Here is a 57,671-nt window from a genome sequence, read left to right on the forward strand (position 1 = left end):
GCGTTTACCGGTCATGGTCGAGTTTAATGACGGACAAGTTGGTGTAATTGATAAGGCCGATACTCAAGGAAATGTCAGTATCCAGTTTAGTGGAGATCGTGGCCTTTCCCAAAATTTAAGCTTAGATGTCTTAAAAACAACAATTAAGAATGTCTATATTCTGCGTCCTGAAACGTCTATTCCCGATGCGCGTATTGATGAATATATCAAACCATACGAAGCAAGCTGGTTCTGGTCAATTGTTTTAAGAGACTGGAAACGCTACGTTGACATTATGTTTGCCTCACTGATTGCCAACGTATTGGCACTGGCAACCATTATTTTCTCAATGCAAGTGTATGACCGTGTTGTTCCATCTCAGTCTATCCCGACTCTATGGGTGTTGGCAGGTGGTGTACTCATTGCAGCACTTTTTGAGTTTACCTTGCGTATATCACGAGTGTACTTATCCGATATTATTGGTAAACGTGCTGACTTACGGGTGTCTGACCGTGTATTTGGTCATGCCCTACGCATCAAGAATAAAGACCGTTCAAAATCTACAGGTAGTTTTATTTCCCAGATTCGTGAACTCGAAGGTGTTCGTGAACTGGTGACTTCAACCACCATTAGTGCAATTGCCGATTTCCCATTCTTTTTCCTGTTCCTGATCATTTTTGCGATTATTGGTGGAAAACTGTTTTGGGTGATGTTGTTGGTTGTGCCACTTATGCTTTTGCCAGGTATTCTGGCACAGAAGAAGCTGGCGCAACTCGCACAAGAGGGCATGAGAGAATCATCAATCCGTAATGCCATTCTTGTTGAAGCGGTGCAGGGTATTGAAGATATTAAGCTATTACGTGCTGAGTCTCGCTTCCAAAACCAGTGGAACCACATGAACGAAGTTTCAGCCGATATCGGGATGAGACAGCGTAAAATTGTCGGTACCTTAATGGCATGGACTCAAATGCTTCAAGGGTTAACCTATGCAATTGTGGTGTTGGTAGGATGTTTTGCCGTGATGGATGGTGAAATGACTACAGGTGCGTTAGTAGCTTGTTCTATTTTATCTTCACGTATGTTGGCACCGATTGCCCAAATCACAGGTGTTTTAGGGCGTTTACAGCAAGCAAAAGTCGCCAAACAAAGCCTTGATGAACTCATGCAACGTCCGATCGATCAGGCAGACCGTTCGCATCTGGTACACAAAGCAGTTTTAAATGGCGATTACGAATTAAAAAATGTCTTATTCCAATATGGAGAAGAAGACCCGAAACCAAGTTTGGCAATCCGTCATTTAAAAATTCGTGCAGGTGAAAAAATTGCCATATTGGGGCGTAACGGTGCAGGTAAATCAACACTGCTCCAGCTTCTATCGGGTATGCAAGTTCCAACTCAAGGCACAGTACATTTAGATGGTCTGGATCTTTCATTAATTGATCCGTCTGATGTACGTCGTGATATGGGTTTACTGAACCAGAATGCGCACCTTTTCTACGGTACGATTCGTGAAAACCTCACTTTAGGTGCACCGCTTGCAACGGATGAAGAGATTCTTCGTGCATTAGTCGTGACTGGTGCATTACCTTTTGTCCAAGAGAAAAAAGAAGGGCTAGATCACCTGATTTTAGAAGGTGGTGTTGGTTTCTCTGGTGGTCAGAAACAAGCGTTGTTACTGGCTCGTCTATTGATTCGTCAACCTAACATTTTATTGTTAGACGAACCTACAGCAGCGATTGATGACGTGGCAGAGAAACAACTGATTGATCATTTAAAAGGTTGGCTGGCACATCGGACCTTGGTCGTTGCGACCCACCGCCGCGCTGTATTAGAACTTGTAGACCGTATTATTGTCGTGAATGAAGGCAAAATCGTGATGGACGGTCCAAGAGATCAGGTACTCAATCAATCAACAGCCCAACAAAAACAAGTGAGCCAAGGGGGTAATTCATGAGCGAACCACAACAAGAACAACAACTCACCCGTTCAATGAATGTCTCTTATAGTGAGCCACCGTTACCACGTGCCAGTTTAGTGATCTGGATTGTGGGCATTGGCTTGGTTATTTTCTTTATCTGGGCGTGGGTATTTAAACTTGAAGAAGTTTCTACCGGTACAGGTAAAGTCATTCCATCATCTAAAGAGCAGGTTATTCAGTCTTTAGAAGGCGGTATTTTAACCAAGCTGAATGTACAAGAAGGTGACATCGTTCAAAAAGGCGAAATTCTTGCGCAGCTTGATCCAACCCGTTTTGCATCAAATGTTGGTGAATCAAAATCTTTACTGATCTCTGCTCAGGCGACAGCAGCGCGTTTACGTGCGGAAGTAAACGGTACACCTTTGGTTTTTCCTGAAATTGTGATGAAAGAACCAAAGTTAGTACAAGAAGAAACTGCATTATATCGCTCACGACGTGCTGATCTTGAACAAACGCTTGCAGGTTTAAGACAGGCGTTACAACTGGTGCAACAAGAACTAGCAATGACAGAACCGCTGGTGGCTAAAGGTGCAGCTAGTGAGGTTGAGGTTTTACGTTTACGTCGTGAAGCAAACGACCTGCAAAACAAAATGAATGATGCGCAAAACCAGTACTATGTGAAAGCGCGTGAAGAGTTATCTAAAGCCAATACCGATAGCGAAACGCAACAACAAATCGTGCTCGGTCGTAGTGACAGTTTAGATCGTGCAGTGTTTAGAGCACCGGTACGTGGTGTTGTAAAAGAAATTGCAGTCACTACCCATGGTGGTGTGATTCCGCAAAATGGTAAATTGATGACGATTGTACCGATTGATGAGCAATTGCTTATTGAAGCGCGTATTTTGCCGCGTGACATTGCCTTTATTCGTCCGGGGCAAGAAGCGCTGGTTAAGATCACTGCCTATGACTACTCAATTTATGGTGGTTTAAAAGGGAAGGTTACGGTTATTTCACCAGACACGATTCGTGATGAAGTAAAACAGGATCAATTCTATTATCGTGTTTATATCCGCACTGATTCTGACAAGCTTTACAATAAAGAAGGTAAAGCGTTTGGTATTACACCGGGTATGGTGGCAACAGTAGATATTCGTACTGGTCAAAAAACAGTACTTGATTACTTACTTAAACCATTTAATAAAGCCAAAGAAGCGCTACGAGAAAGATAATAAAAAAGCCCCGAGATTCGGGGCTTTTTTATAGGTTTGATTCTATTAAATTCACGTTATAATTTGATTTTTATTGTGCTTTATCTTATTTATGGCTTTTACGATTGCATCACAGATTACATTTGAAGAAGAAATTAAAAAAAGTAGATTTCAGGCGATTGCTGCGCCAGTAGAAAATGAACAGCAGGTTAAAGAATTTTTAGAATACAACAAGGATATCTCGACCACTCACCAATGTTGGGCTTGGAAAATTGGGCATAACGTACGCTTTAACGATGATGGTGAACCGTCAGGAACAGCAGGCCGTCCAATCTTGGCGACTATTGAAGGGAATGACCTGACGAATATTATTGTGATGGTTAACCGCTGGTATGGCGGTATAAAACTGGGAACGGGTGGCCTTGTTAGAGCATACGGTGGCTGTGCTGGACAATGTTTATTATTGGCTGAACGTATTGAACTGATTGCAAAGAAGACGATTCACTTTTCTTGTCATTTTAATGAGTGGGCCATATTTCAATATGAACTGAATCAACAACAGATTGAATATCAGGAAACCTACACGGCAACAGGTGTAGATATCGAAGCGAGACTACAGATACATCAAATTGAACCGCTCGCCTTAAAACTCAGAGACGTAACACGTGGTCGTGAAGAATTAAAAATTGAAGAGGAATTAACTGATGACTGATTCCTTACTGAAATATCGTGAGCAACATAAGCACCGCTTAAACTATATGCCATGGTTATATTGGTCTTTAAAACCTAAAAACCGTGCTTGGGCTGAAGAGTGGCAAAAAGAATATCAAGCTTATTTAATGGATATGGAAACAGTTGAGATTGGTGAAAATTCTTTTATTTCACCGCTAGCACATATTTTTGCTGAACCAGGCCGCAAAATTATTATTGGGGATAATAGTTTTATTGCGGCTGATTGCACATTGCATGGACCGCTGGAAATCGGCAATGAAGTCGCAATTAACCATCATTGTATTTTAGATGGGGGACGAACGGGCATAAAGTTGCATGATCAAGTCCGTATTGCCGCGTATTGCCATTTATATGCATTTGATCATGGGATTCAACTAGACCGTCCACTTTACCAACAGCCAGTTACGTCCAAAGGAATTGAAATTGAGCAAGACGTTTGGTTGGGGGCGCATGTGGGAATTAAAGATGGTATAAAAATCGGTAAACATGCTGTGGTCGGGATGAATAGTATGGTGACTAAAGATGTTGAGCCCTACCATATTGTTGGCGGAAATCCCGCAAAATTTATTCGCTTAAGAGAATAATGCAGTCTTAAGAATGTAATAAAATGTTTGATCTTTAAACAAAAAAGTTGGTTTTTATACATAAACCTTAACATACCAATTTTTATCTATGTTAAGTTAAAGCTAAGTTTTAATAATAATCTCCAAGGCAATAGACCTGAAGAAGAGAGGCTAACATGAACCGTGTTATTGCGTGTATTGACTCATCACCGTGTATTAATGCTATTGCTGATGCAGCAGCATGGGTTGCTAAAGCAACCGGACGGGAACTTGTATTATTACAAATTCTGGACTATTACCCAGCCAGTTACCATCTTGGTGAAATTAGTGGGGTAATCGGCTTTGAAAGCAATGCAATGCTGCTAAAAGAGTTAGCTGAGCTAGAGCAAAAACAAAGTGAACTCGCGTTAGATTATAGTAATAATTTACTCCGCCATATTTCTGATCTTATTCAAGAAAAACACGGAATTACTAGTTCAAAAATTCAAGAAAAAGGTGATTTTTTAGAACAAAGTTTTAATCTCTTACATGAGAATGACATCGTTATTTTAGGTCGAGTCGGGGAAAGAGCAGCCGAAAAACATAAACCAATCGGTAGCAATGTTGAAAACTTCATTCGTGGTGCGAACTGTACTGTTTTGACCATTGGTGAAAATTTTAAAGTGCCAACACGATTTATCTTTGCTTATGAATATTCGCCAACTTGTCAAAAAATGATGCGCCGTATTGCCCAAAGTGACTTATTGCGAACACTGCAATGTCATTTGGTGTATGTAGGTGATCATCCAGAAATATTAAATGAACCAGAACATTATCTTAAACAAGCGGGGCTCGATGTAGTCACCGTTTACCGTTATGGCGATGTTGCACAAAATATTTTAGAGTACCAACAAGAGCACGGTATTCAGATCATTGTGCTAGGAGCATTTAGCCATAGCAAAATTCACCAGTTCTTCTTGGGAAGTATTGCGACAACTATATTCCGAAACGCGACTGTACCATTACTCGTCGCTAAATGATGAGATTTGCATATAGTTATCCGCAAATCTTGTGGATAACTATATGGAAAAGCAACAGTAATAAAAGTAATTAATTGATTATAAATAATAAAATAAAAAAGATGATTTTTTAACCATTATTTCACAATTGCAATTGCGAAGCCATCATGACCTTTTGAGCCAACTGTTTGTAAGGCTGTACAAGACAATATTTGCGGATGATTTTCTAAGGCTTTAAACATTTCACGGATGCCTTCAATACTCGGTTTTTTATTGTCAGGATTTAAAATATCACCTGCTCGAATTACATTATCGAGTACGATAATCGTACCTGATCTTGAGAATTTCAGACTCAATTCTAAATATTCAGGATAACCCTGTTTATCTGCATCAATGAAAATAAAATCAAAAGGCTCGATAGATTGAGGATCAATCGCAGAAAGGATATCTGCAGCACGGCCAGCTCGAAGATCAACTTTTACAGGAAGATTGGCATGATCGATATTTTTTTGTGCCATTTCTGCATGAGTAGCACGGCCTTCTATTGTGAGTAAATAACCATCTTCAGGTAAGGCACGACCTAACCAGATGGTACTGTATGCAGCAAAGGTTCCGATTTCTAAAACTCGTTTGCATTTATTCATTTGAATAAGCATCTGCAAGAACATTCCTTGGTTAGGAGCCACTGCAAGATGATTTGAAAAGCCGTGTTCGTCGGTATTCTTTAATGCATATTCGAGTCGCGGGTCTTCGGGAATTAAATGTGAATCGATATATTGGTCAATGTCTGTCCACATCTGCTGCATAATCAAATTTACCTATATGTTGATCGGGCTATTTTAAACGTTTATGCATAGAGTGCAAAAATCTTCGTTTCAAGAAATTTTGGTTGATTGGGAAATGAACAATAAAAAAACTCCTTTCAGTTGAAAGGAGTTTTTTTATTAAAAATTACACATCGAACTGTTTCGGGTGAGGTCAGGGCCCCAAGTACGATAGCCTTGAGTATCAATATGAATCTGCCCCGAACTATATAGACCAATACCCATATTTAAGCTTTGACCATGCTGAGCCCAGAACTGACAAAGTTTAAACTTGGTATTTTCGATAAATGCATAATCTTGAGCTTGTGGGAACTCAGGGCCAATACGGAAATCGATTGCCGAGTTAAATAAATGTTTAGATGAGCTTGCACCGCCTGCACATTCATTTAAAGGTAAGTCTCGGTAAACCGAGGTCACTTCAAAGTCGGTGAGAACTTTTGCTGCAACTAAATATTTAAATACGCGTAGGGTAGATAAAGAATTTCCCCATAATTCGCGGTTAGGTACTGCATATTCAGAGCGGCCACATTTTTGCCAATCACGTGCTGAACGTAATAACTCAAAGCTTGGCACAATACCTGCAACGTTATTTCGGGTTAAGAATTTTTCGTATTCACGAACACGTTGGTAATTTTCACCATAACTTAACCAACTTCGATAAGATGCAGGCTCAACTTTAGGGGGAATTGGGCGCTCGATAATAACGCGCTCTTGTGGAATAAAGATTCGTTTACCACTTGGAGAGGTTTTGCCTGTTGTTGTGTGTTGGGGAGAGCTGACACAACCTACCATAATCGCTGGGATTATGCATAAGGGCACCAGACACTGCAAAAACTTCCGCATAAGAAAAATTAAGCACTTATAAATATTGCGGGTATTTTAATGCAAAACAGTGCACAAATTACGAGGAATTTGCAATGAAATGTTTGAATAGGGTATAAAAAAAGATCAGCAGTTGCTGATCTTTTCTGAAATTACTTTTCAAGATATTGTAATTTATCAGGTTTTCCGTTCCATTCTTCACGGTCAGCTGGTTGATCGCCAATTTGAGTAATGTTAGGCCATTTTTGAGAAAGTTCAGCATTTAATTCAATAAATACTTCTTGACCTTCAGGTAACTCATCTTCAGAGAAAATTGCATTTGCCGGGCATTCTGGTTCACATAATGCACAGTCAATACATTCATCCGGATTAATCACTAGGAAATTCGGACCTTCGTAAAAACAGTCTACAGGACAAACTTCTACGCAATCTTGGTATTTACATTTAATACAATTTTCAGTGACAACAAAGGTCATGGCGACAGCTACCTAAAAAATATGGTTTCATTTCGAATAGCTTATTTTAGGCAAAAAAGGGGTAAACAAACAATTGCTTTTATTGATATTCTTTATTCATGCATATGAAGATAAGTTAATACGTTGATAATCAAACAGATCTTCTATGGTGAATAGAGCGTAATCTATAAAATCAAAATAATAATATATTTTATAAAACAATAACTTAAAAAATATTTTATTTAATTATTTAGATGTCATTTAAGTCAAGGCGTCTATTTTATTAAACGCCTTAACTTTTTATTTTTTCTTTTACAAATTTTGATTTACGGTTTTTTTCCTAAAAAACTTAAATTTTAGAGCTAAAGCTTACATAGTAAATGGATATCTTCAGGTTCGAGCTGCCAAAGTTGTTGATCTGGAGTACTTAACGGTTGCGCGCCATGCTTCATATAGAAGTCTACAGTGCGTCGACTTGGGGTTGCTGAAATATACAGTTGGTCTGCACCGAGTTGCTTGGCTGACTCTTTTGCGGCTTGCATAAGCTTAGCTCCAATGCCTTGACCTTGTTGGTTTGCATCGACATAGAAATAGTGGAGTAATTTTGCTTGGGGGTAATCCGCTATAAGTTGATTTGAGACTACGCTTATACCAACGAGCTTTTCAGAAGCATCAAATGCACCGACAAATATTGAACCTTGTGCAAAGAGTTGTTTGAGTTTAGGTGGGTCATTTTCTAAATGATATGAATCCCAATTTTGTACATCAAAAAAACAATCAACCAATTCTAGCTTTTGCTGTTTTTGTATGTAGTTTTGAGTGATTAATTCACGGCGGCTAATGTGCTGCCAAATAAGATCGATTTCTGAATTTTGTAAAGATCTTAAGATCATATAAATATTATTCTCCGATATGAATAAGCAGACCTAAGCCTGCTTATTCGGAATTACTTTATTAAGATTTGAGTGCAGCTTTTAACTCGTAAAGTTGTTCAAGTGCCTGACGAGGCGATAAGTTATCGACTTCAATTTGTTTAAGTAAATCTAGAGCAGGGGATGAAACTTCGATCTCGACAACTTTCTCTATGATTTGTGAACCAGAGTTTGCATCTGGTGGAGCAAACAAATCATTTTGAAAGCTGGTTTGTAGATGTTGTTGCTGCTGTTTTTCTAAAATGCGTAAACGCTTCTGCGCTTCTTTAATAACATTGGCAGGAATACCCGCTAATTTTGCAACTTGTAAACCATGACTTTGGCTTGCAGGGCCTTGTTGAACTTTATGCAATAAAATCAGATTGCCATTCAGTTCTTGCGCCGTGACATGATAGTTATCGATTCCTGCTTCACTACCAAGTTCGGTCAACTCAAAATAATGAGTCGCGAATAAACATAAACATTTTACGCGCTTGGTTAAGTCGACCACACATGCCCATGCTAAAGATAAACCGTCATAGGTACTGGTTCCACGGCCAACCTCATCCATTAACACCAGTGACTGGTTGGTGGCATGATGCAGAATTTGCGAAGTTTCAGTCATCTCGACCATAAAGGTTGATTTGCCTGTAGATAAATCGTCGGCTGAACCAATACGTGTAAAAATTCGGTCAATTGGACCAAGTTTGACGGCTTTAGCCGGAACATAGCTACCGCAATAAGCAAGTAAACTGATTAATGCTGTTTGGCGCATGAAGGTTGATTTACCGCCCATGTTTGGACCGGTAATAATTGCCATGCGGTGCTGAGCATCAAGGAAAGTGTCATTTGGGGTAAATGGTGCTTTATTTAATGCTTCAACGACAGGATGACGACCTGCCTGAATTTTAATGCCCGTTTCCGGAGTAAATTCAGGGCGCGCCCAATTGTTTAAACGTGCTTGATGAGCAAAGTTTGCAATGACATCAATTTGAGCAATTGCTGAACTCATCATTTGTAGATGAGCGATATTTTCGCGAAGGTTTTCAAGCAAAGCTTCGAATAATGCTTTTTCACGTGACAGCGCACGTGACTCGCTCGACAGGACTTTATCTTCAAAACTCTTAAGCTCAGGGGTAATGTAGCGTTCAGCATTCTTTAAAGTCTGACGACGAATATAGTCGGCTGGCGCTTGTTCTGCTTGAGCACGAGTGAGTTCGATGTAGTAACCGCTTACACGGTTATAGCCGATTTTAAGGGTATTAATGCCTGTACGTTCACGCTCTTTAATTTCTAGATCAATTAAGAATTGACCTGCATGATCACGAATTTGGCGTAATTCATCAAGCTCAGCATCATATCCCTCTGCAATTACATTGCCATCACGAAGTAATACCGGTGGGTTTTCAACAATAGCTGCCATTAAATGTTGATGAAGTGCTTTGAAGTCTCCAAGTTCTTCATCTAGTTGAACTAATAACTTAGATTTCTTCGCTTGAATGACTGGAGTTAACGCCGTTCTTAAAGCTGGAATTTGTGCACATGCATGACGAAGTTGCACTAAATCACGTGGTCGCGCACTGCCTAGCGCAACGCGGCTAAGCACACGTTCAATATCACCAATTTCTTTAAGCACTAAACGAACTGGGTTTTCGTGATATCCCTGAATGAGTTGCTCAATCGCATCTAAACGAGCATCAAGCAATGCAGTATCACGTACTGGTTGCATGAGTGTGCGGCTTAATAGACGGCCACCCATTGCAGTTTGGCAATCATTTACCAGTTGAAATAATGATGTTCCGTGTTCAAATAATGGTTCAATAATTTCTAAGTTGCGACGTGTAATTGGGTCGAGCGCAATAAAGTCGGTACTTTGTTCAAGTTGGATTGAACGAATATGCGGTAATGCAGTTTTTTGGGTTTCTTTTGCATAGTGAATAAGCGCAGCGGCAGCAGCTTTGGCTAAAGGTAATGGGTCTAAACCAAAACCTGAAAGTGTCGATACAGTAAACTGATCACATAAGGTTTTTTGTGCATTATTTAGATTGAAGTCTACATTTGGACGTTTAGTAACAGGGCAATCTAAATGCTTTTTAATTTGTTCGATAATATTGGTGTCGACCAAATCTTCATCAATCAAGATCTCACTTGGCATTAAACGCGCAAGTTCAATAGGTAATTGTTCTGGCTTGTAATCTTGTTGTTGAACTTTAAAAATGCCTGCACTTAAGTCGAGTAAAGCAAAACCGATCTGGTTTTGATGAATGCACAATGAAACGAGATTAGATGATTGATAACTGCTGAGTAATGCATCATCAGTTAATGTACCAGGGGTAAGAATACGAACAACTTTACGTTCAACAGGGCCTTTGCCTGTTACTTCTCCAACTTGTTCGCAAATAGCTACCGTGCGGCCGGCTTTGACAAGACGCGCCAAATAACCTTCTGCTGAGTGATAGGGAACACCCGCCATTGGAATAGGTCGGCCACTGGCTTTGCCACGATGGGTTAAGGTAATGCCTAAAAGTTTGGCTGCTAAATGAGCATCTTCAAAGAAGAGTTCATAAAAGTCACCCATACGGTAGAACAGCAACGCATGTTGATAGTCCGTTTTAACTTTGAGATATTGCTGCATCATAGGTGTGTGAGAAGATAAGTCAGCCATGATTTCAGCGCTATTCATGCGTATTAAACCCTTAAAAAATCAGTAATATTTTACGTTTGGTCATCTAACCAATTCTAACAACTTCTGTGTAAATCTGACTTAATCTAAGAAAAAAGTATACCTTTTAGTGTACTTTTTTTATTTCAAAATTCAGTCAAAAGTGTGTGAGAATAACTTCTTTCTCACTGTAGCCATCTTAACAAATTGAGGCTGATTGGCAAAAAGGATTCCTAAAATTAGTGAGGAAATAAGCAACAAAAAGAAAGTGGCCAAAAGTGGCTTTAGTAGCTTGGTTAATAGACAAGATCAAGATGGGTGATCCTTTGAAGTTATAGTGGGGAATGTACTGGTTTACAAATATTTATGAAAAGACAGGTCTTATGAAGATATATCACTCAATTTCTGCTGCATAAAATCAATGAGTGCTCTTGTTTTAGTGGGTAAGTAACGCCGATCTGAATAAAGTGCGAACAATTGCAATGGAGCTGCCGATTGCTCAAACTCAACCTCGATTAACCGTCCATCATTAACGAAGGGCTGGCAGGCTTGTTTCGATAGAATTGCAAAACCTATACCTGATAGCGCAGCTTGTCCAGCCATCTCTCCGCTGTTTACCCGATAATGTCCTTTAACCTTGATGGTCTCGAATTCACCCTTTTTATTAACAAATTGCCAAGGAGCACCTTTTAGGGCATTTACCGTTGTAATACAGGGTAGTTCTTCAAATTGTTGGATATGAGAAGGGATGCCATAACGCTGAATGATGGAGGGGGCTGCAACAATGGTGTACGGGATGGTCAACAGATGACGGGCGATGTAGTCACTGTTATCCATCTGGCCACGGGTGACAATGATAGCTAAATCCAGATCATCTCGCAGGGACTCTAAACCTGATAAATTTGTGATGCAGCTGATCTCTAGGTCTGGATACTGACAGGCGAACTCGGCAATAACAGAACCTAGTAATGCAGGACCTATTTCATTGGGAATACAGATACGCAATGGACCCTTGAGTTGCATTTGTCGCAATGTTAATTCTGTCTCAGTTTGCTCAAGTGCCTCTAGTAATGGCTTTGCTCTGGTATAGAGTAGATGTCCCGACTGAGTGAGTTTCATATGTCGGGTGCTACGTTCAATGAGCTGAAGATCCAGTTTTTCTTCTAATTGAGAAATATAGCGACTAACGTTTGATGTCGGCATTTCAAGGAGCTTCGATGCCCCAACAAAACTTTCTTTTTCCACCACAGCAATAAATACTTTCAGGGCATTAAAATCCAAAGTCGGACGCATCAATTGTCCCATATTTGATAATAATAAATGCCATTTTTACCACATAATAAACATTCTTGATAGTAGTTAAACTTGGATATCTTTTATCTATAGGTGGCTTGCTATGCCCTTAGCTACACAAACATTTCACTACAAAGCTCTCATGCAGATAGCGATAGCGATTGCTTTTGTTCAGTTCACTAATGCACTGGAATATATGGTGTTCAATCCTATTTTTGTTTTTATGGCAACAGATTTCGCAGTGCCTGTCTCATTCTCAGGCTATGTGTCTGGTATGTACACACTTGGTGCCGTGATTTCGGGAGTTACTGCTTTTTACTGGATTGATCGTTTTAATAAGAAACATTTTTTAATCATTAATATGGCACTGTTAGGCCTACTAACACTTTTAAGTACATTCACAACCAGTTTTAGTCTTCTGCTTGCACTACGATTTTGTGCAGGATTGGTTGGCGGTACGACAATGGGAGTGGGTATAAGTATATTAATAAACAATGCACCGCCTAATTTACGAGGAAAAATGTTAGCGACGGTGATCGCGTCATTTTCAATAGTAAGTATTGTAGGAATGCCCACTATATTATTTTTATGTACACATTACAGTTGGCATGTGGCTTTGTGGCTTATAAGTGCATTGTGTGTATTGGCGTTGCCATTAATTGTATCCATCATAACCAAAGACCAAGCCTCTTTAGACATGCTTCTTGCGCCATCTTTAGATGCAGATACTATACTGTTCGCCTCTGGTAATGCGCTCGTACAGTTTAGTCCTATGCTCGTCATTCCTATTTTAGCACCATTAATGATACAGCAGTTGGGCGCTTCCCAAGACCTACTACCTTGGCTCTTCTTTAGCGGGGGCGTGATAGGTTATTTATCTACAAAAATTACAGGGATGTTAACCTCTCGTTTTTCTGCTTTAATGCTGGCTACAGGTTCAACCATAGTTTTTATATTGAGTTTACTGATACCATTTTTAGGCTATCAGCATGCAGCGCTTTTTATTAGTTTATTTCTCGGTGCATCTTACTGTCGTTTGGTGTCATCTTCGGTGGTTACGATTCAGTTTCCTGATGATCGGCAACGAGCTGGATTCTCTTCATTACAGTCGTCAATCATGTATTTGATGACAACAGTTGCATTTTTCTTATCTGCCTTTTTATTACCTGCTCATGGCATGACGCCACAAAGTGTAAATACGTTACTGGTGGTATGCGCAATTTCCTCAGCAGGATTCCCAATATTGGTTATTATTTTGCAAAAGAAGCTGGCTAAACGTGTGCCCATAAGCTAATTCTAAAGTCACTATTTTTCCGTACATTAAAATAGTGTCGATTAAAAAAATTTTGGCCTCTGGCTCATCATCCATTTGAACACTACATTTTTCTGAAGTTATCTCAATATGTTCTGGTATGTGAGTCTTGAAGGTCGAATACTTTCTATTGGAAAAATTATAGCAAGGAATATAAGACCAATAAGTTGACTTCAAATTGTGGCTTGAGTGGTCTGAGGTCAAGTTTTTTTCAAGATACTTAAGCAATATGGTTTGCGTAACTTCAAACAAATACTGAAATATTTCGAATCAGAGTATGAATTGCCTACGTCAGTCATTGTCTCGCGCAAAAGTATGCTGAATATAAATAGAGGAGTCATTCATGGGTACGCGTTCAACCATTATGGATACCAATAGCTTTCGTCCAGAACATGCTGCTGAGCTGGATCATGCTACCCGAAAACTGACAGATAAAAGAAATAAAATTTTAGGTGAATCCTATCGCTTGTTTTATCGTAATCCCGTGCATCTGGTGAAAGGACAGGGGCAATATTTATGGGATGCAGCAGGTCATAAATATCTAGATGTTTACAACAATGTTGCCAGCATTGGTCATTGTCATCCTGCGGTGATTGAAGCGGTAAATGAGCAAATGAAAATGCTCAATACCCATACCCGTTATTTACATGAAAATATTTTGGATTATACCGAAGAACTCTTACAAACCACTCCCGATGAAATTGACCGTGCCATGTATATGTGTACGGGTTCGGAAGCAAATGATTTAGCGATTCGTATTGCCCGTGAATATAGCGGCGGCACAGGAATCATTGTGTCTCAAGAATCCTATCATGGAACCAGTAGCTTAACCTCAGGATGCTCTCCAGCGCTTGGAACTGAGCAGCCTTTAGATGCGACAACTCGTCTAGTTCCAGCACCCGATTATTATCGAATACAAACTGATGATTTGGGCACATGGTTCGCACAGCAAATCCAGCAACAAATTGATGATATGAACGCAAAAGGCATCAAGTTTGCAGGTTTTTTAGCGGACTCAATATTCTCTTCTGACGGTGTCATGCCTAATCCTGTTGGGTTCTTACAAAAAGCAGTTGATGTTGTGCATGCCAATGGCGGTATCTTTATTGCCGATGAAGTACAACCAGGTTTTGCGCGCACTGGCGATTCGTTCTGGGGCTTTGGTCGCCACAATGTTGTGCCTGATATCATTACCACAGGTAAACCAATGGGTAACGGGGTGCCAGTGTCAGGGCTTTTAGCCAAGAGTGAAGTCCTTGCTGCTTTTAGCGATAAAATTCCATATTTTAATACCTTTGGCGGTAATCCTGTTTCTATGGCAGCGGCACAGGCTGTACTTAAAGTCATTCAGGAAGAAGAATTGCAAACCCATAGTAAATATGTGGGAGGGCTACTTCTCAAAGAACTCACTAAACTTATGGATAAACATGAGATGGTCGGTGATGTCCGTGGCGCTGGTTTGTTTATAGGGTTTGAACTGGTTAAAGATAGAGTCACAAAAGAGCCGAATAAAGCATTGGCTTTGAACCTTATTGAAGAGCTCAGAAACACTCATCGAGTTTTAACCTCGGTTGCAGGTCCTTATGGCAATGTATTGAAACTGCGCCCACCTTTGGCTTTCCAAATAAAAGATATCGATTGGTTAGTCGGCGCTTTGGATCAAGCCTTAACAAAATTAAAGTAAGACCTTCTATAAAAAATACCCTTCAAGTTGGATGTTAAATCTAATTTGAGGGGTATTTTTTGTTCTATTATTTTGTGACTATAAAAGTTATTTCGAATTACTTAAATAATAAAAAGGCCTTTATTCAAGGCCTGTATTTGCAATGTTTTAGTGTCTTAATTGACGTGGTGTAACACCAAACCAGCGTTTAAACGCACGAGATAAAGCACTTACTTCTGAGTAACCTAATAAGAATGCCATTTCTGAAATAGGAATATTTTTCTGTTTAATATAATGCTCGGCCAACTCACAACGAACTTGATCGACTAAATGGGTAAAGGTGAGTCCTTCATTTTTTAAACGGCGAGTAAGGGTGCAACTGGTTAAACCAATATCGTGAGCGATTTTTTCAAGATTTGGTTCACCTTCACTCAGTTCAAGTTGGATGTGAGAGCGAACCTGATCTGCAAGACTTTGGCATTGAGAAGAGCGATTGAGTAACAGCAGCGTATCTAAAATTACTGTTAATAAAATAGAATCACGCCCCGGCATAGTATGCTGGACGTCTTTTTTTGAAATGATGATGGAGTTAAAAGGCTGATCAAAATAAACAGGCGCGTTAAATAATTTGCTGTGTTCTTGCCAGAATTCAGGTCGAGTATGCTCAAAGTGAATCGCGCGTGGTGAATAATGAGGACCCATCACTTCACGGATCACATTCATAAACATGCCCATGGTCAGTTCTGCATCTTGGCGGCGAGTTAAAATCGCGCCGTGTTGAACTTGATAATCTATGCGCCAGCTATCTCCTAAATCGACCATTCGATTAAGCGTATCTTTCTGATGCAAATAAAAGTTATTGGTCATGTTCATGAGTGCAGACTCTAATGTATTTGAACAAAGACCAATGTACCCAATGAGCCCTAATGATTTCGGTTGAAACTGTTGACCATAATGCAGGCCAAAATTATCACAACCAGAAACCAGTGCCGCCTGTTCTAGCACTTTGCAATAATTGGGCAGTTGTAAGCTCAACGTTGGGCTGATTAGAAGTTCAGGATTAATACCACTAATACCTAAAACGCGATCAACATCTGCACCTTTTTGACGAATAAACTCGCTTAATCCAGAGGCAGCTGCAGACAATACACCTTGATTACACATATTTAAATCGACAAGATGAGCTGGGTTGAGATGTAACATGTCAAGTCTCATGATATTTATTCCTAACTATTCTTATATTAAGCAAAAGCCATACCAGTTTTTGCTTACGTCCATGATTTTGTGTTGTTAAAAACTTTTATAAAATAATGACTTATGTGTTGCTGTTTTAAGTTTCAGATTTGATTCTTTAAGAAGAGATCAAGAGTTGTATTTAAGGTTGGGTAGCGAACTAAAAGAAGGCAGAAAATGCATTAGAGATAGACAAACAGGGCAGAACTAAAACAAGAAATTAAGCAGCTTCTCATGCATACAACATGTATTGTAGGCATGAGAAAATAAGTGAAATACTAATTTTTTGTAGTTTTTGCCGTTTGCGCACCATAACTTAAACTGGCCATTGAAGGTCTAAATTGACCTGTATTGGCATCGCGGCCCTGTAGTAAAAACTTAGTATTGGCTTGACCATAGCCCTGTACAGCCTGCTGAGAAAATTTTCCAATATCTGAACTTGGACTGCGCAATCGGTTGATAATCAGAACCTTCTGAGTCGCCGCAAAATCTTGCATCATATTTTGATCGCCTTCACTGTCACCTGCGATAAAAATTGGTCCGTAACCATATTTAGAGACTAAAAAACGCTGGATGGTTGCAGTTTTGCCTTTACCTTGAGTTTGCGCATAGCCATGACGAAACTCGGGTAAAATTCGGTTTTGTGCATCTCGTTCCAACTCCATCGCGTAGGCATTTTTTTCATTAATGTTGTAGCCGATATCCGGATTAGAAATAATTTCCTTAATCACATCAATAAAAGATGCCGAACAGACATAGACATCAATGCCATTGTCCTGAAAGGTCTTAAATAGATTTTGCATTTCTCGGTATGGTCTTAAACCATTTTCCCAACTGGTTTTCACAACGCCTGCTTGGCCCGAAAGTGCTGAGGGAGAGGTCCATGTCACAGGTCCAATCGGTTGCTGCATTTGCCAAGCTACCGTTGCTTTTACCAAATTACGGACTTGTTGTTCGGTAAGCCCAGTAAATAAATAAGTGACCCACGGATATGCAACTTCATGATCAAACGTGTCTCCAATTGCCGCATATAGATATCTCATTTTAGTAATGAAATCGAGATAATGTGGATCTTGTTTAATTTGATCCAGACTCTGTTTACCTTTTAGACCGCTATAGTGGTGATAAAGCCATGTGTAGCTGGCAATAATATCTGGGGCAATTTTATCAATATTGACGGCTTGGCCTTGCTGGTTGTTGTAGGCTGCTTCAAAATTTTGTGAGCTAATTCCTTTACGAATAATCTGATTAAGCTGCTCTGGCGTGACATTAAAGGCTAAATGTTCAAGCTGATAAATTAACGTTGCTTCTTCGATGTCTAAAAATACCGAAGTATTGTCAAAGTCAGTGACAATATATGGGCGTTTTTCAGGATTATAGTTTGGGCTATCTTTTCCATAAGTAGCAATTAATTGATTAAGTTGGTCAAAGTTAAAAGCGTCCCATTGACCTTTTTGTATATATTCCTTTTGGGGAATAGCGACTGCGGGAGATGTATTTTGTATAGGGTTGTAATTACATGCGCTTAGAGCAATGATACTTGACAGACTACTGGTGAGTAATAGTGCTTTGGCAACTTTGCTCAGTTGATGGGTAGCTTGCATAAACCCTTCCTTTAAATTCTATAAAATTTAAAAACTAAAAATTGAAAATGAAGAAAAGCGATCTAAACCACTTTTCAAATTCCTACAGGCATTTGACCGTTTAGATATTTTTTACAAAGACGCACAGTTTCATTGGACCATTGGTCTCCAAGACTTTGAGCCATTTCTGTTTGTGCGTGAGAACCATTCCAAGCCATCATTTGAATGCGGCGTTGCATGATAAAAGTCGGGATCATTTCATATTCTTCAGACTGAATATGACCTACGCGCTCGTAGCCCTTTAACCAGTAATCAACCCAATGAGGTGCATTTGCATAATGTTCATTGAAGCTAATCGCGGCGGCGAGATCATGCATAAACCAGCTCATGCCGCAGTCATCAAAATCGATCACACCAATACGTTCTTGCTGTAGTAATAGATTGGTTAAACGCAAATCGGCATGAATTAGGCCATAGCGTTCTTGGGTTTTACCAAAGAAATTTAAATCTTTCGAAATTTGTGCGATGGCTTCTTCAATCACGCCGTGATCTTGAGGTCTTAAATGAGGTGCATTTTTCCAGTTTCCCCAGTGTCCATCCGCACCGATCATGGTTTCATGATTCCACACAATACGTTGAAAGTTTTTAGGCGCTTGCCATGTCTTACTATGGACGTGCAACTTTGCGGTAATTTGTCCTAGTTGCTCAAATGCAGTGGGGTCAACTTCAACAGTTGGCATATCGCCCTCAACCCAGTTGAAAAGGACTGCATAACGATAAATATCATTCGATAGTTTTAAAGTAATGACACGCTCACCTGATTGATCTGCAATCGCAACAGGAACTTGAATACCACTCGCATTTAAAGCATTTAACCATTCAAGCTCACTTTGTATATCGAGTTTGCTGTGGTAGTTGGGACGATGAATTCGAAGTGCATATCGGGTAGATCCAGTTGAAATCTGAAAGGTTGCATTTTCAGACTGACACAGCAGTTTGACCTGTCCTTGATATTCCGAGGGATATTGCTTAATTGCTTGTTCTGCCAGTATTTGTAATTGAACTTGGCTTAAAAATTCATTTTGTTCTACAGACATAACCCAACTCCTCAATTTAATTTTTAAACACGTTCTGTGTTGAGATGCCGTCGATCTTATAAAAGAAAAAATGAATCAACTTGACTTCAAGTGGTCGGGGAGATGTTTTGCTGTCAAGTTTTATGAATATCTTTTGCGCAACTATTGGTGGTGTAAATTTAGTCGATAAGGCAATACGACAATGAAAGAGTCAGAATTAAGCGTAGATGTGGGTGCTCTACAACAGGACGCAGAGTATTTTGCAAAACGTCAGTTAAAAAAGGGGGCAGTTGGTTGGTTACTTTTAGTGGGGCTAGGTGTTTCTTATGTCATTTCGGGTGACTTTGCGGGTTGGAATTTTGGACTGGCACAAGGTGGCTGGGGAGGACTCTTTATTGCAACAGTCATCGTTGCGTTTATGTATCTCTGCATGAGCTTTGTGATGTCTGAGATGTCGACGATGTTACCTACCGCTGGCGGTGGCTATAGTTTTGCCCGCGTTGCATTTGGTCCTTTTGGAGGTTACCTCACAGGGACTGCGATTTTAATTGAATATGCAATTGCACCTGCTGCCATTGCCGTATTTATCGGTTCTTATTGCGAATCACTCTTTGGAATTGGCGGCTGGGCTGTTTATCTAATTTGTTATTTAGTTTTTATGGGTATTCATCTGAAAGGTGCAGGTGAAGCACTTAAAATCATGTTTGGAATTACCGCCGTTGCTTGTATTGCACTGGTCGTATTCATTGTTGCGATGCTTCCACATTTTGAAAGTGCGCGTTTATTTGATATTCCAGTCAGTTCTCATGCAGGTGCAAGTAGCTTTTTACCGTTTGGCTATATGGGAATATGGGCCGCAGTACCGTATGCCATCTGGTTTTTTCTTGCAGTTGAAGGGGTGCCACTGGCTGCCGAAGAAGCAAAAGATCCAGTACGTTCATTGCCACGAGGTTTGATTGGTTCAATGTTGATATTGGCATCGTTTGCACTTTTAATCTTATTTTTGGGAGCAGGTGCAGCGGGTTCAAATGCTTTAAAAAATTCAGGGGCACCTTTGGTTGACGCACTCATTGCTGTGTATGGTCAGCACACATGGTTAGCGAGCTTTGTTAACTTTGTAGGTCTTGCTGGACTGGTCGCAAGTTTCTTCTCAATTATTTATGCATATTCGCGTCAGATTTTTGCATTGTCACGTGCGGGATATTTGCCAAAAAATTTATCGCTCACCAATGAAAATAAAGCGCCATATTGGGCCATTATCATTCCGGGTATTATCGGCTTCTTACTTTCTTTAACAGGTGAGGGTGACTTACTCATTTTAATGGCTGTATTCGGCGCAACAATTTCTTATGTGTTGATGATGCTTTCACATATCAAATTACGTTTGTCTCGCCCTGAATTACCACGCCCGTATAAAACGCCTGGTGGAATGTGGACGTCTTGTATTGCCTTGGTTCTCGCTGCTGTTGCTGTAGTTGCAGGTTTAATGGTCAATCCAAAAGTTTGGTTATTGGCCGCGCTGATTTATGTTGGATTTATACTCTATTACTTATTATATAGCCGTCATCATTTAGTGAAAGGCACACCTGAGCAAGAGTTCGCCATGATTGATGACTAATTTTAAGTGGGTTAAAAATAAAGAGGCTTCGGCCTCTTTTTTAAGTTTTATACTTCTGTACAAAAGAATATAAAAACAGCAAGTAGTACTTACTCAAATATCATTTTAATCTGATTGATATTTATACAATATAGTTACCAGATCACACGGATATGAACTCATGAAATTTCTAAAATTTCTAACTTTTAGCACCATTCTTACCTTATCCGCACATAGTTATGCGACAGTGGGCGGTGGACAAAAAATTGAAGTATTGGGCTATCAGCAAAAAGAGAAGAAACTTTATGTATTAAGACACTATGAAGATGGTCGAGGACGTCTACCACAACTCTATTATTATCTATTAAATAGTAAATCGCCTGATAAACTGATTGAAGTTAAATCTCTCTATATCAATCCAAAAACACATAAGATTGATTATGATCAAGATAGTAGAGCATTTGATAAAGCTCTAAATAAAATTAAAAAGAATTTAACCCCATTAGTCGTAAGTAATAGTAAGATCGTAAAAATTCAAACATTAAAAACTCATCAGAATCAAGTATCGTCTTGGTTTGATCCTTCAGGAAAGATCACGCAATATAAAACAGAATATGTTGTAAAATCGCCGTCTTTACAAAGTAAGACCCATGTTGCGGTTCATTACACCAAAGCAATAAAAATTTCCCAAAATTATAGCGTGCCTAAACACAATAAGAGGTTGGTTGTCGTTAAATATCTGGGGATTCCAGAAGAAACTGGGTACGATATTGAAGACCCTGTTTTACTACTGCCTGTGAAAAAATAAGTTTAAGAGCAAATTATTTTCTTGGTTCAAAGGGGCAGCAGTAGGGCATCATTATCTAGATGTTCACAACAATATTGCTGGCATTGGTCATTGTCATTTTGCGGTCATTGGGGCGGTAAATGAGCACAAGGAAATGTTCATTTGTTAGTTAGATCGATTCATTCAAGGTCGAGTTGGTTGTCATCTTTGGTGACTTTAATTTTTAACTTCTTATATTTCCGTTTATCGGGGTCAATTGCAGAATTTATAACTTCATCTGAGAAAGATGAACATAACATCAATTTTGCGTATGCTCGGTAACCTATCAAAATTCTACGTAGTGGGTAGTCTGTTCTTGTAGAGTAATAGTCGATTCTGGAGTTCAATTCTTGTAGCAGAGTCTGCTGTGACATTAGAATAATTTCTGTAAGAGGTGTATGCAGCATATAGTGATTTATCTACTGTAAGAAGAATTATTTTGAAAATGTTATAAATTTTAGATAAATCAACATTTATATTACATATCAAAGTATTTTAGATATGCAAAATATATATTTATTCTCTTTAAATTTAAGGAGATATGCTGCAAACATAAATTTTTTGATGGTGCTGTAAATATAATAGTAACAACTCTTTTTAAAGCCATAGTGCACTATGTGTTATAGTCAATTTCGATTAATTATTGGCATTAAAATGGATATCTGTATTGGCGGTATACTTGATGGGAAAAAAAGAAAAGACGATCAAAATCATTTCAGAGTAGATAGTCATTATTCTGATCATGGCTCTGAATATAATAAAGAGCATTTTCATCTACATGGGCAGCTTCATACATTTTGGATAAGTGAAGAGATTGATTTTTGCGATGCACAAAGAAGAGTTGAATTAATATTAAATAAAAGATTGGAACTTGTTTAAATTAAAAATAAATATATGTATTAGCATTTTTTAGATTTAATGTGGAAAATGAATAAAACGTTTTAATTAATATGATGTTAAACAAAAGCTCTATTTAATATAGAGCTTTTGAGCTATCAATTATTTTATTCCTTTTTTTCTTCATTATTATTTTCTTTAGAATTATTTTCTTCTTCAGACGATTGTACAGGTTTTTCAGTTTTATCCTCATTAGGTTGCGCATTAGAATCATTTTGGTTTTGTGTGGTTTTTTTTGAAAATTCTTTGAAATCAGACATTTTAAACTTCTTAATAATAGTAAGGAAGCTTCATCGTAGGCCTTTAATTCGCTTACATTGCGGTGATTATGAGAACTCTATGTAGAGATATGTGCGTAAAATTGCTTAATTCTCGACATAATGTTTCTTTGAACCAAATAGACTGTTGATATATAAGTAGAAGAAAATTTTAACCAAATACAAGAGTTAACATATAGCTAGAGAGCTATTGTTTTTAATGGTTTTTTGATAATTATAATTTATTTAAATATATTATTTTAAGTTCTTAAGTGGAGGAAATATTTTTAATTAAAGTGGGGGATTCGATCTGTAAATATATTTATACAACATAAAGATACAGTTTTACATGCATACTCAATCAAATTAATTAAAAAATGAGGGAAATATGGATGATGAAATGAAAAAATATTTTGATGTGGCTGAAAGTGTTTACAATAATATTCACTTTAAAAATCAGTCCTCTAAGGATTTAATTGACTGTCTGAATAGACTGTTAATTGAAATTAAAAAAGAAGCAGCTATAAACAATTTACAATTAAAATATCCTGTTATTGATTTTGAAAGTTGTTTAAATAGGCCAATGAAAGAGCGTATTGTTAAAATTGACTTAAGCCTTCTCCCTAATTTTGATAATGAACATGAATTTATTCTATGGTTGGCGGGATTTGTAAAAAGTATTTCTGTATCTAGAAGTTATTATTTTTAAATTATGATGTGATAGCAAATAAAATAAATATTTTTTAAATGTGTTGTATAAATATTTATTTGGCGTATACTCAATTTAACTAGAAAAAAAGACTTATTAGTAAATCCTCTTTTAGTATCGTAGTTTTATTCATAATCCTTCGTTTTTTTAAGATCTTAAACTCAATTCGTTATTATTTTTTAAGATCTTAAACTCAATTCGTTATTATTTTTTCAAAGTTTAATGAGTCATGAAATGTGGCTTTATATTATTAAAAATCAAAGGATATATTATGTCTAATACAGCAATCGGTACAGTGAAATGGTTTAATGAAACTAAAGGTTTTGGTTTTATTCAACAAGATACAGGCCCAGACGTTTTTGCACATTTTAAAGAAATCAGTAGTTCAGGGTTTAAAACCTTATATGAAGGTCAACGTGTTAGTTTTAATATAGCTCAAGGACAAAAAGGTCTTACAGCTACTAATATTATTGCCCAATAATATTTTAAAAATAAAAAAGCATCTTAGGTGCTTTTTTTTTGTTTGATATATCAATAGGATATAATTTGGTACATTTTTCTGATATTTAAAGTAAAAAAAGAGATCATAATAATTATATTAATAATAAAAAGGTCAAAAGAAATGGAACTTAGAGCCGTAAAAATGCATAAAATGTTTAGAGATTTTCATGAAGAAAAGGAACGTGGCTATATAGGGGAATATGATGAAAAACATAACCTTGTAGCAATATATAATACGTTTAAAGAAAAAATGCAGAAAATAGAAGGAACTTATCAATGGGTTTTACCTTCATCGGGTGAGGTATTTTTTGTTGAGGAAGATCCGCTATATAGTCGTTAGTGAATTCTGACCTCTAAATTAAGTAACTAAAACACCTCTTTATAAACCCAAATTTAACAATAACTTATTCATTATTTAGCCTTGCTTTTTTAATGATCTATTTTAAAACAAATGTCATTTTGTGTGCTTGACTGCAATAAATGTGAAGCTTATCCTTTGCCTGCTGGCCACATTGCCAGTCGGTTTTAGCAGACCGAGATGAAAGATCGCATCAGAGTTATTCCGTCTGAGGGATACTCTTATGTGTAAACTCCTAGTCTCCTCCCGTAGCGGTAGGACGGGAGAGGGACACCTTCGGGTGTGCTGGTTATATCTTTCACCAGTCTGCTAACCCTTTCTCGTTCTGCCACCATAAATTTAATGTCTGGCAGAACTCCCAATAAAAAGGAGTTGGCTTTGCACATCCATTATTTCTTGGCGGCCCTTGCCATAAGCTATTACGACACAGCTAAAACGTTTAAAGCAGTTTGATTGCCCTAAGGTTTTCAGGCTTTAAATCGTCACGACCAAAAAACTTACTCAACAATAAAACTTGAGATGTGCCAAGCACAGTCTTTATAGGCTTTGCTGTGCCTTTTTTTCTCCCAGAAAGGGCACAGGTCTTTTATCTCATTTATATACAACAAGAATTTTTATAACGGTAAAACTATGCCAAAGTTAGTTCTCTCAACACGCGCTATTCAAGTTATTAATACGTCGATTGATTTATTTCAGCATCACGGCTTTCATACGGTTGGGGTCGACAGAATTGTTAAAGAGTCAAAAATTACCAAAGCGACCTTTTATAACTTTTTTCATTCAAAAGAGCGGTTTATTGAAATCTGCCTAATTGTGCAAAAAGAACGTCTAAAAGAAAAAGTGGTTTCAATTGTTGAGTACGACCAAGGCTCAAACGTGAAGGAAAAACTTAAGAAACTTTATTTCTTACATACCGATTTAGAGGGACTGTACTATTTATTGTTTAAAGCCATGTTTGAAATAAAACTGACCCATCCAAAAGCCTATATAACCGCAGTGAGATATAGAACATGGCTCATTAATGAAATCTATAGCCAGCTTAGAGCACTCAAAAGGGATGCGACTTTTCAGGACGTCAAGCTATTTCTATATATGATTGAAGGCATAATTATTCAGCTTTTAAGTTCAGATGGGGCAGATGAGAGTGAAAGGGTGCTGGATTGTTTTCTCATCTCTATGATCAATCATCACTAGTTTATGAGCTCGCTTTTAAAAAGATCACCTCTTCGGACTCTTTCGGTCAATGTGGGAGCTTCTAGATTCTTCGTTCCCATGCTTTATTTATCTCCATTCAAATATTAATAAGATTAATACTAACCCCGAGGTGCGTACCTTATATGATCGGGAAATAAATATTATATTAAGGCTTATCTCTATTGGATCCAGAACTTTCGGGATTTTATTTACTCAGCTAATTTTGAACGTGATTCCATCAATGTAAGTAAGTCTCTTTTGACATGATCAAACTCTTTTTTAGGGATGCAGCCATACAATTTACACAGGATGAAGAATGAATAATTTGAATTTTAAAACTCTAAAGAAGTACTGGCTGCGATTCGTGGGTATTGCTGTAATCGCGGGCTCCTTAGTATTGGCATTTGCTTGGGTCGCTGGTCTATTTGGGCATCGCACCACAAGCAAAACTTTTTTGGGAGACTCATTAAATAACTTTGATCCCGGATATCGACGTGCACACGGTAAGGGTATTTGTTTTGATGGCACTTACCACAGTAATGGTGCGGCGGCGGCACTATCTAAAGCCACTGTATTTGCCAAGTCTGATATACCAGCAATTGGCCGATTCTCTATTGGGAGTGGTAACCCGCATGCGGCAGATAATTCGACAGCAACAGTAAGTATGGCTTTATTACTTTCCGCAGCTGATCATTCACAATGGCGCATGAAATTAAACAACTTTCCCTATTTCCCTACACGAAATGCCGAAGGTTTTTTGGCGCAGCAAAAAGCATTTAAACCAGTTCCAGCTACTGGCAAACCCGATCCAGCCCTAGTTGAGGCTTTCTTAAAAGAATATCCAGAAGCACGTAAGTCTATTGAGCAAAAGGCGACGATGCCATTAACCGGTAGTTTCAGTGGCGCAGAATTTTATGTCGTAAATGCTTTTATATTGCGAGCCGCCAATGGACAAGAACAGCCAGTTCGTTGGTCTATGCGTCCTCATTCAAAATTTATTAGCCTGACGAAAGAACAACGTGATCAAGCTGGCCATGATTTCTTGTTTAAAGACATCAAAAAACGTTTAGCTGAAGGGCCGCTCTATTGGGATTTAGTTTTGCAACTTGCTGAGCCGGGAGACCCAGTGAATGACCCATCTCAACCTTGGCCAAAAGAACGTAAAGAAGTGATAGCAGGAACATTGGAAGTCAAAAATGTAACTGAACAGGTAAATGGCGTTTGCCGTGACATTAACTTTGACCCAACACTAGTTCCACCCGGAATTGAGTTATCAGATGATCCGGTACTCGCGGCGCGAGCAAGCATCTATTCACAATCTTACAATGCTCGCTTACGTGAAATTGGATTTGGCAAAGCAACGGATGCCGTGGGCAAATAGGAGAGATCAGCCATGCAAAACAAATCTTACAATAATGCTCCACGTCATTTTAATTTGACTGCTCGAATTCTACATTGGCTTATGGCGCTAGCGATTTTGGCCATGCTATTTATTGGTGTGGGAATGACAACCTCAATCACTTGGCGTCCGTGGTTAATCGATATTCACCGTCCTTTAGGAATCGCAATCTTATTATTGGTCATCATTAGATTAATAAATCGACTCTATTTTCCAATTCCACCTTTGCCGCCGACTGTACCACGCTGGCAGGCGTTTATTGCCCACGCATCACATTGGCTACTTTATCTTTTGATGTTTAGTTTGCCATTGCTCGGATGGGCTACGCTATCGGCAGGTAACTGGCCTGTAACTCTATTTCCGGGTTGGGACCTTCCACCAATCGCTCCAACCAACTCGACGCTCTATGCATGGTTCCGTACTCTACACGGAATTTTGGCTTGGCTACTATTTGCTGTGGTTATTGGTCATCTGTCTGCTGCGTTATTACATGCATGGATTTATCGCGATGGCGTATTCTCAAGTATGGCTTTGGGTTCTTCTGAACCATCAAGTAATAGGTCTTCTGCTGAAAAGGAGAATGCTGATTGAGGGGAGTGATTTAGCTCTTAAGCTCAGATTAGGCGGACGAGAGGGAAAAGATTTTCGATTGTTTTTTTAATCATCTGTTTGAATCTAAAAATAATTTAAATAATAGGATGTATGGTTTGCTTGTTTTTTTGTTAGATGAGCAGACCATAGCCCCTGTGCAATAAGATGAGATCATTACTCAGCTAGAATCAAATCATTCGATCTAACTTTTTGTTTATATTATAAAAAAATAATATTTTGACTTTGTTGGCATATTATTGCTATTTTATTTTACGTTAATCGTAAATTGATTACGTATTGCATAATTAAAATGAATTAATTTAAAGCATGTCATGGAGAAGGGAATACCATGAAAGAAGTTGCATTAAGTGATCTGATCAATCAGCAGAAAGTTGGACGCTATCAAAAATTTATTCTGATCACCTGCTTATTACTGATGATTATGGATGGCTATGACATTCAGTCTATGGCTTACGCAGCCCCAATGATTATAGAAGAATGGGGTGTTCAAAAATCCATGCTAGGGATTGTGTTTAGCGCCAGCTTATTTGGTTTGTTTGTCGGATCATTTTTATTAAGTTCACTCTCTGATCGTTTTGGCCGCCGTCCCATCTTACTGATCTCGACTTTTATGTTTTCGGTATTGATGCTGGTGACACCACATGTAGGCAATATTGAGCAATTGACTGCAATCCGTTTTATTACAGGAATTTTTTTAGGAGGTATCATGCCAAATGTTATGGCTTATAGCTCCGAAATTGTTCCATTCAAATCTCGTATTTTTACCATGATGGTCATTTCTTGTGGCTATACGGTAGGGGCAATGTTAGGGGGCGGTATATCCGCCTTATTAGTTCCTTGGGGAGGTTGGCAGGCGATTTTCTATTTTGGCGGTATTGTTCCTTTAATTATTTTCTTTATCACATACTTTAAGCTGCCAGAATCTTTATATTTTTTGAGTGAAGATAATAAAAATAATCCTAAGATTTTATTTTGGTTAAAGAAGTTTTATCCCGCATTAACATTTAATTCAGAAATAAAAATTATTAATAACACTGAAGTTGAGGTTAAAAAGTCGCCGCTTGAGTTGTTTAAAAATCAGCGTGCGTTTTTTACCTATTCCATCTGGATCATCAGTATCTTAAATATGATCAGTTTATATTTTCTGGCAAACTGGTTACCGACTTTGGCCAAAGAGTCAGGACTCTCACTAAATCAGGCATTGATGATCGGTTCCACTCTACAATTAGGCGGTACGGTTGGTAGTGTGGTGATGGGCCTTAAAATCGATAAGACAGGATTTTATAAAGTATTAATTCCTGTTTTTTTGGTTGCAGTGATGAGTGTTGCTTTAATTGGCTATGCGGTTAACCATATTGTTTTATTATTTATTATCATTTTTATTGCTGGCTTTGCCATTGTTGGTGGGCAACCTGCCATTAATGCACTGTCTGCCAGTTATTACCCAGTTTCACTTCGTACTACAGGGGTGGGCTGGAGTATCGGAATTGCCCGTTTGGGTTCGGTCATTGGGCCGCTATTTGGTGGCTACCTTTCCCAATTTCTGGTCATTACCCATTTATTCGTGATTGCTGCAATACCTTCGCTACTCGTCATTATCATGCTAATGATTCAAGCTAAGTACCGATCATAAAAAACTATTACATGCATCATGCGCATATTGACTGTAATTATGATCGGTAAGTAGATATAAGAAGTTGGTTAATGCTAGTTCATGAGCTATTTAACTCGATACCACGTTTGATTTCGACCAATCGCAGAGATACCAATGTATCCACGCGCAGTAAGTTTTTCACCATCTGGTGATACTGTTAGGCTAAAGCGATAGGTCTTATCTGACTGTGGGTCGAGGATAGAACCTTTGTCATATTTATTTTGACCGACATTTTTTAAATTTTTGACGATGGTCAAACCAATCAAAGATTTATTTTTATAAGTACCTTCACACATCGTACATTTGTTAGCTTCACTTGGAACAAGTATTTTTTCGATGTTTGCAAAGAGGTTGCCATTTTTATCTTGGCTAAATCTTACCAGCGCTCGAGGTTGATTAGTTGCATCATCAATGGTTTTCCAAACACTGCCATGTAATTTGTCTGATGCAAATGAATGAACCGAATAAAAGCTGAATAAAATTAATAATAAATATTTTTTCATATCAATGTTTTCTCGAATTAAAAATAAATGGTTTTAAAGGCCAGAATTATTCACTTTAAATTTAACTTCACAATTTTCTTAGTATTGAATCTATAAGCTAAACAATATGTAAAGTTATAATCTATTTGTTTGGATATTATTTTGATCGGTTTTTTTATGCAATTGCGAGAATGGACAAAATGATTAAGCAAGGTTTAAAAGCAGATTATAAATTACTGATAATTTCTAGAACTAGTAGGGTGATTAAACTACATACAGTTTGGTAAATAATGACAAATTTTATGCTTAGGAGAAATAAAAAACATCCACTACTTTTTAAATTAGTTAGATTGCGTGTAACTCATCACAAATAATAAAAATAATATGCAAATCATGTGATTAGTATAGATTGACACTGTGCAATATTAAGTCTTATAACTAAACAATCCTGAAAGCTGTTTCTTTAATAGGAACAGAAAAAACACAATATAAAGATGAATAGACATTAGAACAAAAAGTTAAGGAGAGAAGAAATGAAAGTCATTAGACATGCTTTATTTTCTCTGATGGGAATGTTGACAATAAATAGTGCAGATGCTGGAAATGCATCTACATCGTTAAGGGTCAGTTTAACCATTCTAGAAACTTGTGAAGTTTCCACACAAGGAAACTTAGATTTTGGTTCGGTTGAACGTGCTCAGCCAGTTCCTACTGCAAGAACAGATGTAACTGTGCAATGCAGCAACAATACACCTTATCAATTGGCAGTAACTTCAGACAATAATTTTGAACTTAAATCTGCTGACAGCCCAGCATCTGTTGCATATGTACTGTATCAAGATGCGGGCCATACTCAAATTTGGGGAGGGGTAGCGGATAAAATACGTTCACGAATTGCGACAGGAATGAAAGAAAATATTCCTATTCATGGAGCGATCATATCAACTACGAATGTCCAGGCGACTAAGTATGAAGATTGGGTTCGTGTGAATGTTATATATTAATCGTGAAAACCAAAATAACCATAAATATCAAAAACTAATTTATAAAAAACCTCTTTTTAGGGGCGAATAAAGTATTTTGAAAAAGCTACACCACATGATGGTGTAGCCAACTGCTTTGATAGAACTAAGCACCACGCATTAGTGCTGCTACTGCTTTTTCTAGAAATTGTAGGGTCACTGGTTTGAGCCAAGTACCGTCAGCAAGGCTTGGTTCACTTTGCATTGCTGTACGGATTTTCTCTTGAGTACTTGGATTTTTGCCAGCATAGCCTTGTAGCATAGAGAGCCATTGTTGTGCCAAACGCTTTGCTCCTTCACTATCTGGCGTGACCTCGGCATCAATCAATTTTTCAATATCGACCAATAATTGAGGCCATTTTTTCATCTCACGAATGTAATTTTCTTTTAGGAAAGTAAACTCATCGTCAGATAAATAACGGGCAAAAATACTCAGCTTGCTCTCAGAAAAAGCTTTAAGTAAAAACTCAACAACTTCTGGCGTTACGCCTAATTTTTCCTGAAATTCAGGTTCGGCTGAGTTTATGGCATTTAGTTTAACTAACCATTCTGGGTTAGCTCTTGTATTGTGCTCAAGAGTTTTCATCCACTTACGAGCCAAGTCTTGAGCGGCTTCGCTATTAGATGGTTCGCCAGCATTAAATAGTGCATTTGCTGCTTGAGTTAACCCTTGCCATTCTTGGTGGCTTTTAGTGCCTGCTTGTAAGAAAGTCAGTTTTTCAAGCTCTTCTTTTGTAAAGTATTTTTCAAACATCGCTATAAGCTCCAGTGTTTTTAGCCAATCCTCCAAACCAAGCTCTTCACCACTTATGATCTGAGATTTAAGTTTGCTGAGCTGATTTCGCAATTTCTTTTGCTCTGTCAGCCTTTGATCAATTGCTTGAATCTGCTGATCAATAATCGGTAAAAGTGCAAGATTGGGGTCTTCAAGAGCCGTATGGATTTCGGATAACGACATTCCCAGTCCTCGTAATGCTTGAATCTGATGCAAACGAGTAATGTCTTTACGGGTGTATAGTCGATAACCTGCATCGGAACGGACCGAAGGCTGAAGTAAACCGATATCGTCATAGTGATGAAGAGCACGGACAGTAAGTCCTGTTTGCTTAGCCAATTCACCAACTTTTAACAGCATCTTTTTAGCTCCTTCTTCCTTAGGCGTGTTTTATGCTAGGGGCTTACGTTACGTGAGGGTCAACTACTTTAAATCATATTTTTTCATTATTTTCGCTTTGATAGATATTCAAATTTATTCCATTCATTATTGGAATATTATAAAAAAGATTATTAAGCCAGTTTTTCTTGGATAAAAATGATTTCAAGCCATTCCAGTCATGGAGTGGCAATATATTTAACAAATTAAAAGCAATCGATACTCGCCATCTTTTTCAACAGGTGCTCGATGAACACAAGGCAAAACCTTTTGAGTGGGATGATCTACTGCTAAACGCCAAATATGTCCCGTACCTAAATTTACAGGTTGGGTATCGGGTTTAGGCTGATAATGCAAATCAAAAAAATACTCTGCCAAAAAAGCTTCAAAGTCAGCATCAGAACCGTCATGTAATTCTTTGAGCTTTTCTCTAATTTCTGGAATTAAAACTTTTTGTTCAACTTGATCATTGGGCACAATATCGCTAGCAGCGCCGTGATAGGTACATAAAAAGGTATCGGTTTCAATGGGGGAGCGGTCAACATGAAATGAATATACATCTGTTGAAATGAAATCTAGCTCTTCATCACGTTCATACTTTTTAAGCAAATTAAGTACAGGTGATGCGCCAAAATCAGTTAACTGCTCTATATCTTCTAAAATAATTGCTCTCGCCAATTTACCTTTTTCTGAAAGTTGTAGCGCTAAAAGGTCTTCAACAGAAACTTCTGTAATATTTTCTTTTAACTGAAGCTTATTCACAATTTCTTTAAAGTCACCCACCAAATTTCTGTGCCAGCAAATCGCATTTGTCTCTCCTTGAAAATGTGTATTTACAAGGTCAGAGAAACTAGACACTTTTCTAATTTGATTGCTGTCAGAAAATGCGTTCTTCATAGGGGAAATAAAATAATAGAGCTTCTCTAATATTATAGCCTGAACTTAGCCAAAAAATATTCCATTCCAATTGATTAAGCCAGTTTAGTCTTACTTCAGAAGAACATTCTAGAGTTAAATAACTAATAGTTTTTATCAATAATAGATATTTCTCTTTTCATTGATTTTTTAACTAATCAAACTTAGTAATTTCTGGTACTGACTCTAAATAATCAAAAAATTGCTGTATTTGTTCTTCTGTTACCCGTGCTGTAGAAATAGGTGGTAATTCATCTCTACCAAAGAATCCAACTTCGGGTGTTTCAATACTTGGTGTCAGTTCACCATCAATAATTTCGCACCAGAAGAAAGCCTTATACACATGTAAAAACATCGGAGGGTGTGGGTGCTTGGTTCTATCAGTTAAAGCTAATAATTTAATGGCCTTAACTCGTAAACCTGTCTCTTCTAGAACCTCTTTTTCAGCATTTTCCGATGCTGAATAACCTACGTCAGCCCATCCACCCGGAACAGACCATCGCCCATCTCCAATTTCTTTTGCTAATAATAATTTATTTTCTTTAAAAACAACTGCTCTGACATCTAGTTTTGGAGTAGCATAACCTACATCTTGGAGCACGTTATTAATAAAATTTTCTGTTTTGATTTCTTTTAATTCTAATAAATACTCAATGTGTCCTAAGAGTTGTTCATAACGTTCTTTGTCATAAACATCTTTTGAATAATGTAAACCTGTTTGAGCAATACCAGTAATTTTATTTAAAGTTTCTAACCACTTCACTGAGTCATTCATTGCAACAGATGCCTGCAAGCTTATATCTTTTAGCTATGGTAAGACATACTCAGCTAAAGCACTATTAAACAGTTGTTAGCTGAGATTTCAAACGAATTTTTTTGAGATTTTTTTACGATTAATAGCTCTCGTAAAATTCACTCTTCGTATAAATTTGACTTAATCATGAGTGGTAAACCAAGACTACTTAATAAGCTAGTTCGAGAATTTGGTACATTCTTACTTTCTAAATCAATAAGCTCAATAAATTCTTTATTAAATTGTTTTCTAGGATATTTTTCTAAAATTTTATTTCTAAAAGAGAGGGGGAGTCTATATAGACCGTCACTAATCACATCGCATGATGCACCTTGCTGTAATAGCGTAATTTCTGCAGGGTCAGAGTGATCTATATAGCCGTTCATATGTAAGCAAATAGCATCCTTAATGACTTCACTTTTCTTTTCATCAAAGCTATGTTCTTGAGCCTTTAGCTCAAATTGTTTAGCACTTTCATAGGTAAAACAATTACAGCCTTTACTATGAATATGTTGCTCAGTTAAGCCAATATCATGAAAAAGTGAGGCTATTAAAAGTGATTCATGATCAAATTGCTGTTTTTGTATATTGCCTAGGGCAGCACCCCAGAAATAGGTGCGCCATGAATGATTATAGATAGATATATCTGCTTTAGCTTCGAGCTCATCAAGCGCGACTTTAACCATTTGAGTATCTGGTATTACGATCTGGTCGATATCAAAATCATGAGAAGTTTTGAATCGAAAGTAATTTATTTTTATAGAAGCCATAACACTTGGCAGCATAATTTTTTGAATTAACTTAATTTTCTCTTTGAAGCTGAGCTGACCATTTGTAGCTTGCATCCAGTGATATGAACCAATTCTTTTAGTTTTCATTATTAGACCTCATTTTAGAGTAATTACTCTAAAAATATTATTGTAGATAATTTTTTGCAAGTCATATCTTTTACGCCATCGATAGAACTTTGATTGATAAGCATTTTATAAACCCCAATTTAACAATAAATTTTAATTATTTATCCTTGCTTTTTAATGATCTATTTAAAAGCAAATGTCATTTTGTGTGCTTGACTGAAAGAGGTCTGAATATTATCCTTCGCCTGCTGGCCTACATTGCCAGTCGGTTGTCGCAGACCGAATCAAACGAGCATTAAAAGTTTCATACTTTTAGTGTTGAGCCCTCGTGCCCCCTCTATGGCGGAACGGAGGGGGACACCTTCGGGTGTGCTGGCCTCGTTTGACCAGTCTGCGAACCCCTTTCGTTCTGCCACCATAATTTTAATGTCTGGCAGAACTCCCAATAAAAAGGAGTTGGCTTTGCACATCCATTATTTCTTGGCAGTATTTGCCAAAAGCTATAACGATACAGCTTAAACATTTAAAGCAGTTTGATCGCCGTAAGGTTTTCAGGCTGTAAATTATTTCGTCTTAAAACTTACTCAACAATAAAACTTGAGATGTGCCAAGCACAGTCTTATGGGCTTTGCCGTGCCTTTTTTTCTCTCAAAAGGGGCACAGGCTTTTTTATCTCATTTAGAAACAACAATAATTTTATAACGGTAAGACTATGCCAAATTTAGTTCTCTCAACGCGTGCTATTCAAGTCATTAATAAGTCGATTGATTTATTTCACCATCACGGCTTTCATACGGTTGGGGTAGATAGAATCGTGAAAGAGTGTGAAGTGACCAAAGCAACTTTTTATAACTTTTTTCATTCTAAAGAGCGGTTTATTGAAATCTGTCTAATCGTACAAAAAGAACGTTTAAAAGAAAAAGTGGTTTCAATTGTTGGGTACAACCAGAACACAAACGTGAACGATAAACTTAAAGAGCTTTATTACTTACACACCGATTTAGAAGGAATGTACTACCTTTTATTTAAAGCCATTTTTGAAACGAAACTGACCTATCCAAAAGCCTATATAATCGTGGTGAGATATCGCATATGGTTGCTGAATGAAATTTATAGGCAGCTTATAAAACTAAAAACCGATGCGACTTTTCAAGATGCCAAGCTATTTTTATATATGATTGAGGGCGCAATCATCCAGCTTTTAAGTTCGGATGTGGCAGGTGAGAGAGGAAGATACTGGAATATGGTTTCGAATTTCTTTTGTTAGACATTTCAGTTCGTGATTAGAATGACTATACGGATAAAAATCAAACTCCAAATCTGAGCGAAATAGTCGAGTGATGTTTAAAGCAATGAGTATGTTTAATGGACAAGGATGGGTCGAATACTCGGTTACTTATTAAAGACTAGATTAATAATAAGGATGTTAACCATAACGCTTAATAAGTTTGGAATATACTTATTTTTCAAGGAACTAATTATTTATTAGTTCCTTGACCTTTGGTATGGTAATTTGGATTAATATGTTATCTCATGATCTGCTCATATTCTTTTGGATTAAAAATTAGTGCCAAGGGTAACATTAAGAGCGTCATAAAAATTAATATAGTCCATGAAATAAGAAAATCACCGGTATAATCTTTCAGTATTCCAGCAATAAAGGGTGTAAACGAAGCTAATATGTATCCAGTACCTTGAACAAATGATATAAGCTTTGTTGATTTGATCGGATCTTTATAATGATCCAAAGTAAGGATAAGACTAAGAGGAAATAAGCCTCCTACACCTAAACCTAACAATGATGACCACAGCATGGTTATCTGTAATGGGGATGAAATTAGACCAATAAAACCTATAACTGTTAAAATAATTAATGTTATTAAAATCAGCCTACGATCTTCATTTTTTCTCGATAAATAAGGAAATAGAAAACCTGCAATAATTTGGAAAAATATGAAATTGGATAAGATTATTCCTGAATCTTCATTCGACTTACCCAATTCAATGTAATAAGGAGAAAGCCATGTAGAAATACAACTATAAGAAGCTGAACTTAAGAAGAAAAAAACAACCAAGAAGCAAGAGCGAATATTGATTGTTATATTAGTCAAAGGAGATTTTGCAAAAACCACTTCTTGAATTCTTTTTGCAAAAACTGGCATGAGTAATAAAGGGGGAATTGTAAAAATCCACCATATTGAGATAGCGAACTTCCAATTATGTAAATAATTACTGATAAGTGCAACGGATCCAGAAGATACTGCCGCCCCAATCATTAAGCCCGTAATATAGACCCCCATCATTATTGAAATATTTGACTTAAATTTAGATTTAATGATTAAAGGAATAGTTATCTGTAGGACAGCAATAGAAAAACCAAGTACTATAGATGTCAAAATTAAATTAGAAATTCCAGCAGTAAAATATCTAGCTAAATTAGAGATCATTATTAGTACTAATGAAAACAAGATTAAATTTTTAACTTTGAAATGTACTAAGAAATCCTTTGAGTACAACATGAGTAAACCCATGCTAAAGGTGGGGATTGCAGTTAAGAGCGAGAATCCAGCATAGTTTATAGATGTCGAAGTAATAATTTCATTAATCAAAGGCCCTAGTGCGATAACACTAGGCCTTAGATTCAAACTTAATAAAAAAATTACAATAATTAATATGTAGGTATCTACTTTGTTGAACTGTATACTTTTCATAAAATTTACTTAAACAACAAAGTCATAAAGCCAATATCTATCTTTTAGATTTAAAGGCTTTTCATCATCTTTTGCATTAAGGGCTTCTTCCCAAGCTCCTTGTTTATGTCCGCGAATACCAATTTCTCTTGCTAAAAGAACGGTATCCTGAGCACGTTTATGTCTTCTACTTTCATATTCTCTAAGATCTTCCTCAATACTTCCTGATTTCCCTAAGCAGTTTGCTAATACCACAGCATCTTCAAAAGATTGACAACATCCTTGCCCTAAATTAGGTGTCATCATGTGAGCTGCGTCTCCTAATAGAGTTACACTACCAGTACCCCATGGAAGACTCATATCCCTATCAGCAATTTTTGTTCTTGAGATTGACTCTGGAGAGGTTGCTTTAATTAATTCTTGAATTGGACTGTGCCAATTATCAAAAAGACTACTAATATGTTGAATGATATCTTCATATTCTATATTGAAATCCTCTGGTGGGGTTTTATTTGTTGCAAACCAGTACACTTCAGACTGACTTATAGGAACAATACCAAATCTACGTTCATCTCCCCATGAAACACTAATATTAGAATCTAAAAATGAAGGTCTTTTACATATAGCTCGCCAAATAGAGTATCCTGCATAATTATGATGAATTTGATGATTCAATAAGGTACGAACCTTAGAATGAACACCATCAGCGCCAATTAGTAGGTCACCAATAAATTCTTCGCCATCTGAAGTAATAACATGAACTTTTTTATCTTTTTCAAAATAATTTTCGACAATATGATTTAACTTAATGCGATTTTTTGGAACATACTTTAAAAGAGCTTTCTGCAATTTCCCACGATGGATACCAACACAAGGAGCATTAAATAATTCAGTTAATTCATCTAATGGGTCGATTGATATTTCTTGTCCATTCCAAGAGTAGATGCCAGCTTTTTTTATAGGTTGACCTTGGGTGATGACTTCTTGGTCAATACCAAGCTGTTGTAAAGCCTTCATCCCGTTAATCTGTATTGTTATTCCTGCTCCAACTTCTCTAAGTTCTTTTGCTTTTTCTAGCACTATAATATTATGGCCCAATTTCTCTAAAGCTATTGCTGCTGCTAAGCCACCAAGACCACCACCTACAATAATAATATCTAACTTACGCATTTAAATTTCTCTCTTTAATTATAGAAATGTTTGTACAAATAAATCATAAAATATTTTTGAGTTCACTTTAGTAGCTACATGCATTAGAGAATCTGCCTTATAGCTAAAAGTGGTATTTCCTATTTCTTTTATCGTATCAATTTCAATTTGAGCTGTGGTGTATTCAATAGTTTCCGGAGCTGTAATAGCCAACGCAGCTAATGGATCCCAGGCAAAAAATTCACCAGATTGAATAAAGTTGGTTGAATTTTCAAATATCTCTAAAGCAAACTTATATAATGTCTTATCACTATTTATGCTTTTGAAATATTCAAAAAACTTATAGTTAATAGGGACTTGATTAGTAACATCTAAAGGAATGAAATAAATCTGATTCTTTGTAGAGGATATTAATTCTTGAGCAGATAAGCTATCAGCAAAGATATTCCATTCAGCTTTATCATTAGGCGATACAAAATTACTAGTTGTAAAAAGATTACCTTTGACCTCAAATGCTCCTCCCATTATATATATTCGTGTAGTGGAACTAATGAGTTTACTTTTATTTAGGTAATTAATATTAGTTAATGGTCCTATAGCAAGAAGATCAGTGATTTTTAAATGTTGAATAGCTTCTAAAGGCAATAGATTAAAATCATAATCACTTTTTAAAAGTTCTACACCTTTTAAGTTATTTGATTGTTCTCTCCATGCTAAGGGAAAAGAGCAATTCGGCGTTTGTGATTTATCAAACCCAACAAAAATAGGAATTTCTAGTCGATTAATCAATGCGAGGAAGTTCTTTATATTGTTTAAAGCATATTCTATATCGCTCATGCCATGAACAATTGATATACCAACAACCTCAACACTGGGAGTCGAGAAAAGATAAGCCAATGCTAAGAAATCATCAGGCCCACAATCTGTATCGATCAAAATCTTTTTATGGGTCATTAAATTAGCCCTATAGTTCTTAGTTCTAAGATACTGGAAATAGAATGATATGAATTATTCTGTTCGTTACTAATATGGATTGGCAGCATTCCAATACTCTGAGAACCTTGTACATCCATTTCAAAGCTGTCACCAACAAATACACAATTTGTAGGTAGAACATTTATTTTGGAACAAGTTTCTAAAAAAATATTTTTATTAGGTTTTCGTTTCCCGAAGTCAACTGAAGTAGTTACAACGTCAAATAAATTCAGAATGCCAATTTCTTCTAGTAAATTAAAAACCATCTTAGAGTTATGTGTATTGGTGATAACCCCAATCTTGTACTTTTGCTTCAAATCTAATAACAAATTTTGCAGATCAGAATTCCAAGAAACATACTTTTTCCATTCTTGACAGTATTGTGACACTATTTGATCCAACTTTTCCGGTTCAATATTGGTTACACCATAAGTTGATAGTAATTCCATAAAAACTTCATCCATAGAGAATTCAGTTTCTGTATGATGCGTATCCATATTTAGTTTTTTAAATATTGAAGATATATTTTCAATAAAATCAGCATAGGGGAAATCACTATCTAAGGCTTTAATTAATAAAGAATATGTGTTTGAGAAATCTTTACCTTCAACTTGTGGAGTGTAGTCAACTAAAGTACCAAATAAATCAAATAAAATAGCTTGAATATTTTGCATATAGACCTTATGAGTTAGTATCAAGAGAAAAATAAAGGATAAAAATCATTAATATTGTGAATAATATCTGTACAACCTGTTTCTTTCATTAATGAAGGACAAGTTGAACTATTATTATCAATAAATCCTACAATACTATTAACTTTAGCTTGACTAGCAGCCATTACACCAGTTACAGAATCCTCAATAGCAATAAATTTGTTATGACCTTTACTAAAATGATTAATTGAGAGGTTATAGATATCAGGATAAGGTTTCCCATTTTTTGCCATTTCTTTACCAAAAATCATCTTATTTTTGAAAAAATGATTAAGTCTTTTTTCATATAAAATCTTAGATATACGCTCTATACTTGCATTTGAAGTAATACAAAATTCAACTTCATTTCTGCTTAGCATATCTAATAAATTTGGAATACCATCAATAACTTTAATATTATCAATATTTGAATTTAGATAACTTAAAATCATCTGCTGGAATTTTTTTGAATTTTTATCGGATAAGTCTAAGTCATCTGCAATTTTGCTAAACTGCCATCCTCTATACTTAGAGTTTACTTCATCCTCTTTTAAATTTATTTTAAATGAATGTAATGCATAATTAATAGCATCAAATGATAGTCTTTCTGAATCAACTATTACACCATCAAAATCGAAAATAATAATAGGATGATTGTTGAATTTTTTCATATATTTATAATTTCTCATAAAGTCCTAGTTAATCATAGGTAGTATTATTAATACTTGTTTTTTTAACTCTTTTGATTACATGTCTTTTGGCTTAATAAGCTAGTCCTTATATAATATACTGTTTAGTCTATTGTAGTAAAATCTAATATATTTATACAAGACTTTATTTTTTATTCAAAATAAGCTAATGAAACTAAATTTAAAGTAATTTCACCTAATTTAAATAATAAGGCGTAAATTGAATTATTTTAATCTTAGGAATCTATACATTGTAGCGTGGTAGGCCGTAGTAAAAATGTTTCAAATGATGTGTATAGAAATGAACAATCGGTTTAACTGGTGTTTTGTATCATAAGCTGTTGTATAAAAAATTGAATGTTATCTTTTGCGCAAAAGCTAGAAAAAAGAAGTTATAAATGGAAATATTTTTATGTGAATATTCAAGTAATTGAGGTGCATATTAGAGAAGATTTATATAAAAAAAAGCTGTAATATTACATTGAAAATAATTCATAAAAAAAAGTAATTAATAGTATTAAAATAAAGAATGCAATAAAATATTATAAAAAACAAATGTGTTTTTAAAAAATTAGATTGATTAGTAAAAATAATATAGACAAACCTTTCTGTATGTATTAGAAAATAGAAAACCTAAAATCGAGTTCAAATAAAAAGTGGATATTAATAATTTAAAAGCCGTAATTATTGTTGATGAAGAATTACCATCAGGAGTAATTACAAATACTGCGGCAATACTAGGCATGAGTCTTGGTAAGAAATACCCCGAGATCGTTGGACGAAACTTAATAAATAAAGATAAAGAAATACATGAGGGTATAACTATTATTGGCTTACCGATCTTAAGCGCAGATAAAGAGAAGCTAAAAAGTATAAGAGATAATGCTAAACAATTTGAAAATCAAATATTTGAAGTTAATGTTTTAAATTTGACAAGATCTACACGATCATATGAAGAATATGCTGAAAAATTAGAGCAAATTGCGAATCAAGATCTCGAATATCAAGGGATTTTATTGTATGGCGAGAAAAAAGCCATAAATAAATTAACAGGTAATTTAAGTTTATTTAAATAATAAAAAAAGGGGATTAAATGTACAAGATTTAATCCCCTTCCTCTTAACAATCTCAAAGAAATTGTTAAATCAACCCCTGTCTTATGCAATTAGGAGATGATCATGGATCATAACATTTATAGTAACTCAAGCCAAGAAAAAGCAGATTTAAGATATCTGATACCAGAAGATACTTATTATCATGGACATCCTGAGGTCGTTGAATGGACTACAAAATTTTCTAGTGAAGCTGAAAAGTATGAGGTCTTTAAGAATATTCATTCAGCTCTTCAAACAGTGGATATTGCTAAAGCAAACAAAGTGGCAACTGCTTGGTACGAGTTTACAACTTTTGTTCCTACTTTTTTATCATTAGCTGTTGTTTTAACAGATGATCCTGAAAGGCAGCATCATTTAATTCAAATTGCATATGATGAGTTAGGTGGGCAGGACAAGCAGTATATTCATTCTAAGCTTTTTTTAGAAGCAATTGAAAAAGTAAATTTAAGTTATAAAAAAGATTATGAAATAGTTAATATTAAAAACATTTTAGAAGGTTTAAAAAATACTTTACTTAATACTAACAGCCAGTATGGAATAGTTGGCCTTTTACTAAGTTTTGAAATTATTGCAGAAGAAAATATCGAAACATTATTCAAAGGCTTATGTTTTGATGATAATTGTATTGCTTTGTTAAGTGATACCCCTTTCTTTGAAATTCATAGAGCAGATGAGACAGAACACATCCGTCACTCAGTAGCTAATTTTTTAAGATTTTGTCAATCAGATGAATCAAAAAGAGAATTTATGGTTTCTTTTGAAGACGGTCTTAATTTTTGGCGGAAGTTTTGGAACTATATTGCTGAAAATTTAAATATCTCTACAAAATAAAATAGATTAAAGAGAGCAGGAAATAATGAAAAAAGTAGTAGTTTTTATTGAAACGAATTTCACTGGTTTAGATGCATTAACATATTGCAAGGAAAAAGGATATCACTCTGTACTAATTACAGATAGTTATGAACGCTTTTTGAGTTGGTTTCCTGCTTCTTCTCTCTCTAAAATTGATCAGGCAAGTGAAATAATTAATGTTAATGATTCAAATGATTTGGGAGAGCTCGTAAGCGTACTAAAAAAATTTGAAAAAGTAGATGCTATTTTGACATTTGCAGAAATCAGAACACTGGTTACTGCAAAATTAGCAAAAGAAATGAACGTCAAACATAGTAACTCTCAAGCAATTGAAATAGCTCAAAATAAAAGCTTGATACGTAAAATATTAGCTGAAAATAGAGTTGAAGAGGTCAGTTCTGTAACTATCAAAGATATCAATTTTATCGATGATGAGATTGAAAAGAATAATCTAAAATATCCATTTTTTATCAAACCATTACATGGACATTCAAGTATCGGGGCAAGTGTATGTAGGAATGACAATGATCTTCTAAACTATAAGAAGAAATATATTAAAAGTAATCAGGATGGTATTTCTGACGAACTTGTGATTGAAGATTATTTAGAAGGTCAGCTTGTAAGTGTAGAGACATTAACGTTTGCTAAAGGTCAGCATGCAATTATTGGAGTTGCTGATAGAGATATTATTCATGATTGTGTTGAAATTGGATCATCATTTACTTTAGATGACCGAATTGCAAGTTTAGCAAAAGAAAAAGCAAAAAAAATACTAAACTGCATAAACTACGATTATGGATCAAGTCATATAGAGTTAATTGTAAATGATGAGGAAGCAAGACTTGTTGAAGTTAATACAAGAGTAGGAGGAAGTGGACATTCTATTATGATGGATCTTGCTACAGGTCGTTCTATCGTAGGTGATTGTATAGAATGTAATTTAGGAAATTTAAAATTTGATGAAAACTTATATTCAAATAAGAAAATGGGAGCAAGTTGGCAGTGCTTTGTTCCAAATAAAGAAGGAATAATTAAAAAGTTACCAAATATAGAAATTCTTCAGAAAATGAAAGATATAACTAATGTTTGGTTTCATTATCAGGAAAATGAGAAAGTTGAGGATCTAAAATCTAATTTTAGCTGGGTTGTTCAGGTAATGGCTCAGGGAGAAAACCGAGAAGCTGCAAAGTTTAATGCACTTACGTGTATTAATTATATTCGTGAAAATTCATTGGTAGAGTAAATGCCTATGGATATTTCTCTGAAAAATCTTTTTTTATTATCTAGTTCGACCTTCATATCATCATTAGGGTCGATACTATTACAAATATCATTAACTTTTTATTTTTATGAAACTACTAAATCAGCTTTATTGACGGGAATACTAGTTAGTCTTCAATGGCTACCAGCATTATTAATAGTCTTTATAAGAAATAATTGGGAATTTGGGAAAAGTCCTTTACTGAAATGGAGGTTATCAGAAATATGTGCATTGACTATTACAGGATTACTGATCCTCTTGGTTGATAAGAGTATTTATTGGGTAATTGCTATTTTATTTATTAGGGGAATGTTTGATCAAATTGTTCGAGTAAATAGAACAGTTGCATGCCGATATGTGTTTGATAATAAAAATCAACAGTTTTATTCAAGTATATTGCAGAGTAGCTACCACATAGGTATTAGTGTGGCTGCAATATTTGCAATACTATTTATCGGTAAGCTAAATCTAAAAGGAATTATTGTAATTAATTTAATAACTTATATTATTTCAATTTTTCTAATTAACTTATCTCGAACTTTAAAAGATTTTCCTAAAATTCAAAGCAGTGACAGTAATAATATTTTATTTGGAATAAAAGATTATTTTGTGATTTTGAAAACTAATGGAATTCTTAGGTTATATGCATTACTTTTTCCAATTACTGCAATTTTTTTTCAAGGTACTTATTCAGTTTTACAAACAATATATCCATTACAAAAATATCATATTTCAGCGAATGAAAGTTCAATGTCATATGTTGTTGCAGGTATAGCTATTATCTCTGGTTCAGTAGCATTTACATATCTATCAAATAAAATAGATTTATATAATGGTTTCTCTAAACTAATTGTAGTTACTCTTTCAATGCTAACAGTAATAACTTATATATTTTCTTTAGCAGTAAGTGATAAATTCCAAGCATTAATTTTATTTATGATCATGGTGTTTATTTTTGAGATTCTATGGATGTATGGATATATTGGCACTGTTAAATATTCACCCAATGGTAAACTTAGTTTGATATATGGCATATCGTTTTCAATTGGTTGTTTTGGTGCTGGTTTAATGAGCATGTTGTTAGGATTTTTATTGGATTTAATAAGTAATCAATTTTTAAAATTAATATTAATATCAAATATTATATATATGGTAATAATTTTTTTATTATGCCAGAAAAATATATTTATCGTTAAAGAATTAGGAGTTCCAAATGAAAAACTGGATTAAAAATGAATTTTATGAAATGAGTGAAGAAAATTTTAATCTTTTACTTGATTTTAAAATTCCTGGAATTATTGTTAAAAACTTCATTCCTAAAGATATATGTGACCAAGTCGCAGAACGATTAATTCAATCTAATTTTTCTAATTATTCACATTTAAATGACATTCCTGTTAATCATATAGGAGTGTGCCACAATCAATGTGTAACTAAAGAAAAAAAATACTATTTTGAACAAAGAGAGAAAGCATTAGAGCAAATTGATAATATATACAAGGATTTAAATATAAATCCTGTAAATGAAGTGCTCAAGTTATTTAATGATAAAAGTGGTAGAAAAGCTGAAGTTTTTAAAGAAGATGGCTATGGAGAATATTTTGCAGGAGCATTCCGAAGTTTTAAAGGACATGGAAAATTACATATTGATCATGCACCTTCTCACATAGCAACAGAATGGGATGTAAAAAAAATTTTAAGACAACTAACTTGGAATATTTACTACACCGTAAGTAACAAAGGCGAGTTAGTAGTCTATGACACTATTCATACGCCTGAAAATGAAAAGATGAAAGTGCCGAATGAATACTATTTTCCTTATGAAGTGCTCGATGATGTGAATGATTGTTTACGAATGGTGCCAGAGGTAGGTGATCTTATTATCTTTAATACACAAAATTTTCATGAAGTCTTAGGTAATCCTAATGGTTATCGCATTTCACAAACCTCCTTTTTTGGATTGCGTGAAGATGAAAGTTTAGGTTTCTGGTCTTGATGAAAATGGAGTATAAGAATTGAAAAAAAAAATGATAATTTGTGGTGTCATCACTGTATCAATTAGTTTGATAGGTTGTGCACCACCCAAAAAAGAAAATAAAAATACTTTAATATATTGTTCTGAGGGTTCACCAGAGCTTTTAAACCCTCAGAAAACTCTATCTGGTACAGCTAGAACAGCTACTGCTACGACTATTTACGATAGGTTAGTTGATTTTAAACCTGGCACAATGGAAATCGTGCCGTCATTAGCTGAAAGTTGGCAAGTAAGTAAAGATGGAACAGAATACGTTTTTAAGTTAAAAAATAATATTAGTTTTCAGGAGACTAATTTTTTCAAACCCAAAAGAAATTTAAATGCGGATGATGTAATATTTTCAATTGAACGACAGTTAGATGTAAATAATCCATACCATAAGGTTAATGGAGTAAATTATCAATATTTTCAAGGAATGGGATTTAGTGAAAATATTGAAAGTGTCGATAAAATTGATGATTTAAATTTAAGAATAAAACTGAAAAAACCAGATTATATTTTTATCAAGAATATGGCTTTGCCATTTATGTCAATTCTTTCAAAGGAATATGCTGATTATTTAATTAAGGAAAATAGGAGGGAAGATATTGATAATATTCCATTAGGAACTGGGCCATACTATTTTATTAGTTATGTTCCTGATAGTGTAATAAAATATAAGGCTAATAATAAATATTGGGGAGATAAGCCACTAATTGAAAATTTAATTATTTCTATTACACCTGATATTGGTGTACGTATGGAAAAATTAAAAAAGGGTGAGTGTGATATTATTGTTTCGCCAAATCCACATGATATAGATGAGATAACTAAAAATAAAGAATTTAAAGTTATTAAAAATGAAGGAATTAATATTGGGTATCTTGCTTTAAATACGGAAAAGAAACCATTAGATAATTTAAAGGTTCGTCAAGCAATTTCTTATGCATTAAATAAAAAAAGTTATATAGATATTGTGTACAATAATAAAGCAACTATAGCAATCAATCCATATCCTAAAAATGTTTTAGGATATAATGATAGTGTGAAAAAATATAATTATAATATAGAAGAATCAAAAAAATTATTAAACGAAGCTGGCTACCCAAATGGTATCGATCTTGAATTATGGACTTTACCAGTTTCTCGTCCATACAATCCTGATGGGAAGAAAATGGGGCAATTAATGCAATCAGACTTAGCTAAAGCTAATATTCGTGTAAAAATTAAATCGTATGAATGGGGAACATATTTACAGAAAGTTAAAAATGGAGAGCATCAATTAGTACAGTTGGGATGGAATAGTGATAATGGTGATCCAGATAACTTTTTATTTCCATTATTAAGTTGTGAGTCTGTTGATAAGGGCTCAAATAATGCTAGATATTGTAATAAAGAATTTAATGAAATTATTACAAATGCTAAACTAACAAATAATCAGAATATTCGTAAAAAATTATATGAAGAAGCTTTAACTATATTAGCTAATGATGAACCGATTGTACCACTTGCACATGCCGATATTTATAGAATTTCAAATAATAGACTCAACGGATATATCAATAACCCTTTTGATTTAGATTATTTTCAATATTTAACTTTTAAAGGTGAAAATAATGAATAGATCCATAAATTTTTTTATATCCATTTTTTTTATATTCTTGATTTCATTTTTTTTAATAAGATTGGCACCAGGTGATCCAGTTTTATTAATGCTTGGTGATAGAGGAAATGATCCAACACAATATAGGATGATGATGGAAAGTTTGGGCCTAAATCATCCGTTGTATGAACAATTTAAGATATATATATTGAATATTTTTACAGGAAACTTTGGTCATTCAATTGTTAGTGGTAAATCAATACTAGTTGAATTATTACCTAGATGGAAAGCTAGTTTTGAGTTGGGTTTAATTGTTTTTATTTTTTCTTTTTTTATAGGTAGCATATTAGGAATTTATTTGGCCTATAAATTTAACTCTAAAGTCGAAAGAATATTGTCTGGTAGTATGTTGGTTGTTTATTGTATTCCAATATTTTGGCTTGGATTATTGTTGATAAATATTTTTTCATTACAATTTAACTTATTTCCAGTTTCAGGTAGAATTGATTATGAATTTGATTTAATACCCTATACTGGATTTTATTTAATTGATAGTTTAACAGGTGATAATTATAAAAATTATAGCTTTACTGCCTTTTTTAGTTGCTTAAATCATATGGTTTTACCAATTATAACAATGTCAATTGTGCCTATTGTTTCAATAGCAAAGATAACTAAAGTTAGTATTTTAGAAGTTTTGAGAAAAGATTATATATTAACTGCAAAAAGTTTAGGAATGAGTGAATCTAGTATTTTTTTTAAGCATGTTTTAAGAAATATATTAGTACCAGTTTTAACGATCTCAAGTTTGTATTTAATAAATGTGACTGTTGCAGGTGCTATTATTACTGAAACAATATTTTCTTGGCCAGGAATAGGTAGATTTCTTGTAACAAGTGTTTTAAGTAGAGATTATCCAGTCATTCAAATAGTAATACTTTTCATAGGGGTATTTATTTTATTTGTAAATCTTATACTTGAAATGCTAGTGAAAATAATCGATCCAAAGCAAAGGATGAAAGTATGATAAATAAAAATCATTTTTTTATCTTTCCTTTTATTTTATTGGGAATTTCTTGTTTTTTTCTAGATCCGTATACTCAAAATATAGATAAAGTTCTTTTGCAACCTAGCTTGAATAATGGTTTTTCTTATATTTTTGGCACTGATTATATAGGTAGATCATATTTAGATAGATTAATTCTGGGAGGAATAAATACAATAGGTTTAGCACTCATTATTGTATTTGTATCATCTATTCTCGGTTTTATTTTAGGGTGTTATGCTGCCATAAGAAAAGGCACAATTGAGTCTTTAATTATGCGTTTTTCCGACATTTTAATGTCAATACCCGGTATTTTACTTGCAATTGTAATAGTAGCTATTTTTGGTAGTGGTGTGTTAGAGCTATTTATAGCATTAGTCATTGTCTTAATACCTAGATTTATTAGATTTTCACATTCTATTACAAGTCGTATTAATACTGAACTTTATATAACAATTGCTAAAGTGGCTGGTAGTAGCAAAATACAAATTTTAAAAAATGAAATATTACCAAATTCTAAAAATTTATTAATGCAACAATCTATATTGTCTTTTAGCGAAGTAATATTAGAGATTTCTGCTTTGGGTTTTTTAGGATTAGGAATACCTGCACCATTGCCCGAATGGGGAGCTATGTTAGCAGAATCACGTAATTATTTTAGTACTAATCCATATCTCATTATTTTGCCAGGCCTATGTTTAATGTTGGTAGTGTTATTTTTAAACTATATAGGTGAGAATCTTACAATTAATAAAAGAGAAAAAAATGCTATTAAAAATTGAAAAACTTAAAGTAAAAGCTGAAGATATAATTTTATTAGATAACATTGATTTAGAAGTAAATCATGGAGAGATCATTGGAATTATAGGTGAATCAGGAAGTGGGAAAAGCTTACTAGCTAAAACACTGCTTGCCTTAAATAGCAAAAATTTGGTAACCAGTTTTAGCTCATATAATTATGAAGATAAAAGTTATAGCTATGATGAAGTAAAATTTCTCCGAGGGAAGCATATAGCGATGATATTTCAGAACCCTCATACTGCACTTGACCCTTCAGCTAATGTGAAAAGCCAATTAAAGAATGCTATGTTATTGAATAGTCAGTGTGAAAATATTGAGCATAAATCAATTGAATTGTTGAACGAGATGGGAATTAAAGATGCTGAAAAATGTTTAAAACTCTATCCACATCAACTTTCAGGCGGTATGGCTCAACGAATACTAATTGCTTTAATGTTAGCTAGAGAACCTAGTCTATTAATAGCAGATGAACCCACCACAGCTTTAGATCCCTTAGTACAAGAACAGATATTAAATCTATTAAAAGCAATAGTTAATAAAAGGAAAATGGGTCTAATATTAATATCTCATGATTTAAGAGTTATAAAAAAATATGCTGATAAAACAATTGTTATGTATTCCAGTCAGATAGTTGAAAAAATAGAAACACATAAAATATTAAATCATGCAAAACATCCATACACAAGAGAGTTAATTTCTATTATTCCTAGTGAAAATATTAAATACAAGGATAATCTTAAAACTATTAAAGGTAGAATTTTAGCTGCAAATGAATATGTGATAGGTTGTCGATTTTCAAATAGATGTTTATTAGTTGAAGAAAAATGTAATACGAATGTGCCTGAATTAAAAGATTCTACCTATAGATGTCATTTTTGAGGTTAATATGAAAGAAGTACTTAGAGTTAAAAATATAAATAATTATATACTAAATAATATCAATTTAAATATTGAAGAAGGTAGTATAACATCTATTATTGGAAAGTCTGGTGGCGGAAAAAGTACTATTGCAAAAATCTTGTCAAGGATAGAAGATTTTAAATTTGGGTTAATTGAATTAAAGTATAAGAATGATTATTTTAATATCAAAGGAATATCAAATAAAAATTTCTATAGTTATCTACAAATTGTTTTTCAAGATCCTTATAGTTCTTTAAATCCACAAAGAACAATTTTTGAAAGCTTGAAAGTACCTTGTAAAAATCTCTTAAAATTAAAAAATAATGAGTGTAGGGAAAAATGTACTAGTATGCTTTCTTTAGTAGGACTTAATGATATTGTTTTAGATATGTTCCCTAGTCAATTAAGTGGTGGACAACTACAACGTATTAATATTGCACGAGCACTAATTCCTAATCCGAAAATTCTTATTTTAGATGAACCTCTTTCAGCTTTAGATATTTCTGTACAGTCTCAAATAATAAATCTTTTACTAGAACTAAATAAAAATCAGAAAATCACGATGATTTTTATTTCACATGACCTGCATGTAGTAAGACATTTATCAGATTATATATATGTTGTTGATACAGGTAGTATTATAGAGCATGGAAAAATGTATGATATATTTCATAATCCTGAAAAGGACTTAACCAAGCTAATGGTAGATAATTATAACTCTATAAAAATTTAATAAAGAGGTTTATATGTCAAAAAAAATAATTTTAGATGTGGTTTTTAATAAATCTATCTGTAAAATTAATATTAATCCAGAAAAGTCAATTTTAATTAATTTGGAGTCTAATGGTTATAAAATAAAAAATTCATGTCGTAGAGGATTATGTGGCTCATGCCTAATAAGAATTATCGATCATACTACTGGAAACTTTTTACTAGCGAGAGCCTGCGTTACACATCAAATTAGTGATTCAATAGTTGAGATTATATTATGAATGAATTTGTTAGTAAAATTATGATGCGAAAATCAGAACCAATTTTAGAGAATGAAATTCCAAATGATATTTTGCAAAATGTTTTTAAGTGCGCGCTGACTGCACCTGTACATAAAAACTTGAGGAATTGGCATTTTTATTATTTTTCTGGAAAAAAAAAGGATGAATTAGGACAATTAATGTCACCAAAAAAAGAGTTTTATAGTGATAATTTACAATTTGAATCGGATTTAAAAAAATTTAATAGTAAATTTTATAATTCTCCAGCATATTTAATTTGTGTATTAAAAGTTGATAATGATCATGCGGTACCGGTTACAGAGCAATATGTAACGATTGGAGCTGTGATTCAGCAAATAATAATTTCTACTGAGTTGTTAGGTTATGCCTGTTACTGGAGGACTGGAAAATGGTGTACAAATAATGATTTAAGAGAATTTTTAAATCTTAGTCAGCCTGATTCAATCGTAGGATTCATAAGTTTGGGGTCTAAATTAATTAGAACTCCTCGAAAAACTGTAGTTGATCAAAAAGATTTTTTTTCAATTGTTTAAGTGTGATTAATTATGTTCATGTCAATGTTTCTTTTCTCATTTGCGATGTCGATTACACCAGGCCCTGTTAATACAGTAATATTATCCACTAGTATTAATTATGGTCTTAGAAAGACAATATCATATATTTCTGGAGCTACAATTGGCTTTGTCTTACTTTTAATTTTTATTGGTTTTGGTCTGCATAGTATTTTTGTTACATACCCCTATTTGTTGAAAATATTAGCTATTTTAGGTGCATTGTTCGTTTCATATATTGGTTATAAAATTATGTTTTCGGATTCTAAAGTATCCGTAGATGATAATGAGGAAATTTTTGTTCCGGGTTTTAGAGATGGCTTCTTACTTCAATGGTTAAATCCCAAAGCTTGGTTAGCTTGTATATCGGGGACTACAATGTTTTCCTCTTTAAATGGATATACTAGTTTAGTTACCTTTATTATTATATATTTTATAACTTGCTATGTTTGCTTGTTTTTTTGGGGAGTTTGTGGAGATCGGTTTGCCTTAATTTTAAATAAAGGTGATCGTATGAAATATTTTAATATGTTAATGGGTGGTTTGTTAATAATTTCCGCTATTTCAATAATTTTTGAATTTTTTTGATTTAATTTTTGGTATGTATTGATGCAAAATAAAACACTCGTTATTGTTGCTCATCCTAACATTGAGACTTCTAAAGTTAATAAGAGATGGATTGAAGAATTGAAGAAGTATCCAAATGAAATAGTTGTACATGAGCTTTATAGTAAATATTCAAATGGAAAGTTTGATGTAAAATATGAACAAATTATGTTAGAAAAATACGACACTATAATTTTTCAATTTCCAATTTATTGGTTTAACTGTCCACCATTGCTGAAGAAATGGTTTGATAATATTTTTACTTATGGTTGGGCATATGGATCATCAGGTAATATGCTTGCTAATAAAAAAATTGGTTTTGCTGTATCGGCAGGAAGTAAAGAAATAGACTTCTCAGAGAAAGGTAAGTACTCAGCTACTTTAGAAAATGTTCTTTTACCTTTTAAATTAACTACTTTATATGTTAAAGCTTCCTATTGTTCTTGTTTTTCATTTTATGGTGCTGAGGATGAAATTAATTTTAATCAGTTAGAAAGTAGTGCTATTGAATATATAAAATTTATTAAAAAACTTTAACTTTTATGGGGGATAGAGTTGTTAGTTTTAATAGTTATTGATGACCATAAAAAATCGTGATGAAAAATCAATAACTTTAACCCCTTTTTTAATCAAAGTCGTACACTTTAATAAATTTATTCATGTCAGATTGCAGCACTTGCATGTGCTCCATGACTTATGGGAGTGATGCCAATGTTATTTACTTTAAAGAAACGCTCACTTATTTCTGGTTTCTGTTTATTCACATTATCTAGCGTGAGCCATAGTGGAAGACCTATGGTTGTTGACGATGCTGCTCTGGTTTCTCCAAAAACCTGCAAGCTAGAAACATGGGCGCAGCATAACTCTGACAGCAAAGAATATTGGGCAACACCAGCCTGTAATTTTGGTGGTAATTTTGAATTTGCTGTAGGGATGGGGAGAGTAAATGATGATACTGAGCATGTCAGTTATGCAACTTTACAAGGTAAGACTTTATTAAAGTCTTTAGAAACGAATGATTGGGGAATCGGTTTTTCATTTGGTACTCAAATTAATACTAAAGATTCTTCAAAGAAAGATTGGACGGTTAATGTTCCCTTAAGTGTTTCTACATTAGATGATAAGTTTTTAATCCATGCCAATATGGGGTAGTTACGTGAAAATACCACACATAAAAATCAAACCACGTGGGGTATTGGAACCGAAACACAACTTGCTCATCCATTAACACTCACTGCTGAGATATATGGTAATGACCGAAATGATGCCTTTTACCAAACAGGTTTTCGATACATGGTCTATAAAGATTTTGTTCAATTAAACGCGAGTTATGACAACCAAATGTCTCATCACGATAATACTTTTTTCTCAGTCGGGTTTGTATTTTTGACAAAACCGTTTTTACCTTGATGGTTTAGGAATATCTTAATAAAGTACTTTCAAAAAAGTGCTCTTTTAAACATAAAAGAGCACAGTAAAAATAAGTATATATTTCATATAACGAAACTTTCTCTCTTCTTTTGATTTCATCTAAAACATAGAGTAAAGTTCGTTCACAAGATATTAAATAAAATGAATGGCTTGTTATGAATATTATAAAAGGTACTAATTTTTGGAGATTACTTTCTATTATATTAGGTTTTACTATTTTTCTAGGATTGTATTATTTTTTTATTGTATATCCTAAGGATACAGAGCAAGCCAGAATAAGATTTTCAGAAGAAGTCATGGCTTCTTTTTTTTGGATGGACTTATCTGATGAAGTGGAAATAAACAGTATTATTTTAAAAGAAGGGCTAGATTTAAACCCTATTAATGATGAGATATATATTAACGATTTGAATGGTTTAAGCTCATTTTATGTTTGGAATGGTGAATACAAAGAAATGAAAGATGTCTTAAATAAATATTCTGAGTATTCATATTTTGGTAATAAGGGCATTCGAGGATTATGCTTAAAGCTTATGTTTGTACAACAATATAATCAAAAAATTCAGCAGAAAAATTATTCTTCACCAAGGCTATTGGCATCAAAAAAAATTAATAAACGTAATCTGGAAACTATCTCTCCATGGTTAAATGATATGAAGGCTTTTGATGAGTTTTATAAAGCTAAACACATGATTCCAAATTGTAAAATATAGATATGGCTTCTAAAAATTTTCTTTCTACGCTTGCACGGAAAAGTAAAGAAAATAGAGGAAATATAGCCTTATGCTCTATTCTTTTTATTATTCCTTTATTTGTATTTCCTACTCATCCTAAAAACGAATGGCAGTACGAGCTATATCAATACATCACACAAACTATGCATGTGACTGTTGGTACGAAAGGCCCATTACCGTTTTTTACGATTCTTTATAGCCTTTACATAACTATAGTCATGTTCTTTGTTGGTTGTGTTATCTGCTATTTTTTTATTAAAAAATATGGGGTTAATAAAGCTTATCAAGAAGAAATTTATAAATTCTTTTTCAAAGCCGAATTTGAATCTTCAAAAAAATACCCTTGGCTAGAAAAGCCTCTAATTAAAAAGACTTTAGTCTCAAGTACATTTGCTGGGTGTTTTGTCATGGGAATTTTTCACTTTATTGAGGATGATATTACTCAGCAAAGGCCTAGACGTAGAGGTGGACTCATATCATTCTGTTATAACTATAGAGTCGGGGTTATGTTTTGGGAAATTATAAGTACTGCCTTTAGCATTTTTCCTATCTTTTATTCTTATACATCATTAATTATTTTTTTCGCGGGTTAGGTACAGGTAAGGTGGCTATTCCTTTAGAGGTATCAAGCAAAAAACGAAAGAGAACTAGGAAGGTCTGATATTTTTCTTTTGAATTGATAAAACACATTTCACTTAACCTATCAAAAAATGTGACAGAATCTAACTTTTTATAACCTATAAACGCGACTATCCTAATTGGGCTTGAACACAATCTTTTGAAGTGTTCCTTTTTAGTTTAGTTAGATTTTTTAGGTATTTAAAAAATGAATAAAATGCACGTAACTTTAGCGGTGATTATTGGCTTAATTATTGGTGGTGTAATCGGTGCTCTAGGTTACTCTAAAACTGCTGCGCGTTATGACGCGATGACCACAGCCTGTGTCATGGTAAATCAAGCAGTTGAACATGGCATCTTACAACCAGAACAAGTCAAAGAGCTTGGAGAGTTAACTGGCCAAACCCTTAAAAAAGATTACGAGTCAGTTGCCTCTAAATTTAAATTCTCTGAAAAGCAATTAGGTAATGCATCTGAAGGCTCTAATTGTAGTCAGTTTATTGTTGGGGTAAATGCCGCACAGTAACCATTAAGAAGCCCACAGTGAGTGGGTTTTTTTATAATGTTTAGTTAGGGCAGCTACAATATTAACTGAACATATCATGTATAGACTGCTATAATAATGATCAATTCAAAACCTGAAATATAAGCTTGCCTAAAGGCAGGCTTTTTGTATGTGTAAACAAGTCTGCTAGGAAATATGAAACGCTATTTAAAACAAACTGAATCGGCTACGACTAATTGGACAACAGAGCAAGACTGCTTCTTGATAGAAAATAATTCTCTCTCAATTTACGAGCTCATCGAACATTTACCTTTTTCTGAAGAAGAAATACGAGTGCGTCGAGCTGTTCTTGGTTTAGTTCGACGAGATAAGCAAATGAAAACATATTAATTTTACCAAATGGTAAAAATAATATGAAAGTAAATGTTTCCGATGAACTCTATTCAACCATGCTTTTTTGCGGATGAGTTATCAAAACCATAATTTTTTTAAGAGTTTTTATGGTGCACTTTACATAACGCACCTATTACTTACAAACCGCTCAAATAAGACTACTTTTACTTACACTTCTTTAAGCATAATCAGAGTCATAAATTATTCATAGATCAGCACTTTATAACAATAGTACGGAGAGAGGTTAATGCCAAAGTATCTAGCTGTAGCCGAAAAGGTTTATAAAAATATTAAAAAAGATAGCTTATTCACTGATGACATTACTCAGAACCTTAACTGTTTAATTAGTCAGATCCGAAAAGCTATCAAAGGAACGGAGTTTAAGCTCAGATTCAACTATATCGACTTTGAAGAAAACTTAACCAAGCCGTTAAGCGAATGCAAAGTTAAAATTGATCTGAGTGTTATGCCGAAGTTCGTAAATGAAGGTGAATATCTTCTATGGTTGGCAGGTTTTATCGAGCGAATCACAGAAGGTGGAAAGCCTAAACTACCGCCAATTTCGCACTTTTTACCACCCGGTTTTAAGATGTCGAAAGATGCGTTTCCCATGACTGTTGCTCCTCCAAAAGAAGAGCATGCAGACATGATTATCAATTATTTTAAATCTGAGGATTTTATTAAAACTAATAAAACTCCTTCATAAAAGAATATAGAAGTAAACGTCCACCTTACTTCTATATACCTGCTGGTTTTAACTCAGCGACCGCCTTCTGGGGCGGTTTTTTTTTGTTTAAAAATTACTCATAACTTGGTTTTATTCTGTCGGAATTACAATTTAAAAGAATATTAAAGTGTGTGTAAATGTGCTAATAATTTTATATTTTTTATAAATAACAACATTTTAATTGTATTATGTGGTAAGGGAAAATATACATTTTTGACATAAGTAATGTGTCTAGTAACGCAATTAAACATTTAGCTATACATAATCTTTAAAAAAAAGAGAGTGTAAATAAGATGAATGAAAATGCAGAGCTTATAAAATATATAGACGTTGCTGAAAACGTCTATGAACGTGTCTATGAGAACAATCAAGTTTCAAATAATTTGATTGTTAACCTTAACCGCATCATGGCGGAAATCAAAAAACAAGCCGAAGAAAAAAATCTAAAGTTAAAATACAAGTCGATTGACTTTGAATATTGCTTGAGTTTGCCTTTGGCAGATAGAGATATAAAAATCGACCTTAGTTTGATGCCTCACTTTGAACACCGTGATGAATGCATTTTATGGCTAACCAACTTTATTGGAAAAATTAGTGTGCCTAAAAAGATGACGAGACAAAAACTAAGTTTTCATTAAATTTTTTAGATTTAAAGCGATATAAGTCATTACTAAAAACTAACCGCATCTATGCTTAAACAGTTATGCTTTATTCCAGATCGACATTTCATAATTAGAAAATGATAGAGCGCTTTAAAATGAAAAAATTTGCAATAACCTTTGCTGTTTTAGCTTCGCTATCTACCTATGGTCTAGCCAACGACTCTACGGGTTATGTAGGTACAGGTGG

59 protein-coding genes and 3 pseudogenes (1 of these 62 running past the window's edge) are annotated in these 57,671 nt (G+C 34.7%); 40 read left to right on the plus strand and 22 right to left on the minus strand.

Annotated elements, in window-relative coordinates; translation table 11 throughout:
- The 5 genes from paxB to MKX14_RS12020 form a co-directional block, all read left to right on the plus strand.
- The coding region (gene paxB / locus MKX14_RS12000; protein ID WP_240282523.1) for a type I secretion system permease/ATPase at window positions 1–1,933 on the plus strand (1,933 nt) is incomplete at its 5' end.
- Window positions 1,930–3,126 (plus strand): HlyD family efflux transporter periplasmic adaptor subunit, encoded by a 1,197-nt coding sequence (locus tag MKX14_RS12005; protein WP_133480571.1) that lies wholly within the window; start codon window positions 1,930–1,932, stop codon window positions 3,124–3,126. The genes paxB and MKX14_RS12005, both read left to right, overlap by 4 nt.
- Before the next feature lie 91 nt (window positions 3,127–3,217).
- Complete coding sequence (locus tag MKX14_RS12010) at window positions 3,218–3,817, plus strand: IMPACT family protein (protein ID WP_032003907.1); 600 nt, start codon at window positions 3,218–3,220, stop codon at window positions 3,815–3,817.
- Window positions 3,810–4,421: an acyltransferase gene (locus MKX14_RS12015; RefSeq protein WP_240282524.1), complete on the plus strand. Its 612-nt coding sequence runs from the start codon at window positions 3,810–3,812 to the stop codon at window positions 4,419–4,421. The genes MKX14_RS12010 and MKX14_RS12015 overlap by 8 nt, the downstream gene beginning before the upstream one ends.
- 155 nt (window positions 4,422–4,576) lie before the next feature.
- Entirely contained in the window at window positions 4,577–5,419 is an 843-nt protein-coding gene (locus MKX14_RS12020; protein WP_002115820.1) for a universal stress protein, read from the plus strand.
- 116 nt (window positions 5,420–5,535) lie between these two features.
- On the opposite strand, the gene MKX14_RS12025 is transcribed toward MKX14_RS12020, so the two are convergent.
- From MKX14_RS12025 to MKX14_RS12050, 6 genes are all read right to left on the minus strand, one after another.
- Entirely contained in the window at window positions 5,536–6,204 is a 669-nt protein-coding gene (locus MKX14_RS12025; RefSeq protein WP_002115787.1) for an O-methyltransferase, read from the minus strand.
- A 138-nt stretch (window positions 6,205–6,342) separates the two neighbouring features.
- Window positions 6,343–7,065, minus strand: a complete 723-nt coding sequence (locus MKX14_RS12030) for a D-Ala-D-Ala carboxypeptidase family metallohydrolase (RefSeq protein WP_213067208.1) — start codon at window positions 7,063–7,065, stop codon at window positions 6,343–6,345.
- 131 nt (window positions 7,066–7,196) lie between these two features.
- Window positions 7,197–7,520 carry a ferredoxin FdxA gene (gene fdxA / locus MKX14_RS12035; RefSeq protein WP_002051033.1) on the minus strand — a complete coding sequence of 108 codons (324 nt, stop codon included), beginning with the start codon at window positions 7,518–7,520 and terminating at the stop codon, window positions 7,197–7,199.
- 341 nt (window positions 7,521–7,861) lie between these two features.
- Entirely contained in the window at window positions 7,862–8,392 is a 531-nt protein-coding gene (locus MKX14_RS12040; RefSeq protein ID WP_240282525.1) for a GNAT family N-acetyltransferase, read from the minus strand.
- 61 nt (window positions 8,393–8,453) lie between these two features.
- Window positions 8,454–11,093: a DNA mismatch repair protein MutS gene (gene mutS, locus MKX14_RS12045; protein ID WP_002115830.1), complete on the minus strand. Its 2,640-nt coding sequence runs from the start codon at window positions 11,091–11,093 to the stop codon at window positions 8,454–8,456.
- 360 nt (window positions 11,094–11,453) lie between these two features.
- Entirely contained in the window at window positions 11,454–12,365 is a 912-nt protein-coding gene (locus tag MKX14_RS12050; protein WP_240282526.1) for a LysR family transcriptional regulator, read from the minus strand.
- A gap of 103 nt (window positions 12,366–12,468) precedes the next feature.
- Here MKX14_RS12050 and MKX14_RS12055 point away from each other — a divergent pair, with 103 nt between their 5' ends.
- The gene (locus tag MKX14_RS12055) at window positions 12,469–13,659 is read left to right on the plus strand and encodes an MFS transporter (protein WP_240282527.1); all 1,191 of its coding nucleotides are present in this window, start codon (window positions 12,469–12,471) and stop codon (window positions 13,657–13,659) included.
- 361 nt (window positions 13,660–14,020) lie between these two features.
- Entirely contained in the window at window positions 14,021–15,361 is a 1,341-nt protein-coding gene (locus tag MKX14_RS12060; protein ID WP_240282528.1) for an aspartate aminotransferase family protein, read from the plus strand.
- Window positions 15,362–15,508: 147 nt separating this feature from the next.
- On the opposite strand, the gene qhpR is transcribed toward MKX14_RS12060, so the two are convergent.
- From qhpR to yerI, 3 genes are all read right to left on the minus strand, one after another.
- Window positions 15,509–16,543 carry an AraC-like transcriptional regulator QhpR gene (qhpR, locus tag MKX14_RS12065; protein WP_240282683.1) on the minus strand — a complete coding sequence of 345 codons (1,035 nt, stop codon included), beginning with the start codon at window positions 16,541–16,543 and terminating at the stop codon, window positions 15,509–15,511.
- 308 nt (window positions 16,544–16,851) lie between these two features.
- The gene (locus MKX14_RS12070) at window positions 16,852–18,177 is read right to left on the minus strand and encodes a haloacid dehalogenase-like hydrolase (protein ID WP_240282529.1); all 1,326 of its coding nucleotides are present in this window, start codon (window positions 18,175–18,177) and stop codon (window positions 16,852–16,854) included.
- A 74-nt stretch (window positions 18,178–18,251) separates the two neighbouring features.
- Window positions 18,252–19,253: a phosphotransferase enzyme family protein gene (gene yerI / locus MKX14_RS12075; protein WP_240282530.1), complete on the minus strand. Its 1,002-nt coding sequence runs from the start codon at window positions 19,251–19,253 to the stop codon at window positions 18,252–18,254.
- A 181-nt stretch (window positions 19,254–19,434) separates the two neighbouring features.
- Here yerI and eat point away from each other — a divergent pair, with 181 nt between their 5' ends.
- Together eat and MKX14_RS12085 are read left to right on the plus strand one after the other, a co-directional pair.
- On the plus strand, window positions 19,435–20,850 hold the full coding sequence (gene eat / locus MKX14_RS12080; RefSeq protein WP_170247869.1) for an ethanolamine permease: 1,416 nt from the start codon (window positions 19,435–19,437) through the stop codon (window positions 20,848–20,850).
- Window positions 20,851–21,010: 160 nt separating this feature from the next.
- Window positions 21,011–21,637 carry a hypothetical protein gene (locus MKX14_RS12085; RefSeq protein WP_216076491.1) on the plus strand — a complete coding sequence of 209 codons (627 nt, stop codon included), beginning with the start codon at window positions 21,011–21,013 and terminating at the stop codon, window positions 21,635–21,637.
- A 158-nt stretch (window positions 21,638–21,795) separates the two neighbouring features.
- Here the strand turns inward: MKX14_RS12085 and MKX14_RS12090 are convergent, their stop codons facing one another.
- The 3 genes from MKX14_RS12090 to MKX14_RS12100 form a co-directional block, all read right to left on the minus strand.
- Window positions 21,796–22,029, minus strand: coding sequence for a hypothetical protein (locus tag MKX14_RS12090; protein WP_240282531.1), 234 nt, complete (start codon window positions 22,027–22,029; stop codon window positions 21,796–21,798).
- A gap of 341 nt (window positions 22,030–22,370) precedes the next feature.
- Window positions 22,371–22,487, minus strand: a complete 117-nt coding sequence (locus MKX14_RS12095) for a hypothetical protein (RefSeq protein ID WP_107908818.1) — start codon at window positions 22,485–22,487, stop codon at window positions 22,371–22,373.
- A 172-nt stretch (window positions 22,488–22,659) separates the two neighbouring features.
- Entirely contained in the window at window positions 22,660–22,812 is a 153-nt protein-coding gene (locus MKX14_RS12100; protein ID WP_240282532.1) for a hypothetical protein, read from the minus strand.
- A 385-nt stretch (window positions 22,813–23,197) separates the two neighbouring features.
- Here MKX14_RS12100 and MKX14_RS12105 point away from each other — a divergent pair, with 385 nt between their 5' ends.
- From MKX14_RS12105 to MKX14_RS12145, 7 genes are all read left to right on the plus strand, one after another.
- Entirely contained in the window at window positions 23,198–23,518 is a 321-nt protein-coding gene (locus MKX14_RS12105; protein ID WP_032038393.1) for a hypothetical protein, read from the plus strand.
- A gap of 271 nt (window positions 23,519–23,789) precedes the next feature.
- Window positions 23,790–23,999 carry a cold-shock protein gene (locus tag MKX14_RS12110; RefSeq protein ID WP_014206275.1) on the plus strand — a complete coding sequence of 70 codons (210 nt, stop codon included), beginning with the start codon at window positions 23,790–23,792 and terminating at the stop codon, window positions 23,997–23,999.
- A gap of 171 nt (window positions 24,000–24,170) precedes the next feature.
- Window positions 24,171–24,359 carry a hypothetical protein gene (locus MKX14_RS12115; protein ID WP_014206277.1) on the plus strand — a complete coding sequence of 63 codons (189 nt, stop codon included), beginning with the start codon at window positions 24,171–24,173 and terminating at the stop codon, window positions 24,357–24,359.
- Between the two features lie 648 nt (window positions 24,360–25,007).
- The gene (locus tag MKX14_RS12125) at window positions 25,008–25,571 is read left to right on the plus strand and encodes a TetR/AcrR family transcriptional regulator (protein WP_240282533.1); all 564 of its coding nucleotides are present in this window, start codon (window positions 25,008–25,010) and stop codon (window positions 25,569–25,571) included.
- 316 nt (window positions 25,572–25,887) lie between these two features.
- A complete protein-coding gene (srpA, locus tag MKX14_RS12130) occupies window positions 25,888–26,952 on the plus strand; it encodes a catalase family peroxidase (protein ID WP_240282534.1) in 1,065 nt (354 codons plus the stop codon).
- A 12-nt stretch (window positions 26,953–26,964) separates the two neighbouring features.
- A complete protein-coding gene (locus MKX14_RS12135) occupies window positions 26,965–27,561 on the plus strand; it encodes a cytochrome b (protein WP_240282535.1) in 597 nt (198 codons plus the stop codon).
- Between the two features lie 349 nt (window positions 27,562–27,910).
- Window positions 27,911–29,215, plus strand: a complete 1,305-nt coding sequence (locus tag MKX14_RS12145; protein ID WP_240282536.1) for an MFS transporter — start codon at window positions 27,911–27,913, stop codon at window positions 29,213–29,215.
- A gap of 86 nt (window positions 29,216–29,301) precedes the next feature.
- On the opposite strand, the gene MKX14_RS12150 is transcribed toward MKX14_RS12145, so the two are convergent.
- A complete protein-coding gene (locus MKX14_RS12150) occupies window positions 29,302–29,739 on the minus strand; it encodes a DUF2147 domain-containing protein (protein WP_240282537.1) in 438 nt (145 codons plus the stop codon).
- Between the two features lie 512 nt (window positions 29,740–30,251).
- On the opposite strand from MKX14_RS12150, the gene MKX14_RS12155 reads away from it, so the two are divergent.
- Entirely contained in the window at window positions 30,252–30,722 is a 471-nt protein-coding gene (locus MKX14_RS12155) for a Csu type fimbrial protein (RefSeq protein WP_108008372.1), read from the plus strand.
- A 124-nt stretch (window positions 30,723–30,846) separates the two neighbouring features.
- Here the strand turns inward: MKX14_RS12155 and MKX14_RS12160 are convergent, their stop codons facing one another.
- The 4 genes from MKX14_RS12160 to MKX14_RS12175 all read right to left on the minus strand — a co-directional run bounded on the left by MKX14_RS12160 (window position 30,847) and on the right by MKX14_RS12175 (window position 34,479).
- The gene (locus tag MKX14_RS12160) at window positions 30,847–31,875 is read right to left on the minus strand and encodes a MerR family transcriptional regulator (protein ID WP_046813303.1); all 1,029 of its coding nucleotides are present in this window, start codon (window positions 31,873–31,875) and stop codon (window positions 30,847–30,849) included.
- Between the two features lie 216 nt (window positions 31,876–32,091).
- Window positions 32,092–32,790: a DUF1826 domain-containing protein gene (locus MKX14_RS12165; RefSeq protein ID WP_240282538.1), complete on the minus strand. Its 699-nt coding sequence runs from the start codon at window positions 32,788–32,790 to the stop codon at window positions 32,092–32,094.
- Between the two features lie 172 nt (window positions 32,791–32,962).
- Window positions 32,963–33,583: an NUDIX hydrolase gene (locus MKX14_RS12170; protein WP_017386638.1), complete on the minus strand. Its 621-nt coding sequence runs from the start codon at window positions 33,581–33,583 to the stop codon at window positions 32,963–32,965.
- A gap of 137 nt (window positions 33,584–33,720) precedes the next feature.
- On the minus strand, window positions 33,721–34,479 hold the full coding sequence (locus MKX14_RS12175) for an HD domain-containing protein (protein ID WP_240282539.1): 759 nt from the start codon (window positions 34,477–34,479) through the stop codon (window positions 33,721–33,723).
- 691 nt (window positions 34,480–35,170) lie between these two features.
- Here MKX14_RS12175 and MKX14_RS12180 point away from each other — a divergent pair.
- Window positions 35,171–35,741, plus strand: a pseudogene (locus tag MKX14_RS12180) (TetR/AcrR family transcriptional regulator).
- A 243-nt stretch (window positions 35,742–35,984) separates the two neighbouring features.
- Here the strand turns inward: MKX14_RS12180 and MKX14_RS12185 are convergent.
- Genes MKX14_RS12185 through MKX14_RS12205 form a run of 5 tightly spaced genes read right to left on the minus strand, consistent with a single transcriptional unit; the run spans window position 35,985 to window position 40,635 of the window.
- Window positions 35,985–37,169 carry an MFS transporter gene (locus tag MKX14_RS12185; protein ID WP_240282541.1) on the minus strand — a complete coding sequence of 395 codons (1,185 nt, stop codon included), beginning with the start codon at window positions 37,167–37,169 and terminating at the stop codon, window positions 35,985–35,987.
- A gap of 9 nt (window positions 37,170–37,178) precedes the next feature.
- Complete coding sequence (locus MKX14_RS12190) at window positions 37,179–38,318, minus strand: FAD-dependent monooxygenase (protein ID WP_240282542.1); 1,140 nt, start codon at window positions 38,316–38,318, stop codon at window positions 37,179–37,181.
- Window positions 38,319–38,336: 18 nt separating this feature from the next.
- Window positions 38,337–39,251 carry a nucleoside hydrolase gene (locus tag MKX14_RS12195; RefSeq protein ID WP_240282543.1) on the minus strand — a complete coding sequence of 305 codons (915 nt, stop codon included), beginning with the start codon at window positions 39,249–39,251 and terminating at the stop codon, window positions 38,337–38,339.
- A complete protein-coding gene (locus tag MKX14_RS12200; protein WP_240282544.1) occupies window positions 39,251–39,946 on the minus strand; it encodes an HAD family hydrolase in 696 nt (231 codons plus the stop codon). Before MKX14_RS12200 ends, MKX14_RS12195 begins: the two co-directional genes overlap by 1 nt.
- Before the next feature lie 20 nt (window positions 39,947–39,966).
- Window positions 39,967–40,635: an HAD family hydrolase gene (locus MKX14_RS12205; RefSeq protein ID WP_240282545.1), complete on the minus strand. Its 669-nt coding sequence runs from the start codon at window positions 40,633–40,635 to the stop codon at window positions 39,967–39,969.
- A 674-nt stretch (window positions 40,636–41,309) separates the two neighbouring features.
- On the opposite strand from MKX14_RS12205, the gene MKX14_RS12210 reads away from it, so the two are divergent.
- From MKX14_RS12210 to MKX14_RS12310, 22 genes and pseudogenes are all read left to right on the plus strand, one after another.
- The gene (locus tag MKX14_RS12210) at window positions 41,310–41,729 is read left to right on the plus strand and encodes a DUF2000 domain-containing protein (RefSeq protein WP_240282546.1); all 420 of its coding nucleotides are present in this window, start codon (window positions 41,310–41,312) and stop codon (window positions 41,727–41,729) included.
- Window positions 41,730–41,831: 102 nt separating this feature from the next.
- On the plus strand, window positions 41,832–42,599 hold the full coding sequence (locus MKX14_RS12215) for an iron-containing redox enzyme family protein (RefSeq protein WP_240282547.1): 768 nt from the start codon (window positions 41,832–41,834) through the stop codon (window positions 42,597–42,599).
- A 25-nt stretch (window positions 42,600–42,624) separates the two neighbouring features.
- On the plus strand, window positions 42,625–43,863 hold the full coding sequence (locus MKX14_RS12220; RefSeq protein ID WP_240282548.1) for an ATP-grasp domain-containing protein: 1,239 nt from the start codon (window positions 42,625–42,627) through the stop codon (window positions 43,861–43,863).
- Complete coding sequence (locus MKX14_RS12225) at window positions 43,864–45,111, plus strand: MFS transporter (RefSeq protein WP_240282549.1); 1,248 nt, start codon at window positions 43,864–43,866, stop codon at window positions 45,109–45,111.
- The gene (locus MKX14_RS12230; RefSeq protein WP_240282550.1) at window positions 45,095–45,877 is read left to right on the plus strand and encodes a hypothetical protein; all 783 of its coding nucleotides are present in this window, start codon (window positions 45,095–45,097) and stop codon (window positions 45,875–45,877) included. The genes MKX14_RS12225 and MKX14_RS12230 overlap by 17 nt, the downstream gene beginning before the upstream one ends.
- Window positions 45,878–45,896: 19 nt before the next feature.
- On the plus strand, window positions 45,897–47,519 hold the full coding sequence (locus MKX14_RS12235; RefSeq protein WP_240282551.1) for an ABC transporter substrate-binding protein: 1,623 nt from the start codon (window positions 45,897–45,899) through the stop codon (window positions 47,517–47,519).
- A complete protein-coding gene (locus MKX14_RS12240) occupies window positions 47,512–48,525 on the plus strand; it encodes an ABC transporter permease (RefSeq protein WP_240282552.1) in 1,014 nt (337 codons plus the stop codon). Before MKX14_RS12235 ends, MKX14_RS12240 begins: the two co-directional genes overlap by 8 nt.
- Window positions 48,522–49,325: an ABC transporter permease gene (locus MKX14_RS12245; protein ID WP_240282553.1), complete on the plus strand. Its 804-nt coding sequence runs from the start codon at window positions 48,522–48,524 to the stop codon at window positions 49,323–49,325. The genes MKX14_RS12240 and MKX14_RS12245 overlap by 4 nt, the downstream gene beginning before the upstream one ends.
- Window positions 49,309–50,223, plus strand: coding sequence for an ABC transporter ATP-binding protein (locus MKX14_RS12250; RefSeq protein ID WP_240282554.1), 915 nt, complete (start codon window positions 49,309–49,311; stop codon window positions 50,221–50,223). The genes MKX14_RS12245 and MKX14_RS12250 overlap by 17 nt, the downstream gene beginning before the upstream one ends.
- A 7-nt stretch (window positions 50,224–50,230) precedes the next feature.
- Window positions 50,231–50,977: an ABC transporter ATP-binding protein gene (locus MKX14_RS12255; protein ID WP_240282555.1), complete on the plus strand. Its 747-nt coding sequence runs from the start codon at window positions 50,231–50,233 to the stop codon at window positions 50,975–50,977.
- Between the two features lie 13 nt (window positions 50,978–50,990).
- Window positions 50,991–51,236 (plus strand): 2Fe-2S iron-sulfur cluster-binding protein, encoded by a 246-nt coding sequence (locus MKX14_RS18325; protein ID WP_430622880.1) that lies wholly within the window; start codon window positions 50,991–50,993, stop codon window positions 51,234–51,236.
- Window positions 51,233–51,790, plus strand: coding sequence for a nitroreductase family protein (locus tag MKX14_RS12260; RefSeq protein WP_240282556.1), 558 nt, complete (start codon window positions 51,233–51,235; stop codon window positions 51,788–51,790). The genes MKX14_RS18325 and MKX14_RS12260 overlap by 4 nt, the downstream gene beginning before the upstream one ends.
- A gap of 12 nt (window positions 51,791–51,802) precedes the next feature.
- Window positions 51,803–52,396 carry a LysE family translocator gene (locus MKX14_RS12265; protein WP_240282557.1) on the plus strand — a complete coding sequence of 198 codons (594 nt, stop codon included), beginning with the start codon at window positions 51,803–51,805 and terminating at the stop codon, window positions 52,394–52,396.
- A gap of 21 nt (window positions 52,397–52,417) precedes the next feature.
- Complete coding sequence (locus MKX14_RS12270; protein WP_240282558.1) at window positions 52,418–52,951, plus strand: NAD(P)H-dependent oxidoreductase; 534 nt, start codon at window positions 52,418–52,420, stop codon at window positions 52,949–52,951.
- A gap of 168 nt (window positions 52,952–53,119) precedes the next feature.
- A pseudogene (locus MKX14_RS12275) lies at window positions 53,120–53,824 on the plus strand (hypothetical protein).
- A gap of 176 nt (window positions 53,825–54,000) precedes the next feature.
- A complete protein-coding gene (locus MKX14_RS12280) occupies window positions 54,001–54,558 on the plus strand; it encodes a hypothetical protein (protein WP_046813486.1) in 558 nt (185 codons plus the stop codon).
- Between the two features lie 2 nt (window positions 54,559–54,560).
- Window positions 54,561–55,240, plus strand: a pseudogene (locus MKX14_RS12285) (hypothetical protein).
- A gap of 165 nt (window positions 55,241–55,405) precedes the next feature.
- Window positions 55,406–55,723 (plus strand): hypothetical protein, encoded by a 318-nt coding sequence (locus MKX14_RS12290; RefSeq protein WP_005802557.1) that lies wholly within the window; start codon window positions 55,406–55,408, stop codon window positions 55,721–55,723.
- Window positions 55,724–55,897: 174 nt separating this feature from the next.
- Window positions 55,898–56,092 carry a hypothetical protein gene (locus tag MKX14_RS12295; RefSeq protein ID WP_032003275.1) on the plus strand — a complete coding sequence of 65 codons (195 nt, stop codon included), beginning with the start codon at window positions 55,898–55,900 and terminating at the stop codon, window positions 56,090–56,092.
- Window positions 56,093–56,342: 250 nt separating this feature from the next.
- Entirely contained in the window at window positions 56,343–56,801 is a 459-nt protein-coding gene (locus MKX14_RS12300) for a hypothetical protein (RefSeq protein WP_240282559.1), read from the plus strand.
- 314 nt (window positions 56,802–57,115) lie between these two features.
- Window positions 57,116–57,460, plus strand: coding sequence for a hypothetical protein (locus MKX14_RS12305; RefSeq protein WP_240282560.1), 345 nt, complete (start codon window positions 57,116–57,118; stop codon window positions 57,458–57,460).
- A 119-nt stretch (window positions 57,461–57,579) separates the two neighbouring features.
- Window positions 57,580–57,671, plus strand: the 5' portion of a protein-coding gene (locus tag MKX14_RS12310) for a DUF4424 family protein (RefSeq protein WP_240282561.1). Its footprint extends 853 nt past the window's final position; 92 of the gene's 945 nt are visible here — the first part of the coding sequence; its start codon is at window positions 57,580–57,582; the stop codon falls past the right edge of the window.

This window comes from Acinetobacter pittii, assembly GCF_022449185.1.
GTDB classification, from domain to species: Bacteria; Pseudomonadota; Gammaproteobacteria; order Pseudomonadales; family Moraxellaceae; genus Acinetobacter; species Acinetobacter pittii_I.

What these genes read in the sequence shown, in the direction of transcription:
- MKX14_RS12005 (WP_133480571.1), top strand. Translation starts at nt 1,930, where the DNA reads ATGAGCGAACCACAACAAGAACAACAACTCACCCGTTCAATGAATGTC.
- MKX14_RS12010 (WP_032003907.1), top strand. Translation starts at nt 3,218, where the DNA reads ATGGCTTTTACGATTGCATCACAGATTACATTTGAAGAAGAAATTAAA.
- MKX14_RS12015 (WP_240282524.1), top strand. Translation starts at nt 3,810, where the DNA reads ATGACTGATTCCTTACTGAAATATCGTGAGCAACATAAGCACCGCTTA.
- MKX14_RS12020 (WP_002115820.1), top strand. Translation starts at nt 4,577, where the DNA reads ATGAACCGTGTTATTGCGTGTATTGACTCATCACCGTGTATTAATGCT.
- MKX14_RS12025 (WP_002115787.1), bottom strand. Translation starts at nt 6,204, where the DNA reads ATGCAGCAGATGTGGACAGACATTGACCAATATATCGATTCACATTTA.
- MKX14_RS12030 (WP_213067208.1), bottom strand. Translation starts at nt 7,065, where the DNA reads ATGCGGAAGTTTTTGCAGTGTCTGGTGCCCTTATGCATAATCCCAGCG.
- fdxA (WP_002051033.1), bottom strand. Translation starts at nt 7,520, where the DNA reads ATGACCTTTGTTGTCACTGAAAATTGTATTAAATGTAAATACCAAGAT.
- MKX14_RS12040 (WP_240282525.1), bottom strand. Translation starts at nt 8,392, where the DNA reads ATGATCTTAAGATCTTTACAAAATTCAGAAATCGATCTTATTTGGCAG.
- mutS (WP_002115830.1), bottom strand. Translation starts at nt 11,093, where the DNA reads ATGAATAGCGCTGAAATCATGGCTGACTTATCTTCTCACACACCTATG.
- MKX14_RS12050 (WP_240282526.1), bottom strand. Translation starts at nt 12,365, where the DNA reads ATGCGTCCGACTTTGGATTTTAATGCCCTGAAAGTATTTATTGCTGTG.
- MKX14_RS12055 (WP_240282527.1), top strand. Translation starts at nt 12,469, where the DNA reads ATGCCCTTAGCTACACAAACATTTCACTACAAAGCTCTCATGCAGATA.
- MKX14_RS12060 (WP_240282528.1), top strand. Translation starts at nt 14,021, where the DNA reads ATGGGTACGCGTTCAACCATTATGGATACCAATAGCTTTCGTCCAGAA.
- qhpR (WP_240282683.1), bottom strand. Translation starts at nt 16,543, where the DNA reads ATGTTACATCTCAACCCAGCTCATCTTGTCGATTTAAATATGTGTAAT.
- MKX14_RS12070 (WP_240282529.1), bottom strand. Translation starts at nt 18,177, where the DNA reads ATGCAAGCTACCCATCAACTGAGCAAAGTTGCCAAAGCACTATTACTC.
- yerI (WP_240282530.1), bottom strand. Translation starts at nt 19,253, where the DNA reads ATGTCTGTAGAACAAAATGAATTTTTAAGCCAAGTTCAATTACAAATA.
- eat (WP_170247869.1), top strand. Translation starts at nt 19,435, where the DNA reads ATGAAAGAGTCAGAATTAAGCGTAGATGTGGGTGCTCTACAACAGGAC.
- MKX14_RS12085 (WP_216076491.1), top strand. Translation starts at nt 21,011, where the DNA reads ATGAAATTTCTAAAATTTCTAACTTTTAGCACCATTCTTACCTTATCC.
- MKX14_RS12090 (WP_240282531.1), bottom strand. Translation starts at nt 22,029, where the DNA reads ATGTCACAGCAGACTCTGCTACAAGAATTGAACTCCAGAATCGACTAT.
- MKX14_RS12100 (WP_240282532.1), bottom strand. Translation starts at nt 22,812, where the DNA reads ATGTCTGATTTCAAAGAATTTTCAAAAAAAACCACACAAAACCAAAAT.
- MKX14_RS12105 (WP_032038393.1), top strand. Translation starts at nt 23,198, where the DNA reads ATGGATGATGAAATGAAAAAATATTTTGATGTGGCTGAAAGTGTTTAC.
- MKX14_RS12110 (WP_014206275.1), top strand. Translation starts at nt 23,790, where the DNA reads ATGTCTAATACAGCAATCGGTACAGTGAAATGGTTTAATGAAACTAAA.
- MKX14_RS12115 (WP_014206277.1), top strand. Translation starts at nt 24,171, where the DNA reads ATGTTTAGAGATTTTCATGAAGAAAAGGAACGTGGCTATATAGGGGAA.
- MKX14_RS12125 (WP_240282533.1), top strand. Translation starts at nt 25,008, where the DNA reads ATGCCAAAGTTAGTTCTCTCAACACGCGCTATTCAAGTTATTAATACG.
- srpA (WP_240282534.1), top strand. Translation starts at nt 25,888, where the DNA reads ATGAATAATTTGAATTTTAAAACTCTAAAGAAGTACTGGCTGCGATTC.
- MKX14_RS12135 (WP_240282535.1), top strand. Translation starts at nt 26,965, where the DNA reads ATGCAAAACAAATCTTACAATAATGCTCCACGTCATTTTAATTTGACT.
- MKX14_RS12145 (WP_240282536.1), top strand. Translation starts at nt 27,911, where the DNA reads ATGAAAGAAGTTGCATTAAGTGATCTGATCAATCAGCAGAAAGTTGGA.
- MKX14_RS12150 (WP_240282537.1), bottom strand. Translation starts at nt 29,739, where the DNA reads ATGAAAAAATATTTATTATTAATTTTATTCAGCTTTTATTCGGTTCAT.
- MKX14_RS12155 (WP_108008372.1), top strand. Translation starts at nt 30,252, where the DNA reads ATGAAAGTCATTAGACATGCTTTATTTTCTCTGATGGGAATGTTGACA.
- MKX14_RS12160 (WP_046813303.1), bottom strand. Translation starts at nt 31,875, where the DNA reads ATGCTGTTAAAAGTTGGTGAATTGGCTAAGCAAACAGGACTTACTGTC.
- MKX14_RS12165 (WP_240282538.1), bottom strand. Translation starts at nt 32,790, where the DNA reads ATGAAGAACGCATTTTCTGACAGCAATCAAATTAGAAAAGTGTCTAGT.
- MKX14_RS12170 (WP_017386638.1), bottom strand. Translation starts at nt 33,583, where the DNA reads ATGAATGACTCAGTGAAGTGGTTAGAAACTTTAAATAAAATTACTGGT.
- MKX14_RS12175 (WP_240282539.1), bottom strand. Translation starts at nt 34,479, where the DNA reads ATGAAAACTAAAAGAATTGGTTCATATCACTGGATGCAAGCTACAAAT.
- MKX14_RS12185 (WP_240282541.1), bottom strand. Translation starts at nt 37,169, where the DNA reads ATGAAAAGTATACAGTTCAACAAAGTAGATACCTACATATTAATTATT.
- MKX14_RS12190 (WP_240282542.1), bottom strand. Translation starts at nt 38,318, where the DNA reads ATGCGTAAGTTAGATATTATTATTGTAGGTGGTGGTCTTGGTGGCTTA.
- MKX14_RS12195 (WP_240282543.1), bottom strand. Translation starts at nt 39,251, where the DNA reads ATGACCCATAAAAAGATTTTGATCGATACAGATTGTGGGCCTGATGAT.
- MKX14_RS12200 (WP_240282544.1), bottom strand. Translation starts at nt 39,946, where the DNA reads ATGCAAAATATTCAAGCTATTTTATTTGATTTATTTGGTACTTTAGTT.
- MKX14_RS12205 (WP_240282545.1), bottom strand. Translation starts at nt 40,635, where the DNA reads ATGAAAAAATTCAACAATCATCCTATTATTATTTTCGATTTTGATGGT.
- MKX14_RS12215 (WP_240282547.1), top strand. Translation starts at nt 41,832, where the DNA reads ATGGATCATAACATTTATAGTAACTCAAGCCAAGAAAAAGCAGATTTA.
- MKX14_RS12220 (WP_240282548.1), top strand. Translation starts at nt 42,625, where the DNA reads ATGAAAAAAGTAGTAGTTTTTATTGAAACGAATTTCACTGGTTTAGAT.
- MKX14_RS12225 (WP_240282549.1), top strand. Translation starts at nt 43,864, where the DNA reads ATGCCTATGGATATTTCTCTGAAAAATCTTTTTTTATTATCTAGTTCG.
- MKX14_RS12230 (WP_240282550.1), top strand. Translation starts at nt 45,095, where the DNA reads ATGAAAAACTGGATTAAAAATGAATTTTATGAAATGAGTGAAGAAAAT.
- MKX14_RS12240 (WP_240282552.1), top strand. Translation starts at nt 47,512, where the DNA reads ATGAATAGATCCATAAATTTTTTTATATCCATTTTTTTTATATTCTTG.
- MKX14_RS12245 (WP_240282553.1), top strand. Translation starts at nt 48,522, where the DNA reads ATGATAAATAAAAATCATTTTTTTATCTTTCCTTTTATTTTATTGGGA.
- MKX14_RS12250 (WP_240282554.1), top strand. Translation starts at nt 49,309, where the DNA reads ATGCTATTAAAAATTGAAAAACTTAAAGTAAAAGCTGAAGATATAATT.
- MKX14_RS12255 (WP_240282555.1), top strand. Translation starts at nt 50,231, where the DNA reads ATGAAAGAAGTACTTAGAGTTAAAAATATAAATAATTATATACTAAAT.
- MKX14_RS18325 (WP_430622880.1), top strand. Translation starts at nt 50,991, where the DNA reads ATGTCAAAAAAAATAATTTTAGATGTGGTTTTTAATAAATCTATCTGT.
- MKX14_RS12260 (WP_240282556.1), top strand. Translation starts at nt 51,233, where the DNA reads ATGAATGAATTTGTTAGTAAAATTATGATGCGAAAATCAGAACCAATT.
- MKX14_RS12265 (WP_240282557.1), top strand. Translation starts at nt 51,803, where the DNA reads ATGTTCATGTCAATGTTTCTTTTCTCATTTGCGATGTCGATTACACCA.
- MKX14_RS12270 (WP_240282558.1), top strand. Translation starts at nt 52,418, where the DNA reads ATGCAAAATAAAACACTCGTTATTGTTGCTCATCCTAACATTGAGACT.
- MKX14_RS12280 (WP_046813486.1), top strand. Translation starts at nt 54,001, where the DNA reads ATGAATATTATAAAAGGTACTAATTTTTGGAGATTACTTTCTATTATA.
- MKX14_RS12290 (WP_005802557.1), top strand. Translation starts at nt 55,406, where the DNA reads ATGAATAAAATGCACGTAACTTTAGCGGTGATTATTGGCTTAATTATT.
- MKX14_RS12295 (WP_032003275.1), top strand. Translation starts at nt 55,898, where the DNA reads ATGAAACGCTATTTAAAACAAACTGAATCGGCTACGACTAATTGGACA.
- MKX14_RS12300 (WP_240282559.1), top strand. Translation starts at nt 56,343, where the DNA reads ATGCCAAAGTATCTAGCTGTAGCCGAAAAGGTTTATAAAAATATTAAA.
- MKX14_RS12305 (WP_240282560.1), top strand. Translation starts at nt 57,116, where the DNA reads ATGAATGAAAATGCAGAGCTTATAAAATATATAGACGTTGCTGAAAAC.